At 58.9% G+C, this 56,850-nt stretch carries 51 protein-coding genes (1 of these 51 only partly in view); 24 read left to right on the top strand and 27 right to left on the bottom strand.

Going from position 1 to position 56,850, the window contains the following annotated elements; genetic code table 11:
- The 4 genes from IB250_RS15755 to rpsU form a co-directional block, all read right to left on the bottom strand.
- Nucleotides 1-1,113, bottom strand: the beginning of a protein-coding gene (locus tag IB250_RS15755; RefSeq protein WP_192344799.1) for a bifunctional diguanylate cyclase/phosphodiesterase. Its footprint begins 2,634 nt before the window's first position; only the first 1,113 of its 3,747 coding nucleotides appear in the window; it begins with the start codon at nt 1,111-1,113; the stop codon falls past the left edge of the window.
- Between the two features lie 122 nt (nt 1,114-1,235).
- Nucleotides 1,236-3,083, bottom strand: a complete 1,848-nt coding sequence (gene rpoD / locus IB250_RS15750) for an RNA polymerase sigma factor RpoD (protein ID WP_192344798.1) — start codon at nt 3,081-3,083, stop codon at nt 1,236-1,238.
- Nucleotides 3,084-3,150: 67 nt separating this feature from the next.
- Nucleotides 3,151-5,124, bottom strand: a complete 1,974-nt coding sequence (gene dnaG, locus IB250_RS15745) for a DNA primase (protein ID WP_192344797.1) — start codon at nt 5,122-5,124, stop codon at nt 3,151-3,153.
- Between the two features lie 481 nt (nt 5,125-5,605).
- Nucleotides 5,606-5,821, bottom strand: coding sequence for a 30S ribosomal protein S21 (rpsU, locus tag IB250_RS15740; protein ID WP_002551877.1), 216 nt, complete (start codon nt 5,819-5,821; stop codon nt 5,606-5,608).
- Nucleotides 5,822-6,020: 199 nt separating this feature from the next.
- On the opposite strand from rpsU, the gene tsaD reads away from it, so the two are divergent.
- A complete protein-coding gene (gene tsaD / locus IB250_RS15735) occupies nt 6,021-7,046 on the top strand; it encodes a tRNA (adenosine(37)-N6)-threonylcarbamoyltransferase complex transferase subunit TsaD (RefSeq protein ID WP_192344796.1) in 1,026 nt (341 codons plus the stop codon).
- Between the two features lie 23 nt (nt 7,047-7,069).
- Here tsaD and plsY read toward each other — a convergent pair whose 3' ends face one another.
- The gene (gene plsY / locus IB250_RS15730; protein ID WP_192344795.1) at nt 7,070-7,639 is read right to left on the bottom strand and encodes a glycerol-3-phosphate 1-O-acyltransferase PlsY; all 570 of its coding nucleotides are present in this window, start codon (nt 7,637-7,639) and stop codon (nt 7,070-7,072) included.
- A 74-nt stretch (nt 7,640-7,713) separates the two neighbouring features.
- Here plsY and folB point away from each other — a divergent pair, with 74 nt between their 5' ends.
- Both folB and folK read left to right on the top strand, forming a co-directional pair.
- Nucleotides 7,714-8,070 carry a dihydroneopterin aldolase gene (gene folB / locus IB250_RS15725; protein ID WP_123497385.1) on the top strand — a complete coding sequence of 119 codons (357 nt, stop codon included), beginning with the start codon at nt 7,714-7,716 and terminating at the stop codon, nt 8,068-8,070.
- Complete coding sequence (gene folK / locus IB250_RS15720; RefSeq protein WP_192344794.1) at nt 8,061-8,579, top strand: 2-amino-4-hydroxy-6-hydroxymethyldihydropteridine diphosphokinase; 519 nt, start codon at nt 8,061-8,063, stop codon at nt 8,577-8,579. The genes folB and folK overlap by 10 nt, the downstream gene beginning before the upstream one ends.
- Before the next feature lie 75 nt (nt 8,580-8,654).
- Here folK and IB250_RS15715 read toward each other — a convergent pair whose 3' ends face one another.
- The 11 genes from IB250_RS15715 to IB250_RS15665 all read right to left on the bottom strand — a co-directional run bounded on the left by IB250_RS15715 (nt 8,655) and on the right by IB250_RS15665 (nt 22,839).
- Nucleotides 8,655-9,884: a multifunctional CCA addition/repair protein gene (locus tag IB250_RS15715; RefSeq protein ID WP_192344793.1), complete on the bottom strand. Its 1,230-nt coding sequence runs from the start codon at nt 9,882-9,884 to the stop codon at nt 8,655-8,657.
- Nucleotides 9,885-9,947: 63 nt separating this feature from the next.
- On the bottom strand, nt 9,948-11,510 hold the full coding sequence (locus tag IB250_RS15710) for a SpoVR family protein (protein ID WP_007904256.1): 1,563 nt from the start codon (nt 11,508-11,510) through the stop codon (nt 9,948-9,950).
- Complete coding sequence (locus IB250_RS15705; protein WP_192344792.1) at nt 11,507-12,778, bottom strand: YeaH/YhbH family protein; 1,272 nt, start codon at nt 12,776-12,778, stop codon at nt 11,507-11,509. The genes IB250_RS15710 and IB250_RS15705 overlap by 4 nt, the downstream gene beginning before the upstream one ends.
- Before the next feature lie 201 nt (nt 12,779-12,979).
- A complete protein-coding gene (locus IB250_RS15700) occupies nt 12,980-14,902 on the bottom strand; it encodes a PrkA family serine protein kinase (protein WP_007904259.1) in 1,923 nt (640 codons plus the stop codon).
- Nucleotides 14,903-15,199: 297 nt separating this feature from the next.
- Nucleotides 15,200-15,529, bottom strand: coding sequence for a thiosulfate sulfurtransferase GlpE (glpE, locus tag IB250_RS15695; RefSeq protein ID WP_007904261.1), 330 nt, complete (start codon nt 15,527-15,529; stop codon nt 15,200-15,202).
- Nucleotides 15,530-15,562: 33 nt separating this feature from the next.
- Nucleotides 15,563-16,444: a symmetrical bis(5'-nucleosyl)-tetraphosphatase gene (locus IB250_RS15690; protein ID WP_192344791.1), complete on the bottom strand. Its 882-nt coding sequence runs from the start codon at nt 16,442-16,444 to the stop codon at nt 15,563-15,565.
- Complete coding sequence (gene apaG, locus IB250_RS15685) at nt 16,444-16,824, bottom strand: Co2+/Mg2+ efflux protein ApaG (protein WP_123497395.1); 381 nt, start codon at nt 16,822-16,824, stop codon at nt 16,444-16,446. Before apaG ends, IB250_RS15690 begins: the two co-directional genes overlap by 1 nt.
- A 115-nt stretch (nt 16,825-16,939) precedes the next feature.
- Nucleotides 16,940-17,758 (bottom strand): 16S rRNA (adenine(1518)-N(6)/adenine(1519)-N(6))-dimethyltransferase RsmA, encoded by an 819-nt coding sequence (gene rsmA, locus IB250_RS15680; RefSeq protein WP_192344790.1) that lies wholly within the window; start codon nt 17,756-17,758, stop codon nt 16,940-16,942.
- The gene (pdxA, locus tag IB250_RS15675) at nt 17,755-18,744 is read right to left on the bottom strand and encodes a 4-hydroxythreonine-4-phosphate dehydrogenase PdxA (RefSeq protein ID WP_192344789.1); all 990 of its coding nucleotides are present in this window, start codon (nt 18,742-18,744) and stop codon (nt 17,755-17,757) included. Before pdxA ends, rsmA begins: the two co-directional genes overlap by 4 nt.
- Nucleotides 18,741-20,057: a peptidylprolyl isomerase SurA gene (gene surA, locus IB250_RS15670; protein ID WP_192344788.1), complete on the bottom strand. Its 1,317-nt coding sequence runs from the start codon at nt 20,055-20,057 to the stop codon at nt 18,741-18,743. The genes pdxA and surA overlap by 4 nt, the downstream gene beginning before the upstream one ends.
- On the bottom strand, nt 20,038-22,839 hold the full coding sequence (locus IB250_RS15665; protein ID WP_192344787.1) for an LPS-assembly protein LptD: 2,802 nt from the start codon (nt 22,837-22,839) through the stop codon (nt 20,038-20,040). Before IB250_RS15665 ends, surA begins: the two co-directional genes overlap by 20 nt.
- Before the next feature lie 130 nt (nt 22,840-22,969).
- Here IB250_RS15665 and IB250_RS15660 point away from each other — a divergent pair, with 130 nt between their 5' ends.
- Genes IB250_RS15660 through IB250_RS15650 form a run of 3 tightly spaced genes read left to right on the top strand, consistent with a single transcriptional unit; the run spans nt 22,970 to nt 25,426 of the window.
- Nucleotides 22,970-23,989, top strand: coding sequence for an aminoglycoside phosphotransferase family protein (locus IB250_RS15660; RefSeq protein ID WP_192344786.1), 1,020 nt, complete (start codon nt 22,970-22,972; stop codon nt 23,987-23,989).
- Entirely contained in the window at nt 23,986-24,657 is a 672-nt protein-coding gene (murU, locus tag IB250_RS15655; RefSeq protein ID WP_192344785.1) for an N-acetylmuramate alpha-1-phosphate uridylyltransferase MurU, read from the top strand. The genes IB250_RS15660 and murU overlap by 4 nt, the downstream gene beginning before the upstream one ends.
- A 1-nt stretch (nt 24,658) precedes the next feature.
- Nucleotides 24,659-25,426, top strand: coding sequence for a TerB family tellurite resistance protein (locus tag IB250_RS15650; protein WP_192344784.1), 768 nt, complete (start codon nt 24,659-24,661; stop codon nt 25,424-25,426).
- Nucleotides 25,427-25,565: 139 nt separating this feature from the next.
- Here IB250_RS15650 and IB250_RS15645 read toward each other — a convergent pair whose 3' ends face one another.
- Complete coding sequence (locus IB250_RS15645) at nt 25,566-26,558, bottom strand: alpha/beta hydrolase family protein (protein ID WP_192344783.1); 993 nt, start codon at nt 26,556-26,558, stop codon at nt 25,566-25,568.
- Nucleotides 26,559-26,631: 73 nt separating this feature from the next.
- Between IB250_RS15645 and IB250_RS15640 the strand changes: the two genes are divergently transcribed.
- The 10 genes from IB250_RS15640 to trpE all read left to right on the top strand — a co-directional run bounded on the left by IB250_RS15640 (nt 26,632) and on the right by trpE (nt 39,068).
- Nucleotides 26,632-29,025 carry a PAS domain S-box protein gene (locus IB250_RS15640; RefSeq protein WP_192344782.1) on the top strand — a complete coding sequence of 798 codons (2,394 nt, stop codon included), beginning with the start codon at nt 26,632-26,634 and terminating at the stop codon, nt 29,023-29,025.
- A 78-nt stretch (nt 29,026-29,103) separates the two neighbouring features.
- On the top strand, nt 29,104-29,733 hold the full coding sequence (locus IB250_RS15635) for a response regulator transcription factor (RefSeq protein WP_003210977.1): 630 nt from the start codon (nt 29,104-29,106) through the stop codon (nt 29,731-29,733).
- 336 nt (nt 29,734-30,069) lie between these two features.
- Entirely contained in the window at nt 30,070-31,194 is a 1,125-nt protein-coding gene (locus IB250_RS15630; RefSeq protein ID WP_123497410.1) for an ABC transporter ATP-binding protein, read from the top strand.
- A 48-nt stretch (nt 31,195-31,242) separates the two neighbouring features.
- Entirely contained in the window at nt 31,243-32,286 is a 1,044-nt protein-coding gene (locus IB250_RS15625) for an ABC transporter substrate-binding protein (protein ID WP_192344781.1), read from the top strand.
- A gap of 198 nt (nt 32,287-32,484) precedes the next feature.
- The gene (locus IB250_RS15620) at nt 32,485-33,732 is read left to right on the top strand and encodes an ABC transporter permease (RefSeq protein WP_192344780.1); all 1,248 of its coding nucleotides are present in this window, start codon (nt 32,485-32,487) and stop codon (nt 33,730-33,732) included.
- A gap of 12 nt (nt 33,733-33,744) precedes the next feature.
- A complete protein-coding gene (locus IB250_RS15615) occupies nt 33,745-34,569 on the top strand; it encodes an ABC transporter permease (RefSeq protein WP_192344779.1) in 825 nt (274 codons plus the stop codon).
- A 221-nt stretch (nt 34,570-34,790) separates the two neighbouring features.
- On the top strand, nt 34,791-35,939 hold the full coding sequence (locus tag IB250_RS15610; protein WP_192344778.1) for an iron-containing alcohol dehydrogenase: 1,149 nt from the start codon (nt 34,791-34,793) through the stop codon (nt 35,937-35,939).
- An 87-nt stretch (nt 35,940-36,026) separates the two neighbouring features.
- Nucleotides 36,027-36,701, top strand: coding sequence for a ribulose-phosphate 3-epimerase (gene rpe, locus IB250_RS15605; RefSeq protein WP_052967174.1), 675 nt, complete (start codon nt 36,027-36,029; stop codon nt 36,699-36,701).
- On the top strand, nt 36,698-37,516 hold the full coding sequence (locus tag IB250_RS15600; protein ID WP_192344777.1) for a phosphoglycolate phosphatase: 819 nt from the start codon (nt 36,698-36,700) through the stop codon (nt 37,514-37,516). The genes rpe and IB250_RS15600 overlap by 4 nt, the downstream gene beginning before the upstream one ends.
- 70 nt (nt 37,517-37,586) lie before the next feature.
- Complete coding sequence (gene trpE, locus IB250_RS15595) at nt 37,587-39,068, top strand: anthranilate synthase component I (RefSeq protein WP_192344776.1); 1,482 nt, start codon at nt 37,587-37,589, stop codon at nt 39,066-39,068.
- Nucleotides 39,069-39,237: 169 nt separating this feature from the next.
- Here the strand turns inward: trpE and estP are convergent, their stop codons facing one another.
- Nucleotides 39,238-41,145 carry an esterase EstP gene (gene estP / locus IB250_RS15590; protein ID WP_192344775.1) on the bottom strand — a complete coding sequence of 636 codons (1,908 nt, stop codon included), beginning with the start codon at nt 41,143-41,145 and terminating at the stop codon, nt 39,238-39,240.
- Nucleotides 41,146-41,554: 409 nt separating this feature from the next.
- Between estP and IB250_RS15585 the strand changes: the two genes are divergently transcribed.
- The 4 genes from IB250_RS15585 (at nt 41,555) to IB250_RS15570 (ending at nt 44,890) form a co-directional block, all read left to right on the top strand.
- On the top strand, nt 41,555-42,148 hold the full coding sequence (locus IB250_RS15585) for an aminodeoxychorismate/anthranilate synthase component II (protein ID WP_008067458.1): 594 nt from the start codon (nt 41,555-41,557) through the stop codon (nt 42,146-42,148).
- 9 nt (nt 42,149-42,157) lie between these two features.
- Nucleotides 42,158-43,207, top strand: coding sequence for an anthranilate phosphoribosyltransferase (gene trpD, locus IB250_RS15580; RefSeq protein ID WP_095630814.1), 1,050 nt, complete (start codon nt 42,158-42,160; stop codon nt 43,205-43,207).
- Nucleotides 43,204-44,040, top strand: a complete 837-nt coding sequence (trpC, locus tag IB250_RS15575; RefSeq protein ID WP_192344774.1) for an indole-3-glycerol phosphate synthase TrpC — start codon at nt 43,204-43,206, stop codon at nt 44,038-44,040. Before trpD ends, trpC begins: the two co-directional genes overlap by 4 nt.
- A 148-nt stretch (nt 44,041-44,188) precedes the next feature.
- The gene (locus IB250_RS15570; protein ID WP_192344773.1) at nt 44,189-44,890 is read left to right on the top strand and encodes a biotin/lipoate A/B protein ligase family protein; all 702 of its coding nucleotides are present in this window, start codon (nt 44,189-44,191) and stop codon (nt 44,888-44,890) included.
- A 53-nt stretch (nt 44,891-44,943) separates the two neighbouring features.
- Here IB250_RS15570 and crp read toward each other — a convergent pair whose 3' ends face one another.
- Nucleotides 44,944-45,588, bottom strand: coding sequence for a cAMP-activated global transcriptional regulator CRP (gene crp / locus IB250_RS15565; protein ID WP_123497427.1), 645 nt, complete (start codon nt 45,586-45,588; stop codon nt 44,944-44,946).
- A gap of 250 nt (nt 45,589-45,838) precedes the next feature.
- Between crp and IB250_RS15560 the strand changes: the two genes are divergently transcribed.
- Nucleotides 45,839-46,261, top strand: coding sequence for an OsmC family protein (locus tag IB250_RS15560; protein WP_003176451.1), 423 nt, complete (start codon nt 45,839-45,841; stop codon nt 46,259-46,261).
- A 174-nt stretch (nt 46,262-46,435) separates the two neighbouring features.
- On the opposite strand, the gene coq7 is transcribed toward IB250_RS15560, so the two are convergent.
- The 6 genes from coq7 to hemJ form a co-directional block, all read right to left on the bottom strand.
- On the bottom strand, nt 46,436-47,083 hold the full coding sequence (coq7, locus tag IB250_RS15555) for a 2-polyprenyl-3-methyl-6-methoxy-1,4-benzoquinone monooxygenase (protein ID WP_008008345.1): 648 nt from the start codon (nt 47,081-47,083) through the stop codon (nt 46,436-46,438).
- A 185-nt stretch (nt 47,084-47,268) separates the two neighbouring features.
- A complete protein-coding gene (locus IB250_RS15550; RefSeq protein WP_007906873.1) occupies nt 47,269-47,607 on the bottom strand; it encodes a histidine triad nucleotide-binding protein in 339 nt (112 codons plus the stop codon).
- An 81-nt stretch (nt 47,608-47,688) separates the two neighbouring features.
- Nucleotides 47,689-48,477 carry an SDR family NAD(P)-dependent oxidoreductase gene (locus tag IB250_RS15545; protein ID WP_192344772.1) on the bottom strand — a complete coding sequence of 263 codons (789 nt, stop codon included), beginning with the start codon at nt 48,475-48,477 and terminating at the stop codon, nt 47,689-47,691.
- A gap of 62 nt (nt 48,478-48,539) precedes the next feature.
- The gene (locus IB250_RS15540; protein WP_192344771.1) at nt 48,540-49,517 is read right to left on the bottom strand and encodes a DUF805 domain-containing protein; all 978 of its coding nucleotides are present in this window, start codon (nt 49,515-49,517) and stop codon (nt 48,540-48,542) included.
- A gap of 69 nt (nt 49,518-49,586) precedes the next feature.
- Nucleotides 49,587-50,555, bottom strand: a complete 969-nt coding sequence (locus IB250_RS15535) for an NAD(P)H-dependent flavin oxidoreductase (RefSeq protein WP_192344770.1) — start codon at nt 50,553-50,555, stop codon at nt 49,587-49,589.
- Nucleotides 50,556-50,588: 33 nt separating this feature from the next.
- Nucleotides 50,589-51,020: a protoporphyrinogen oxidase HemJ gene (gene hemJ, locus IB250_RS15530; protein WP_007906869.1), complete on the bottom strand. Its 432-nt coding sequence runs from the start codon at nt 51,018-51,020 to the stop codon at nt 50,589-50,591.
- Nucleotides 51,021-51,155: 135 nt separating this feature from the next.
- Here hemJ and argC point away from each other — a divergent pair, with 135 nt between their 5' ends.
- Nucleotides 51,156-52,190 (top strand): N-acetyl-gamma-glutamyl-phosphate reductase, encoded by a 1,035-nt coding sequence (argC, locus tag IB250_RS15525; protein WP_192344769.1) that lies wholly within the window; start codon nt 51,156-51,158, stop codon nt 52,188-52,190.
- A 168-nt stretch (nt 52,191-52,358) separates the two neighbouring features.
- On the top strand, nt 52,359-52,709 hold the full coding sequence (erpA, locus tag IB250_RS15520; protein WP_007906865.1) for an iron-sulfur cluster insertion protein ErpA: 351 nt from the start codon (nt 52,359-52,361) through the stop codon (nt 52,707-52,709).
- A gap of 73 nt (nt 52,710-52,782) precedes the next feature.
- Here the strand turns inward: erpA and IB250_RS15515 are convergent, their stop codons facing one another.
- A complete protein-coding gene (locus IB250_RS15515) occupies nt 52,783-53,874 on the bottom strand; it encodes an anhydro-N-acetylmuramic acid kinase (RefSeq protein WP_192344768.1) in 1,092 nt (363 codons plus the stop codon).
- 3 nt (nt 53,875-53,877) lie between these two features.
- Complete coding sequence (locus tag IB250_RS15510) at nt 53,878-55,308, bottom strand: peptidoglycan DD-metalloendopeptidase family protein (protein ID WP_192344767.1); 1,431 nt, start codon at nt 55,306-55,308, stop codon at nt 53,878-53,880.
- A gap of 210 nt (nt 55,309-55,518) precedes the next feature.
- Here IB250_RS15510 and tyrS point away from each other — a divergent pair, with 210 nt between their 5' ends.
- Entirely contained in the window at nt 55,519-56,718 is a 1,200-nt protein-coding gene (gene tyrS, locus IB250_RS15505; protein ID WP_192345007.1) for a tyrosine--tRNA ligase, read from the top strand.
- The last annotated feature ends 132 nt before the right edge of the window (nt 56,719-56,850 follow it).

Genomic DNA, 56,850 nt, shown 5'->3' with positions numbered 1-56,850 from the left:
GGCCCGGGTCAGATCCGCCGGGTGGATGATGTTGCGCCAGAAGCCCGGAATCAGCCAGTGGGGCAATGGGTAACCAAGGAGCTCCTCAGCATGAGGTGACACGTAGCTGTAGGTGTAATCGCTGATCCGGGCTTCCCAGGCGATGGCCGAAAGACTCTCTACCAGCCCGCGATAATGGTATTCGCTGCTGCGCAGCTCCTGTTCCAGAGCGACCCGCCGGGCAATTTCCGAACTGAGTCGGCGGTTGATCCGGATAACCACTGCCAGCACGATCATCAGAAACAGTAATCCAGGCAGGCCGTAAATCAGCACGTCGAGCCAGATGGTTCGATGGTCCAGGACGTTACCGACCCAATGTTCCTGGATAGCACTGATTTCACTGGGGGTCATGTCTGCCAGGACTTTGTCCAGGATGCTGACCAACAGCTTGTTGTTCGGTGGCACGGCCATCGCCAATTGGTAGCGATAGGGTGTTTCACCGCTGACGTAAAGCCCGTCGAGCTTGAGCTGGCGCAGGCTCCAGACACTGGAGGCGAGATCGCCTACTACGGCGTCCACGGCGTCGGTGGCGAGCGCTTGCAGCGCCGAGCTGACGTTGGGCATCGCCACCAGATTCAGATCGGGATGGCGGGTGCGCAATAGTTCATGTGGGGCGTAGTTTTCCACCACGGCGATCTTCAGCCCGTACAGGTCTTCGAGTTTGCGCGGTTGGGGGCCTCCGACGTGAGCCAGAATGACAATCGGAAAGTCGAGATAGGGGCGGGTGAACGACAGATACGTCTGACGCTCGGGAGTCGACATAATGCCCGGCAAGATGTCTAGCTTGCCTTGTTTGGCCTGCTGCAAGACTTCAGTCCAGCTGACCGGCTCGATGGGCGTGAGTTTGATGGCCAGCCGTTGACGGATGACGTTGATGTAGTCCGCTGCCAGGCCCTGATAACGCCCGTGCTCGTCGCGAAACTCAAACGGCGGCCAGGATGCGTCCACGCCCAGGCGCAATTCCGGGTGAGCCGTTAGCCAGCTACGTTCTTCGTCGGTCAGAGTCAACGCGCCAGCCGTTGCGGTCCAGGTCATCAGCGACAGCAAAAAAAACACGGTCGGCCATCTGGGCATAACGGTCTCGTTACGGCTTGGGGGAATGCTTCGAGTGTAGACGGGCTATGCGGCGGGGGGGGTGTACGGGGCATTTAATCTGCATAAAGCAAAACCCCCGGCCTGGGCCGGGGGTTCTGTGATCACTCGTCGAGGAAGGAGCGCAAATGCTCGCTTCTCGTCGGGTGGCGCAGCTTGCGCAGCGCCTTGGCTTCGATCTGACGAATCCGTTCACGGGTCACGTCGAACTGCTTACCAACCTCCTCAAGGGTGTGGTCGGTATTCATGTCGATACCGAAGCGCATGCGTAGAACCTTGGCTTCACGGGCAGTGAGGCCGGACAGGACTTCGCGAGTCGCTTCTTTAAGGCTCTCAACAGTGGCGACATCGATTGGCGACTGCATGGTCGAGTCTTCGATGAAGTCACCCAGATGAGAATCTTCGTCATCACCGATCGGGGTTTCCATGGAGATCGGCTCTTTAGCGATCTTCAATACCTTGCGGATCTTGTCCTCAGGCATTTCCATGCGTTCGCCCAGCTCTTCCGGGGTCGGTTCGCGACCCATTTCCTGCAGCATCTGCCGGGAAATACGGTTGAGCTTGTTGATCGTCTCGATCATGTGCACCGGAATACGGATGGTGCGGGCCTGGTCGGCGATCGAGCGAGTGATCGCCTGACGGATCCACCAGGTGGCATAAGTCGAGAATTTGTAGCCGCGACGGTATTCGAACTTGTCTACCGCTTTCATCAGACCGATGTTGCCTTCCTGGATCAGATCGAGGAATTGCAGGCCACGGTTGGTGTACTTCTTGGCGATGGAGATCACCAGACGCAAGTTCGCTTCGACCATCTCTTTCTTCGCGCGGCGGGCCTTGGCCTCACCGATCGACATGCGACGGTTGATGTCCTTGATCTCGGCAATCGTCAAACCGGTTTCGGTTTCCAGCGCGGTCAGCTTCTGCTGGCAACGAATGATGTCCGGTTGCAGGCGACCAATGGCTTCTGCGTATTTGCTTTTGCCTTTGGCCAGTGCATCGGTCCAGCTTTCGTCGACTTCATTGCCCGGGAACTGGCGCAGGAAGTCGGCACGCGGCATGCGGGCATCACGAACGCACAGTTGCATGATCGCGCGCTCTTGTTGACGCAGACGATCCAGGGCACTGCGAACACGCTCGACCAGGCCTTCGAATTGCTTCGGCACCAGTTTGATCGGCATGAACAGCTCAGCCAGGACTACCAGCTCGGCAATTGCCAGCTTGTTGCCACGACCGTGCTTTTTCAGGGCCTTGCGGGTGATTTCCATCTGATCGGCGACAGCGCCAAAGCGCTGTGCGGCGATGACCGGATCCGGACCGCTTTCGGCTTCTTCTTCGTCATCGCTCGCTTCGGCGTCATCGTCGTCGGTGTCGTCGTCCGCTTTCACGGCTTTCGGGTCGACAGGCGGTGGCACTTCGGCTGCAGGCGGCGCAATGCCGTCGTCCGGGTCGATATAACCGCTCAGGACGTCGGACAGGCGGCCACCTTCGGTGGTGACGCGAGTGTACTCGGAGAGAATATGGTCAACCGTGCCAGGGAAGTGCGCGATTGCGCCCATCACTTCGCGGATGCCCTCTTCAATACGCTTGGCGATTTCGATTTCGCCTTCACGTGTGAGGAGCTCTACCGTACCCATTTCACGCATGTACATGCGCACTGGGTCGGTGGTGCGACCAATGTCGGTCTCGACCGCTGCCAACGCTGCTGCTGCCTCTTCGGCCGCGGCTTCGTCGGTATCGGCGTCGGCCAGCATAAGGGAATCCTTATCTGGCGCAACCTCGAATACGTTGATCCCCATGTCATTAATCATGCGGATGATGTCTTCCACCTGTTCCGGATCTGAAATATCCTCCGGCAGGTGGTCGTTGACCTCCGCGTAAGTCAGGTAGCCCTGCTCACGACCAAGTGTGATCAACTCTTTGATACGAGACTGCTGTTGCGCTTTTCCGGACATAACACCCTATCCACTGAAGGTCTTGGCGGGCAAAAAACAAGCCGAGGATTATACCTGAGCTATGACCTCACGCGCCAGTTGAGGTCGGGCTTGATGCGGAAACATTGCGACTTAAAAGGTCGCGCAGTTGATTTTTCTCTTCGGTGCTCAATTCACTTTGACGTGCTTTTCGAAGAAGTTGTTCCAGGTTTCGCTCGCGTTGGCGGGCTGACAAGCTAGTAATGGTGTCGAAAAACTGTTGTTCAAGGTTATCTCCATCAATCAGCCATTCCTTTTCTGCCAGCGCTTTGAGCAGTCGGCCTTGTTCGGTGCCGTGCCAGCGCGCAATCAGTTGAAATGAGTTTAGCTTGGGATTCTTCTGTACGGCTTCGAGCAGGGCGACCAACAGTTGTGTGTTGGTATGGTCCTCGGCAGCAAAGTGCCCGGCATCCTCGACTTTCTCAGCCAGTTGCGGATGATGCAGCAGCGTGCGCAAGGCGGCCAGGGTAGGCGGCTCTACAGCGGCCGGAATCCGTGGCGCGCGCGGTTGATCGCGATCACCACCCCGTTTGCCATTCTTGTCCCACGGCTTCTTGTCCCATTTCTTGCCGCCTGCGCCAGGCTTCTTCGGTGTCCACTCCTGCTGCGGCGCGTACATCTCTTGTGCCTGCGGCTGATGGTAGTCGCTGTAATCCGGCATGGCGTCGTAATCGATGCCTGGATCGTAAGCGGGTGGCGCTTCCTGATGCTGAGGCGTGCTTTGCACCAGTTGGCTCACGGCTTCACCACTAAGCCCGGTAATTTCGCTCAGGCGCTGGCGCATCAAGATGCGCAGGTTGGCGCCCGGGACTTTGTCGATCAGCGGCGCGGCGAGGGTGGCCATGTGGGCCTTGCCTTCGAGGGAGCGCGGGTCCGATTCTTCGGTCAGCTGTTGAAAAAAGTAATCGGCCAGCGGCTGGGCGTGCTGATTGATCCGTGCGCGGAAGGCGTCAGTGCCCTCGGAGCGGACCAGGGTATCCGGATCTTCGCCTTCAGGGAGGAACAGAAAGCGCGCCCGGCGGCCGTCTTGCAGGCATGGCAGGGTTGCCTCCAGTGCCCGCCAGGCGGCATTTCGGCCCGCCTGGTCGCCATCAAAGCAGAACAGCACGCTGGGCACGACGCGAAACAGGCGCTTCATGTGTTCTTCGCTGGTGGCGGTGCCCAGTGTTGCGACGGCATTGCGCAGGCCTTGCTGGGCAAGGGCGATGACGTCCATGTAGCCTTCGACGACGATGATTTCGTCGAGGTTGCGATTGTTCTTGCGTGCTTCATAAAGGCCGTAGAGTTCCTGGCCCTTATGGAAAACCGGCGTTTCAGGTGAATTCAGGTATTTCGGCTTGTCGTCGCCCAGCACCCGGCCGCCAAAGGCAATGATGCGCCCACGACTGTCGCGGATCGGGAACATCACGCGATCGCGGAAGCGGTCATAGCGCTTGCCGGTTTCGGCGTTCTCGATCAACAGGCCGGCATCGATCATGGCTTTTTGCTGCAGGGTATCGCTGCTCAAGTGTTTGTACAGATTGTCCCAGCCAGGCGGGGCAAAACCGAGACCGAAATCCCGGGCGATTTCACCCGTTAGTCCACGACCCTTCAAATAATCCACAGCGGCTTTGCGCGACGGATGGCTTTTCAGGGCTTGACGATAAAAGTCGGCGGCGGCGGTGAGTAGCGGATACAGCGGCGAATCAGTAGGCTGGCGCGGTTTGTGCGCCCGACCGCTTTCTTCGCGGGGAATTTCCATGCCGGCGGCTTTGGCCAGTTCTTCGACAGCCTGGACGAAATCCAGATTGTCGTGGTCCATCATGAAGCCGAGGGCGTTACCGCCAGCGCCGCAGCCGAAACAGTAGTAGAACTGTTTGTCGGGGCTGACGCTGAAGGAGGGGGTTTTCTCTTTGTGGAACGGGCAGCAGGCAGTGTAGTTCTTGCCAGCTTTTTTCATTTGCAGGCGCGAGCTGACCACGTCGACGATGTCGGTGCGGTTCAGAAGGTCGTCAATGAAGCTCTGGGGAATTAGCCCGGCCATGGCGTTCTCGTCATCTGCGCTGAAATGGACCCAAAACGAAGGGCGGCCAAACGCGGGTCGTTGTTCGAGGCACGCAGAGTGTGCGGCTCGACCTGTGTCGTCTGCGTATCGCTGTCGGGAAGTGTATCTGCCGAAAATCCACTGACGTTAATACCAATCAGTATTCGACTATTTGAAAGTGTTTCGCTGAATCCGGCGACGGCCAGTCATTGGCCTCGGATAGCTCATAAGCGGGCACGCAAGAAGGTGCCTTGGGCTGATCGTCGTGAGAGGAATCAGTGGGTGTGCTCGTCAGTAGCCTTGGAAGGCTCGTCAGAAAAGACGTGCACCGCTGGCAAAAGAGCCAGGTCTGACGCTGTGAAGCAGATTTGTCTCGGTCGCGTCTGCGGCTTTGACGGTGAAGCATCAAGCGTTGTCCGCAAATGCCATTAGCCCGGCTTGGGGCCGGGCTTGGCAGAAGCTTGCTACGATCGTCTGTGTATTAGTACAGACGAACGGCGCGGCGCTGTTCGCGCTGAACTTTCTTGGCGTGACGCTTAACAGCGGCTGCTGCTTTACGCTTACGCTCAGAAGTTGGCTTCTCGTAAAATTCGCGGCTACGAACTTCAGCCAGTACACCGGCTTTTTCGCAGGAGCGCTTGAAACGACGCAGAGCTACGTCGAAGGGTTCGTTCTCTTTTACTTTGACGGCTGGCATCCAGAGCTACCTTCATTCATTACCGGGGTCAACATCCTCGCGGCAAAAGAGCACTTGAAGACGTCGGTTTTTAAGGGTTGCGGATGTTAACCCCTCATCGCTCGGAATGCAAAGCCTCTGATCGAAAACCGCTGGTCGGGGCATCACGCGACGACTATTATGCGCGCCTTCGAATTCAGCCTCTACAAGGCGCAAACCCATGCTAGTACTGGGATTAGAAACCTCTTGCGACGAAACCGGTGTCGCACTTTACGACAGTGAGCGCGGGTTGTTGGCCGACGCGCTGTTCAGTCAGATCGATCTGCATCGTGCCTATGGCGGCGTGGTGCCGGAGCTGGCGTCGCGTGATCACGTCAAACGCATGCTGCCCTTGATTCGTCAGGTCCTGGCCGAGGCCGACTGCGTGCCGACCGAGATCGACGCCATCGCTTATACCGCGGGTCCTGGCCTGGTCGGAGCCTTGCTGGTGGGGGCTTCCTGCGCCCAGGCGCTGGCGTTTGCCTGGGGCATTCCGGCCTTGGGCGTGCACCACATGGAAGGTCACTTGCTGGCGCCGATGCTGGAGCCGCAACCACCGGAGTTTCCGTTCGTCGCTTTGTTGGTGTCAGGTGGTCATACGCAACTGGTTCAGGTCGACGGGATCGGCCAATACACGCTCTTGGGCGAGACCCTCGACGATGCTGCCGGCGAAGCGTTCGACAAGACCGCGAAGATGATGGGCCTGAATTATCCGGGCGGCCCGGAGATCGCGCGTCTGGCCGAGCAGGGCGTTGCAGGACGTTTCACTTTTCCGCGTCCGATGTGTGATCGTCCAGGCTTGGCTTTCAGCTTCAGCGGCCTGAAAACCTTCGCCCTGAACACCTGGCAGCAGAGCGTCAGCGCCGGGGACGACAGCGAGCAAGCCCGTTGCGACATCTCGCTGGCGTTCCAGCAGGCCGTGGTGGAGACTTTGACCATCAAGTGCAAGCGTGCCCTGAAACAGGCGGGTCTCAAGCGTCTGGTGATCGCAGGGGGCGTCAGCGCCAACAAAGCACTGCGGGTTTCACTGGAAAAAATGCTCGGCGACATGAAGGGCGATGTGTTTTATGCCCGTCCGGAGTTCTGCACCGATAATGGCGCGATGATTGCGTTTGCCGGTTGCCAGCGCTTGCAGGCCGGCCAGCATGAAAGCCTGGCGATCAGCGTGCAGGCGCGCTGGCCGATGGAGCAGTTGTCGGCGCTGTGATGAGCGGCGCTCATGTGCGGTATTTAAAAATGCCGTTCGCGCCCGGCAAACAGGTCGCGTAGATTGCCGCGATGACGCCAGACGATCAGGCCTGTGAGCGCGCTCATGGGCAGCAATGCCGCTGGTTCTTGCCAGGCAAGCAGTGGCAAGGTCAATGGTGTGGCAATCAGGGCTGCGAGTGAGCTGGTGCGGGTCAGGTAGAACGTCAGCGACCAGACACAGACCGCCAGCAGCGCGGCGGGCGGGTAGAGCCCCAGCAACATGCCAGCCGCGGTGGCGACACCCTTGCCACCGCGAAAGCGGAAGTACAGCGGAAACAGGTGACCGATAACGGCGCAGACGCCAATCCAGGCCTGTTGTTGCAGTGAAAGGCCCACTGCACCTGCGATCAATACGGGTAGCAGACCTTTGTTCAGGTCGCCGAGCAAGGTCAGAATGGCGAGTTTTTTGCCGGCCAGACGCAACATATTGGTGGCGCCGGCATTGCCCGAGCCACTCATTCGCGGATCGGGGTTACCGGTCAGGCGGCTGAGCAAAATGGCGAAGGACAGAGAGCCGAGCAGGTAGGCGAGGATCGCCAGTAACCAAAACATGCTAACTATTCCGGGCGAGGACGCCCTGATTCTAACGGCGCATTGCGCCCTTGTCGTGCAGTGGAGAGAAGTGCTTGGACAGAGTGTTTATCGAGGGCCTGGAAGTCGACACCGTCATCGGTGCCTACGACTGGGAACGAGGCATCCGACAGTGTCTGCGACTTGATCTGAGCTTCGCCTGGGACAATCGTCCGGCCGCCGCCGGTGATGACCTGGCCCTGGCGCTCGACTACGCGAGCGTTTCGTCGCGCATTCAGGCGTTTGCCGAGCAGGCGCAGTTCCTGCTGGTGGAGACCTTTGCCGAGCGTCTGGCGCAAGTGCTGATGAGCGAATTCAAGATCACCTGGATGCGCCTCAAACTGACCAAGCCAGGTGCCATCCCGGCTGCCACGGGTGGTGTGGGCGTGGAGATCGAGCGCGGATGTCGCTGACTCAGGTATACCTCGGGCTCGGTAGCAATATCGAGCGCGAAGCCCATTTGCAGGCAGGCCTGGATGCTCTGGCGGGTTTCCTGGTGGATATTCGCTGTTCGGCGGTATTCGAAAGCCAGGCGGTGGGGATCAAGAGCGGGCCGTTTTTTAACTTTGTGGTCTCGGCCTTCACCGATCTGCCGCTGATGGAGCTGGATCGACGGTTGAAATTCATCGAGGCGGATAACGGCCGTTACGCGCCGGATCGCAAGGGCTTGCCGCTGGATATCGACGTGCTGCTCTTCGGCGATCTGGTGGGCAATTTCGATGGCTTGATCTTGCCGCGGGCAGAGATTCTGAAAAATGCCTTCGTGCTTTGGCCGTTGTCGCTGATTGCGCCGGATCGTGTGCATCCGGGCGTAGGCAAGAGCTTTGCAACCCTGTGGGAAGAAGCGCAGATCGATCAGGTGTTGGCGCCGGTGGCTTTTGAGTGGCGCGGCGAGCAGTTGACCCCTTCGAATTTGTTGTGAGGCGCAAGACGCCTTCGCGGGCAAGCCTCGCTCCTACAGGTTGACGCCGTTCATCACCTGTAGGAGCGAGGCTTTTCAGGCCGAGGCCGCTTCTTTGTAAGCCTTCAACGCCTTGAGGCGCTCGCCCTTGATCGCCTCACCCAATTCCGGCCCCTTGAATCCCTTTTCCAGCAATGGCTGAACGGCAACACTTCGCGCTGCAGTTGCCGCACCCCGTAAATAATCCGCCTGTGGATAACTTCTCTGCTCCAGGCCTTTACGCCCTCGAGCGTCCATCTCGCACGCCGAGATAAATTCTTCAAAGCGCTGAGGTCGACGATAGACGTCGAAACTCTGCAGCAACTCCAGCAAGGTCGACGGTTTCAGCTCCAGAGCACGATGGCCATGGGTGTGATACTTGCCCACTAGCAGTGCCAGTTCCTGACAGTCTTTCGGTGCCTTGAAGCGCTCATTGACCGCTTTGATCAGCTTCAGGCCTTTGTGCTCGTGGGCGATGTGGCGGGGCCATTCTTCCTCGGGGGTCAAACCTTTGCCCAGATCATGCAGCAGACAAGCCCAGCGTACGCTCAGCGGTTGTTTGTGCAGCGCCGCTTGCTCCAGCACGCTCAGGGTATGCACGCCCGTGTCGATTTCCGGGTGATGGGCTGCGGGTTGCGGTACACCGAACAGCGCGTCGACTTCCGGCATCAGTACCTTGAGCGCGCCGCACTCGCGCAGCACCTCGATGAATACTTGGGGTTGGTCTTCCATGAGTGCGCGGGCGATTTCTTTCCAGCTGCGTTCGGGCGTCAACGCCTCCAATTCACCTGATTCGCTGAGTTGACGCATCAGCTCCAATGTCTCGGGGGCGACGGTGAAACCCAGTTCCGCATAACGCGCGGCGAAGCGGGCAACGCGCAGAACTCGGAGAGGATCTTCGGCGAACGCGGGGGAAACGTGACGCAGCAAGCGAGCCTCGAGGTCCCGTTGACCGTGGTAAGGGTCGGTCAGGTTCTGTTGATCGTCCTCGGCCATGGCGTTGATCGTCAGGTCGCGACGAATCAGATCTTCTTCGAGGGTGACGTCGGGGCTTGCGTGGAAGATGAAGCCGCCGTAGCCGCGCCCGTTTTTGCGTTCGGTACGGGCAAGGGCGTATTCCTCACCGCTTTTGGGGTGAAGAAAAACCGGGAAGTCCGCGCCCACCGGACGAAAGCCCTTGGCGAGCATTTCTTCGGTGGTGGCGCCTACAACGACCCAGTCGATATCGGTGACAGGTTTGCCCAGCAGGCGATCGCGGACCGCACCGCCGACTTTATAAATCTGCATAAAAACCTCCGTTAGCCCGACAGAATAACCTTTGCGTCGAACTTCCGGAGGCAGAAAACAGGATCAAAGATGAATGACTGCCAGGTCCAGCCGGCCGTAATCCCCCTCGCCATGCTCGCTTCTGGGCGGAACATGGTGGGTTTTCATCACCTGATCCCCTTGCAGGGTTTCCAGGTGGATGTCGAAGCCCCAGAGGCGGTGCAGGTGCTTGAGCACTTCATCAGTGGAATCGCCCAGCGGTTTGCGGTCGTGTTGTTGGTGGCGCAAGGTCAGGGAGCGGTCGCCACGTCGGTCGATGCTGTAGATCTGTATGTTGGGTTCGCGATTGCCCAGGTTGTATTGCGCCGCCAGGGTTTCACGAATGGTTCGATAGCCGTCTTCGTCGTGTATCGCCGGAACCAGCAGATCGTCCTTCTGATCGTCATCGAGGATGCTGAACAGCTTGAGGTCGCGGATCACCTTGGGTGACAGGTACTGCAGGATGAAACTCTCGTCCTTGAAGCTGCTCATGGCGAATTTGATGCTGGACAGCCAGTCGGTTCCGGCGATTTCCGGAAACCAGCGATAGTCCTCTTCGGTGGGGTGTTCGCATATCCGGCGGATATCACGATACATGGCAAAACCCAGGGTGTAGGGGTTGATGCCGCTGTAATAGGGGCTGTCGAAACCGGGCTGGAAGACCACGCTGGTATGGGACGTCAGGAACTCCATCATGAAACCATCGGTGACCAGGCCTTCGTCGTACAGGTCGTTCATCAGCGTGTAATGCCAGAAGGTGGCCCAGCCTTCGTTCATGACCTGGGTCTGGCGCTGTGGATAAAAATACTGGGCGATCTTGCGTACGATCCGCACGATTTCGCGCTGCCAGGGCTCCAGCAACGGTGCATGTTTTTCGATGAAATACAGGATGTTTTCCTGAGGTTCGGCGGGGAAGCGTGCGTTGTCCTTGTCGCTGTACTTGTCCGCGCCTTTTGGAATGGTCCGCCACAAATCGTTGATCTGCTTCTGCAGATGCTCTTCCCGATCCTTCTGCCGACGGCGTTCTTCTTCGGCGGAAATCGGATACGGGCGTTTGTACCGGTCGACCCCGTAATTCATCAGCGCATGGCAGGAGTCGAGCAAGTCCTCTACCGCGTCGATGCCGTGGCGTTCTTCGCACTGCATGATGTACTGCTTGGCGAACACCAGGTAATCGATGATCGAGCTGGCGTCGGTCCAGGTGCGGAACAGGTAGTTGCCTTTGAAGAAACTGTTATGGCCATAGCAGGCGTGAGCCACCACCAGCGCCTGCATGCAGATGGTGTTTTCTTCCATCAGATAGGCGATGCAGGGGTCCGAGTTGATCACAATCTCGTAGGCCAGCCCCATCTGGCCGCGGCTGTAGGATTTTTCGGTGCTGAGGAAGTGTTTACCATAGGACCAATGGTGATAACCCAAGGGCATGCCTACAGAGGCATAGGCGTCCATCATCTGCTCGGCGGTGATCACTTCGATCTGGTTGGGATACGTATCCAGCGCGTAGCGGGCCGCGAGACGACTGATTTCGCGGTCGTAGGCCTGGATCAGCTCGAATGTCCATTCGGAGCCGGTGGAAATGGGTTGGCGCTTCTGCTCTTTGGCGGTCATGTCACTAACCTGCGCTGGAAGAGTTCACGAAAGACCGGATAGATATCCCCGGCCGAGACCAGTTGCTGCTGGGCAAAAGTGTCAGAGAAGGCTTCGGCGATGCGTTCGTACTCGAACCACAAGGCCTGGTGTTCGCGCGGGGTAATCTCAACATAAGTGTAGTACTGCACGAACGGCATGATCTGATTGATCAGGATGTCGCGGCAGATCGGCGAATCATCATTCCAGTTGTCACCGTCGGACGCCTGGGCGGCATAGATATTCCATTCGTTGCTCGGATAACGCTCGGCCATGATCTCTTGCATCAGTTTCAGGGCGCTGGAGACGATGGTGCCGCCGGTTTCCCGGGAGTAGAAAAATTCCTCCTCATCCACTTCTCGGGCGCTGGTGTGGTGGCGAATGAACACGACGTCGATTTTGTCGTAGTTCCGCTTGAGGAACAGGTACAGCAGGATGAAGAAGCGTTTGGCGATGTCCTTGGTCGCCTGGGTCATGGAGCCGGACACATCCATCAGGCAGAACATGACGGCTTTGGAGCTAGGGTTCGGCTGCTTGATCAGCAGGTTGTACTTGAGGTCGAAGGTGTCGAGAAACGGAACTCGGTGAATGCGCGCGCTGAGCTTCTCGATTTCTGCTTCGAGGTCTTGAATATCGCCGAAGTTGTCCGGTTCTTCCCGTTTAAGTCGCAGCAGTTCCTCTTTGACTTCGCGCAATTTCGCCCGGCTGCTGCCGGACAAGGCAATGCGTCGGGCATGGGCCGAACGCAGCGTGCGGATAATGTTGATCCGTGACGGGTTGCCCTCGTTGCTGATACCGGCGCGTACGGTCTTGAAGGTGTCGGTGCCGGTCAGGTGGCGTTTTACCAGGTTAGGCAGTTCAAGGTCCTCGAACATGAATTCGAGGAATTCCTCCTGGGTAATCTGGAAGACGAACTCGTCCATCCCTTCACCCGTGTTACCGGCCTTGCCAGGGCCTCTGCCGCCGCCACCTCCTGGCGGGCGGGCAATGTGCTCGCCGCTGGTGAATTCCTTGTTGCCGGGATGCACGATGGTTTGCTTGCCGCCACGACCGTGGTGAAGCACCGGCTCGTCGATGTCGCGGCCGGGAATGCTGATCTGCTCGCCGTGTTCCATATCGGTAATGGAGCGCCGGCTGACCGCCTCTTCGACGGCCTTTTTTATGTGATCACGGTAGCGCCGCAGAAACCGCTGGCGGTTTACCGTGCTCTTGTTCTTGCCATTGAGACGTCGGTCGATCACATAGCTCATGACTGCTCCTTAGAAGCTGTCCTGAAAGGGGCGAGCGTTAACGCAGCATAAGGCCAGTGCCGGAGGGTGTACACGCTCCCCCAAGCGCTTTGATGCTGCCTGAACCTCGCTACCGCATTTCGGACACCTCCAGAGGCCTGTGTAACAGAAAAAGCGTAAACAGGCCTCGGGCTAACGACAACCGGTCTGACCGGCAGCGGGTTACTGTGATTTTCTGACCCGCAAGTACCACTCGGACAGCAGTCGTACCTGTTTGTCGGTGTAGCCCCGCTCGACCATCCGTGTGACGAAGTCGTTGTGCTTCTGCTGGTCCTCTTTGCTGGCCTTGGCGTTGAAGCTGATGACCGGCAGCAAATCCTCGGTGTTGGAGAACATTTTCTTCTCGATGACCACCCGCAGTTTTTCGTAGCTGAGCCAGGTTGGGTTCTTGCCGTTGTTGTTGGCTCGGGCGCGCAGTACGAAGTTGACGATTTCGTTGCGGAAATCCTTCGGATTGCTGATGCCGGCCGGTTTTTCGATTTTCTCCAGTTCTTCGTTCAGGGCTACGCGGTTGAGGATCTCGCCGGTTTCCGGGTCGCGGTATTCCTGATCCTGAATCCAGAAGTCGGCGTACAGCACGTAGCGATCGAAGATGTTCTGACCGTACTCGCTGTAAGACTCGAGGTAGGCAGTCTGGATCTCCTTGCCGATGAATTCGATATAACGCGGCGCCAGGTACTCTTTCAGGAAGCGCAGATAGCGTTCCCGGGTCTCGGCCTGGAACTGTTCCTGTTCGATCTGCTGTTCCAGTACGTAGAGCAGATGTACCGGGTTGGCGGCGATTTCGTGCGGATCGAAGTTGAAGACCTTCGACAGAATCTTGAAGGCGAAGCGGGTCGACAGACCGTTCATGCCTTCGTCGACACCCGCAGCGTCGCGGTATTCCTGGATCGACTTGGCCTTCGGATCGGTGTCCTTGAGGTTTTCGCCGTCATACACGCGCATCTTGGAATAGATGTTGGAGTTTTCCGGCTCCTTGAGGCGCGAGAGCACGGTGAACTGCGCGAGCATTTTCAGGGTATCGGGCGCGCAATGGGCCTTGGCCAGCGAGCTGTTGAACAGAAGCTTGTCGTAGATCTTCACCTCGTCGCTGACGCGCAGGCAGTACGGTACTTTGACGATATAGATCCGGTCGATGAATGCTTCATTGTTCTTGTTGTTGCGGAAGGTGTGCCATTCCGATTCGTTGGAGTGAGCCAGCAGGATCCCTGTAAACGGAATCGCCCCCAAACCTTCGGTACTGTTGTAGTTGCCTTCCTGGGTGGCCGTCAGCAATGGGTGCAGCACCTTGATCGGTGCCTTGAACATTTCGACGAACTCCATCAATCCCTGGTTAGCCCGGCACAGTGCGCCCGAGTAGCTGTAGGCATCGGCGTCGTTCTGCGGGAACTCTTCCAGTTTGCGAATATCGACCTTGCCCACCAGTGCCGAGATGTCCTGGTTGTTTTCATCTCCCGGCTCGGTTTTCGCGACTGCGATCTGGTTGAGGATCGACGGATAGAGTTTCACCACGCGGAACTGGCTGATGTCGCCGCCGAATTCGGCCAGACGCTTGGTGGCCCATGGCGACATGATGGTATTGAGATAGCGCCGGGGAATGCCGAAGTCTTCCTCGAGAATCGCGCCATCTTCGGTGGCGTTGAACAGACCCAAAGGCGACTCGAAAACCGGCGAGCCCTTGATTGCGTAGAAGGGCACTTTCTCGATCAGTTGTTTGAGCTTTTCGGCCAGGGACGACTTACCGCCACCGACAGGGCCGAGCAGGTAGAGGATCTGTTTCTTCTCTTCCAGACCCTGGGCTGCATGGCGGAAATACGACACGATCTGGTCGATGCATTCTTCCATCCCGTGGAAGTCTTCAAAGGCCGGATAGCGGCGGATCACCTTGTTGGAAAAGATTCGCGACAGCCTCGAGTTGGTCGAGGTGTCGAGCAGCTCCGGTTCTCCGATGGCCAGCAAGAGACGCTCGGCGGCGGAAACGTAGGCGCTGCGGTCCTTTTTGCACAGCTCCAGGTACTCCTGCAGAGAGAGTTCTTCCTGGCGCGTGGACTCGAAGCGTTGTTGGAAGTGGCTAAAGATACTCATGACGTCACCTCGCTCGATACGTGGAGCCGACGCCGGATCACTCAGTCGATGCTGGCAGCAACCGAACAGGCAGTTGCTGTTTACCCCCCAGAACTCTCCCGGAGCTGACGACTCCGAAAGCTACTCCCGATGACCCGCGCGCCGGTGTACCGGCTCTCCCCTGTTTTGGATGGCCTGCGCTTAAGGATAGTTGGGAATTCGGAAGGTAAATGCAAGATGCGTAATAAGTTGTGGCAGACCGTTCGTCTGTCACCGCGCTAGCCCGCGGGGACCGGGGCTTGCGCGCATTGAAAAAAATTATTCGGAAGTGCCTTGCGCCGTTTCCGAAGGATAGGTCGTACGCCACAACTCGAAACCGCCATCCATGCTATAGACGTCGGAGAAGCCTTGGCTGACTAGATAGGCAGCCGCGCCCTGGCTGGAATTGCCGTGATAGCAGACCACTACCGTCGGCGCGTCCAGGTCAGCGCCCTGAATGAAAGCATGCAGAGAATGATTGTCCAGATGCTTCGAACCGGCGATGTGCAGTGCGGCAAACGTTGCCGGGTCACGGACATCGACCACCACCGCGCCTTGTTCGCGCAGGGCCTGGGCCTGTTCTGGGGGGATACGTTTGAATTCGCTCATGGCGGGCTCCTGTGGCTCGGCTGAAAGCGCAGTCTAGCGCGGGGCGCTGGCTGACGTTTGTTCGGGGATAGAGGCGGCGACTGGCGGCCGGGTATTACCTCGGGTGTCGCATTTACACTGCCGGCGCTCACCGGTGTCGACGTTCATCAGGGTCATGGCGCCACCCCAGACGCAACCGGTGTCGAGCGCAAACAGACCTGGCTCGTTGCACTGGCCTTCGAGCGCCGCCCAGTGGCCGAAGATGATCTTCAGGCCTTTGGTCTTGCGCTCCTTGTGGGCAAACCATGGCGCATAACCCGGCGGCGCGGTGTCGATGCCTTCCTTGCCCTTGAGGTCGAGTTTGCCGTCGCTGGTGCAAAAACGCATCCGGGTGAAATAGTTGGTGATGACTCTCAGGCGAGCCGCGCCTTTGAGATCGTTGTCCCATTTCACCGGCTCATTGCCGTACATGCCGTCAAGGTAAGGCGCGAAGCGATTGTCATCGTGCAGGGCGTCTTCGACTTCGGCGGCGCACTTCAAGGCTTTGCGCAGCGACCATTGAGGCGGGATGCCGGCATGGACCAGTGCGATATCGCGCTGCTCGTCGTAATGCATGAGCTTTTGTTGCCGAACCCACTCCAGCAGCTCCCCGCAATCGGGTGCTTCAAGAATCTCGCGAAGCGTGTCGGCCTTCTTCAGGCGTTCGATGTTTTGCCCGACCGCCAGCAAGTGCAGGTCATGGTTGCCGAGTACGCACACCAGCGATTCGCGGATGCCATAAAGGAAGCGCAAGGTGTCCAGCGACTGTGGGCCACGGTTGATGAGGTCACCCACCAGCCACAAGCGATCCTTTGCCGGGTCGAAAGCGACTTGCTTGAGTAGGCATTGCAGCGGCTCAAGGCAGCCTTGCAAATCGCCGACGGCATACGTCGCCATCAGTGCAGGGCTCCGGGTACTGCCAAGCGAAACGGAGCGATGACGGCATCGAAGTGTTTACCGTCGTCGGCGACCATCTCATAAGTGCCCTGCATCGTACCGACTTTGGACGTCATGACAGTGCCGCTGCTGTAGGTGTGGCTCTTGCCCACGTCGATCAACGGCTGCTGGCCGACGACGCCTGCACCACGAACCTCCTCGACATGCCCGTCACCGTCGGTGATCACCCAATGCCGCGACAGCAGCTTGGCCGGTAACTCGCCATTGTTCTGCACGGTGATGGTGTAGGCGAAGGCAAAGCGATTTTGCTCGGGTTGCGATTGTTCTGCCAGATAGCGGGTGACGACGCTGACGTCGACCTGATAACGAGGATCGGACATGCAAAAGGCCTTAGAAACGAAGCGGGACGCGGGGCATAGCTGATAGAACTCAGTCTAGGCCAAGTATCGGGTAGTAAACCAGAGTGGCGTCCTACCCGATAGCGCTCATCGCCTTTCAGTCGGTGGCAGGCTTGTGTAGGACTTGTTCGCTGAGCTTGTCGGCCAGACGAACGAAGGCCGCCAGATCGAGCTGCTCGGGGCGTAGGCTGCCATCGACGCCGGAGGCTTCGATTTCAGCGTTGCTCAGCAACAATTTCAGCGTGTTGCGCAGGGTTTTACGGCGCTGGTTGAAGGCTTCGCGCACGACGCGCTCCAGCAGTTTGTGATCTTTGGCTGGATGCGGCAGTACAGCGTGAGGCACCAGGCGCACGATGGCTGAGTCGACTTTCGGCGGCGGATTGAATGCGCCCGGGCCGACGTTGAACAGATGTTCTACCCGGCAATGGTACTGAACCATGATCGACAGGCGACCCCAGTCACCGCCACCAGGCCCCGCCGCCAGACGCTCGACCACTTCTTTTTGCAGCATGAAGTGCATGTCACGAATCAGGCTTGCGTTGTGCAGCAGATGAAAAATCAGCGGCGTAGAGATGTTGTACGGCAGGTTGCCGACCACCCGCAGGCTGTTCGGCGCGGCGTTCAGGCTGTTGAAGTCGAACTTCAGCGCGTCACCCTGATGCAGGTGGAAATTGCTCTTGCTGGCGAACTGCTGGTTGAGGATCGGGATCAGGTCCTTGTCCAGCTCCACCACGTCCAGTTGGGCGCCGCTGTTGAGCAGGCCTTCGGTCAATGCGCCCTGGCCCGGGCCGATTTCCAGCAGACGGTCTTCGGGTTTGGCGTGAATGGAACGCAGGATGCGATCGATAACGCCGGCATCGTGCAGGAAGTTCTGGCCGAAGCGCTTGCGCGCCCGGTGTTGGTAATGCTCGGTCATAAACGGGTCTCGGCCATCTGATAGGCGGTTTCCAGGGCGACTTGCAGGCTGCCGGTATCAATTTTGCCGCTGCCGGCCAGATCCAGGGCGGTGCCATGGTCGACCGAAGTGCGGATGATCGGCAAGCCAAGGGTCACGTTGACTGCCGCGCCGAAGCCTTTGTATTTCAGCACGGGCAGGCCCTGGTCGTGGTACATCGCCAGCACCGCGTCGCAGTGCTCCAGATATTTGGGGGTAAACAGAGTGTCGGCGGGCAGGGGACCGCGAAGGTCCATGCCCTCGCCGCGCAGGCGCTCTAATGTAGGTTCGATGATGTCGATCTCTTCATGGCCCAGGTGACCGCCTTCACCGGCGTGCGGGTTGAGCCCGCAAACCAGGATGCGTGGCTGGGCGATGCCGAATTTTTCTTGCAGGTCGGCGTACAGGATCCGCGTGACCCGCTCCAGACGCTCCGGCGTGATTGCATCAGCAATCTCGCGAAGGGGCAGGTGAGTAGTAACCAGCGCTACGCGCAAGCCGCGGGTGGCGAGCATCATCACCACTTGCGCGGTATGAGTCAGGTCAGCGAGAAATTCCGTGTGCCCGGAAAAGGCGATTCCGGATTCATTGATCACGCCTTTGTGCACTGGGGCGGTGATCATGCCGGCGAAATGCCCGTCCAGGCAGCCCTGGCCAGCACGCGTCAGGGTTTCCAGGACGAAAGCCGCATTGGCTTTGTCCAGTTGCCCGGCGATGACCTTGGCGTTAAGCGGCGTATCCCACACATACAGGCTGTTGGCAGGTGCGGGAGCATCCGGCCAGCTGTCCGGCGTTACCGACAGCAGATCAACAACCACGCCCAACTGCGCGGCCCGCTCGATGAGCAGGTCGCGGCTGGTAATGGCAATCAGAGGGTGTGGCTGGGCTTGCGAGGCGAGCAGCAGGCACAGGTCGGGACCTATGCCGGCCGGTTCGCCGGGGGTCAACGCGAAACGCTTGGGTTTCACTGCGTTGCCTGGTCTGCACCAGGGAGCTTGATTTCTACATACGCTTCGTCACGGATCTGACGCAGCCAGGTTTGCAGCTCTTCGTCGTATTTGCGGTTACGCAGTACGGTCATCGCTTGTTGTTCACGGGCCTGGGTGGTGCTGTCGGTAGCACGGCGACCAAGGACTTCCAGAACGTGCCAGCCATATTGAGTCTGGAACGGCTTGGACAGCTGACCTTGTGGGGTCTTGGCCATCACTTCGCGGAATTCCGGCACCAGTGCATTCGGGTCGATCCAGTTCAGATCGCCACCGTTGAGGGCGGAACCCGGGTCTTCCGAGAAGCTTTTCGCCAGCTCGCCGAAATCTTCGCCCGCTTCGATACGGGAATAGAGCGAATCAGCCAGAGCCTTGGTTTTTGCTTCGTCGCGGATCGGGCTTGGTTTGACCAGGATGTGACGCACATGCACTTCGTCACGCACCTGGGCTTCGCCGCCACGCTTGTCGAGGATCTTCAAAATGATGAAGCCGCCCGGGGTACGCATAGGCTGGGTAATGTCGCCAACAGCCATGGTGCTCAGCAGGCGATCGAACGGAGGTGGCAGTTGAGCAGCTTTACGCCAGCCCATGTCGCCGCCTTCCAGTGCGGTTTCGCTGGCGGATTTGGCGATTGCCAACTGACCGAAGTCAGCGCCTTGCTTGAGTTGCTGGTAAACCGCGTCGGCTTGTTTGGCTGCATTCTGAATCGCGTCGGAGTTGGCGCTTTCCGGCGTAGGAATCAGGATGTTGGCCAGACGGAACTCTTCGGACAGCTGCATCTTGCCCAGGTCGGACGCCAGGAAGTTCTTCACCTCCTGCTCGGACACCTGGATGCGTTCAGCTACACGGCGCTGACGCACACGGCTGATGATCATTTCGCGGCGGATCTGGTCACGAGCGTCGTCATAAGACAGGCCGTCGCGAGACAAAGCGGAGCGGAATTGTTCAATCGACATGTTGTTGCGCTGGGCAATGGTGCCGACAGCCTGGTTCAGTTCTTCATCGGTAATGCGAATGCCGGAACGCTCGCCGATCTGCAGTTGCAGGTTTTCGACGATCAGACGCTCGAGCACCTGCTGATCCAGCACGCCGGCAGGCGGTACGGCAGCACCGCGTTTGGCGATGGTTTGCTGAACTTCGTGAACACGCTGATCCAGTTGGCTCTGCATGACCACGTCATTGTCGACGATAGCCACCACTTTATCGATGGACTGTACCGCGGCGTTGGCCGCGGTACCCAGGAACAGCGCGCCCAGCATCAGCGGGCGCAGACAATCAGAAAGCTTGGTCTTCACGTTCACGATAACCTTGGATGCCTTTGTCGAGGAAGCTCTCTACCTTGGCGCCAGTGAGGCCGCCGAGTCCCTTCAGAACAATTTGGAGGAAGACGCCGTGGTCGCCTTTTTCGTTTTCCGGGGCGTTCTGACTGAACTCGTCATAGCTGACCCAGTAACGGTTGATCAGGCGCAATTTCCAGCAGCAGTTGTCGTATTCGAAACCACCGAAGGCTTCCAGAGTACGGTTGCGGTTGTAGTCATACTGCCAGCGGCTGATGGCGTTCCACTGCGGCACGATCGGCCAGATCACCGAGAAGTCGTGCTGCTTGATCTTGTAGTAGTCCTTCACATAGCCAGGAGTGCCCGGAGTACCGTAGTCACCGCCGCCTACCGACCATTTACCGGTGTTCTGGTCATAACGGACCTGGTCATTGCGATAGCGATAACCGGCGTTGATGACCTTGTTCGGGTTGTCTTCAGGCTGGTAGTGGAACATCGCGCTACCCGAGCGAGGGCTGCGGCTGTCCGGGTCCCAGTTGTAATCGGCGGTGGTGCGCCAATCGCGGTTCCAGCGGTATTCGTATTCCAGCGCATAAGGCGAAACACTGGATTTTGCATCGTCGCGGGTTTTCGCATCGATACCTGGCAACTGTACTTCGCGGTCCTTGAAGTACAAGGCCTGGCCGACGCTGATGCGTTGACGTTCGAAGCCGTTATCTTCAATCCAGCGGTTGGTCACGCCCAGCGACAGCTTGTTCTCGTCGCCGACACGGTCGGAGCCGGAGAAGCGGTTGTCGCGGAACAGCGAGGCGTAGTTGAAGGTGTATTCGCTAGTGTCGAATACCGGAATGTCTTCCTGGTCTGTCTCAGGTACATAGAGATAGAACAGGCGCGGTTCCAGGGTCTGACGGTAGTTTTTTCCGAACCAGGAAGTGTTGCGGTCAAAGTACAGGCCGCTGTCGATGCTGGCGATCGGTACTCCACGGTTCTGGTTGCTACTGAACGTGCCGTTGACCCTGTCCTGCTCCGCGCTTTGCGAAGCAATGTCGCTTTTGCCCCTGCCGTCCAGATCCAGTTGATACTGCGTGTACTGGTACTTGAGCGATGGCTTGAGGAAGCCATACGTCCAGTTCAGCGGCAGACTGACACCTGGTTTGAGATTCAAACGGTCGCCGTTGGCGCGTGCCAGACCAAAGATGTTGTTATCCAGACGTGGCTCGGTGGTAATCCCGTCCTCCTGGACGAATGTTCCACTCTTCAGGTCGCGATCAAAGCGAACGATCTCGGTCTCGTAATCGAAGTTCAAACCTTCCGGATGATACGGCAGCTGCCCATTGAAGGTGATCTGCGGCAAACGATCATAAGGCGTGATGTTCGAAACGGTCGCCAGCTGATAAGCCTGGGCATTCAAACGAGCGGTGTAGCTGTCGCCACGATAGGTGACAGAACCTTGCTGATTCACGAAATCGGCACTTTTCACACCAATCTGATCAGTCTGCAAATCCTGGAAGTAATACGGATCGCTGATCTTGGTGTAATCGACCTGAGTCAATACGCGCGAGTCCAGGCCACCCTTGTGCTGCCAGTTGTACATGTAGCGGGTTTTTTCGTAGTCAGTCTGCAGCTTGCGATCGTCGTTCTCGTCGTTGAGGTACGCGGCGCCGAACTGACCTTCGCTGGACTTGGTCAGGTAGCGGAACTCGCCTTCCATCAACAGACCGCGCTTGCTCATATAGCGCGGGTACAACGTGGCATCGTAGTTCGGTGCCAGGTTGAAGTAGTACGGGGTGACCAGCAGGAAGCCGGTATCGCTGCCGGTGCCAATGGTCGGTGGCAGGAAGCCGGACTGACGACGGTCGTCGATCGGGAAGTAGATGTACGGCGTGTACAGAACCGGAATGTCCTTGACCCGCAGCGTCACGTTGGTCGCAGTACCGAAACCGGTCGCCGGGTTCAACGTGATGTTGTTGCCCTTGAGCTGCCAGGCGTTGCTGTCCGGTTCACACGTGGTGTACGTACCATCCTTGAGGCGGATGATCGCGTTCTCGGCCCGTTTGGCATATAGCGCGTTACCGCGGATACGCGATTTGTGCATCACGTATTCAGCGTTGTCGACTTTGGCTTCACCCGTGTCGAGCTGCACGTCGGCGTGGTCGCCCACGATCAGTGCGCCGTTGTCGCGAACACGCACGTTGCCGCTCAGTTCGCCACGGCTCTCGGCCTGGTACAGGTTCGCTTCGTCGGCTTCTACCTGCATGCTGCCCTGACGCATAACGACGTCACCGGCCAGAGTAGCGACCTGCTCATCCTGCTTATAGCGAGAGGCTTTGGCACCGAGAAAGGTCGGAGCGTCACTTTTACTCGTCTTGTCATTCATGCCAGGACGAATCGGTTCGATATAGGAACCAGAGCAGTAAGGACCGGTTTCGGCCAATTGCGCTGCGGTGAGCTTCTCGCGCGGAACCCAGTCGAGGTGGCTGTAGTCTTCACTACGCGACTTCAAGCCGCGACCCTTGGACTCCGTAACCAGCACGGGTTTGGCGCCAGTATCTGCGCTGGAGCCGGTGTCTGCCGCGGCTTCGCCAGTGGCGGAAACTGCGCTGCCATCATGGACGGGGCGTGGCGGCAATGCAGCGGCCGGTGCCTTTGGCGCACAGTCCCAGGCACCCGAAGCAGAGACTGAGCAGTCATACTGTTCCGCAGCGACCACGAACGAAGTGGCTAGAGGTTGCAGGGCCAGCAGACTGCCGGTAACCAACAACGGAAATTTTTTACGAAACGCGGGGGATTTCAATGCCATCTTATTAGTCCGGGCTTCCTGCGTGCCATCTGCCCGCGGTGTGGGCCGCACGCCTCTCGATGGTCTGAAAAAGATGCTGGATAATAAAGCATGACCCGCTTGACGGCTAGCGCCGTCGGAGACCCTTGCAATGCCTGACCAAGATGTACGTTTGCAACACCTGAAAGTTTGGCTCGATGAACAGTTGGCTATCCTCTTTGCAGAACAAGGTTGGGGCACCGTGCCCCCGGCCACGTTGACTGCGGCCAGTAGCGACGCGAGTTTTCGGCGCTATTTCCGCTGGGGAGGCGCAGGCAGAAGTTTCGTCGTGATGGACGCGCCGCCGCCCCAGGAAAACTGCAAACCCTTCGTGGATATCGCTTTTCTGCTGGCGAAATCCGGAATAAACGTGCCGAAAATTTATGCCGAAGACCTCGAGCGCGGTTTTCTTTTGCTCAATGACCTGGGCAACAAGACTTATCTGGACGTGATCGACAGCGAAAACGCCGATGATTTGTTCAAGGATGCCCTGCAAGCGCTGTTGGCTTTCCAACAGTTGCCAATGGTGGCGCCGCTGCCGAGTTATGACGTGGCGCTGCTGCGTCGCGAGCTGGAACTGTTCCCCGAGTGGTACGTGAAGCGCGAACTGGGCATCGAGTTCGACTCGGCGCAACAAACACTTTGGCAGCAGGTCAGCGACCTGCTGATCGACAGCGCTCTGGCTCAGCCCAAAGTCCTGGTGCATCGCGACTACATGCCGCGCAATCTGATGCTCAGCGAACCGAATCCCGGCGTGCTGGATTTCCAGGACGCGGTCTACGGGCCGGTGACCTATGACGTGACCTGCCTGTTCAAGGACGCTTTTCTCAGTTGGCCTGAAGAGCGCGTGCGTGGCTGGCTGGAAGACTACTGGCAGCAGGCCGGCGCGCTCGACATCCCGGTTCAGCCAGACTTTGAAGACTTTTTGCGCGCCAGCGACCTGATGGGCGTGCAACGGCACCTGAAAGTCATCGGCATCTTCGCCCGTATCTGCCATCGCGACGGCAAGCCGCGCTACCTCGGCGACGTTCCGCGCTTCTTTGCTTATATAGACGCCGTCATCGCCCGTCGCCCTGAACTGGCGGCGCTGGGTGAATTGCTGGCCAGTCTGCGTGCTGGAGCGACTGCATGAAGGCAATGATTCTGGCCGCGGGTAAAGGCGAGCGCATGCGTCCGCTGACCCTGACCACGCCAAAACCGCTGGTTCGCGCCGGCGGAGTGCCCCTGATCGAATATCACCTGCGCGCCTTGGCGACTGCAGGGTTTAGCGAGATCGTGATCAACCATGCCTGGCTCGGTCAGCAGATCGAAGATTATCTGGGCGATGGTTCGCGGTACGGCGTGAGCATCCAGTATTCGGCGGAAGGTGAGCCGCTGGAAACCGGTGGCGGTATTTTCCGTGCGTTGCCGTTGTTGGGAGACGAGGCCTTTGTGGTGGTCAACGGTGACATCTGGACCGACTACGACTTCAGCGTGTTGCATCAGCCCATCGCCGGGCTCGCTCATTTGGTATTGGTGGACAACCCGGCGCATCACCCGAGTGGGGATTTCGCTTTGGTCGATGGCCATGTGCAGGACGGTCGGTCGGATACATCAACCTTGACCTACAGCGGCATCGCTGTGCTGCACCCGCATCTGTTTGACGGGTGCTCGGCCGGCGCCTTCAAACTTGCGCCGCTGCTGCGCAAAGCCATGGCTGACGGGCAAGTGACCGGTGAACGCCTGAATGGGCATTGGGTGGATGTCGGCACCCACGAGCGCCTGGCTGAAGTAGACACTCTGATAGAAGCGAGACGCTGACATGTTGTGGCCAGGGACTCTGATTGGAGCCGGAGCGGGCTTTGCTATAGCCAGCATTCCGGGGGCCATGCTCGGCGCTTTATTGGGACAGGCGCTGGACCGGCGCTTGCACCTGCAAAGCTGGGCGCATTTATGGGAGAAGTTCGGTGGTCGCTCGGTGCTGCGCAACGATGAGCTGCTGTTCGTGTTGCTAGGCCGATTGGCCAAGAGCGATGGGCGGGTAGTGGATGGCCACATTCAGCAGGCGCGGCAGGAAATGCGTTCGCTGGAAATGACCGAGTCGGCGCAACGTCGGGCGATTGCAGCATTCAATCGCGGTAAGTCGGGACACGACCGGTTGCGCGGTTATCTGCGACGCCTGAGTGCTCAACCCCACGCGGCGGAAGGGGTGTTGCGTGCCTGTTGGCGGATGGTCTGGGCGGATGGTCGCGCCGGTAGCAATGAGCGTGAACTGATAGCCCAGTGGGGCAAATGGCTGGGGTGGACGCGGCAGCAGGTACTGGCCTTGGCGATTGACTATGAGCCGCAGAAACGCCCATCGATCAACAGCGCTGTAACTTATCAGGACGCCTTGCGGCTATTGGGAGTGTCGGCGACCAGTGAGCCGGCGCAAATCAAGCGCGCCTATCGACGCCTGCTCAGTCGTCACCACCCGGACAAGATTGCCGGCAGCGGTGCAACGGCGTTGCAGGTTCGTGAGGCAACGGACAAGACCCGTGAGCTGCATACCGCTTATACGTTGATTCGTGAGCGGCGGGATTTTCGGTAGCAAGTAAGGTTTGCGTCACCAGTGATGCCGCCATCGCGGGCAAGCCCGCTCCCACAGGTTTTATGTCGATAGCAAAAATTGCGTACGACTCAAATCCTCTGGGAGCGAGGCTTGCCCGCGAATGGGGCGACTCGGTCTATCAGTCCGCCACAGGCTGCGGATTCAACCACCCACGCACCCGCCGCACCAACTGCTCTTGCTCGGCCTTGGCATTCCCCGGCAATGCCTTGAGCGACACCTGACTGAACCCCGAAGTTTTCAAGCGCTTGCTGGCCTGCAAACGTTCCAGCGCCGCGTTACGATCCACCGGCTTATCCATATAGAAGATGTCTGCGGCAGGCAGCTTCAAGGTGGGTGTGAGCTCAGCCAGTCCCGGTTTTGCTGTAACAGGCGTCTGGGCGGCAATCATCACGAACTTCTCGACTTGCGATGGCTGCTTCTCGCTCAGATAACGCGCGGCCCAGTAAGCGCCGGTACCATGCCCCAGCACGACAATACTGCGAGCGCTTTGCTGTTCGGCGTAGGCGATGGCGGCATCGATGCGCGCGAAGATTCGCTCGGCGTCAGCTTTGGCGTGTTCTTCGGTGGTTTCGACGATGGCCTTGTCGGTCACCTCCGCTTCGCCGCCGGCCGCCTGTTCGATGGGCGCCGCAGTCGTCGCGTCTTTGCTGCCGGCATCAGGCGTTTTGGGCGCTGGCGCCACTTCGACGATACGTGGCGCAATGGCTTCGCTTTGCAGGTCCGGCAAGGTGATACTCAGGCTGCTCCACTCGGCGTCCGGCAATTTACGGCGCAATGGGCTGATCGCTTGCGGCCAGTCAACGGTTTCGCCGGCGCCCGGGATGATAATCACCGCGCCTTTGGGTTCGGCGGTATTGGCCGGTTTCCACAAGGCGAGAAAACTGTCGGTGCCGGCTTGCAGTTGTTGCTGTTCCTGTGCAGGGATTTTTCGCTCAAGTGCTGCCGCTTCTTCCTGACTACGCTCAAGCAGCGGCTGGCGTTCAACCGGTTTTTCTTCTGCGGGTTGTTCCGCGGCGGCAGGTGCCGGGTCAGCCGCTTCGACGGAAAACGCGCAAGGCAGGATCAACGACAGGCACAATGCTGGCAGTGCCAGGCGGTAGACAGGGGGCATCGGATATTCCAGGCCAGAAGTTATTCCGGCAGCCTAATGGGTTGGTCAGTATTTGTCAGTGTGTGAGACTTCGATGAAGCATTTTCGCTGCCTGTGGGTTATCGGCTGTTTATGGTTTCCCTTGATGGGCTGGGCGGCGCCCGCGCCACCGGCGCACATCGTGCAGCTGTTGCCAGCGCAACAGCAATGGCTGGCGCAGCATGGCGAGTTGCGGGTCGGAGTGGTGTTGCAAACGCCTTATGCCCAATACGATCGCCGCTTGCAGCGCCTGTCCGGGGTTAATATCGAGTTGATGAAGTGGCTGGCCAAGGCGCTCAAGATCGAACTGAGCTGGCGTAATTATCCCGATCTTGCGCAACTGGAAGCCGCCGCCCGTGAAGGCGACATCGATATCGCGCCAGGCCTGACGCAAACCCCCGTGGGTTTGCGGCTCTGGCAATTTTCCGACCCTTACATGCGGGTGTCGCAACTGGTGGTCAGCGACCAGAAAAGCACCGGGGCGGTAGAACTGGAAAAACTCGACAGCCAGACCCGCGTTGCCGTGCGCATGCCCAGCGTCACCGCCGATTATCTGCGCAGCAATTATCCCCATCTGAACTTGCAGGGCGTGCCTCTGGAGCGCCAGGCGCTGCAGCTGTTGTTGAGTCAGCAGGCCGGCTACGCCGTGGTCGATGAAGCGCAGTTCGGGCGTCTGTCTGCCGAGCCCGAGTTCTCCGGGTTGGTCGTGGTGGGCGATATCGGTTTCCCGCAACTGCTGCGAGTGGCCACGCGCCGGGACTGGCCGGAGTTGGCCGGCATCGTCGAAAGCGCGCTGCGGGCGATCCCGGCCAAGGATCTGGAGCAATTGCACAATCAATGGGTGCAACCCAAGTATCCGCGGCTGACCGAGTCGCCGGGTTTCTGGCAAAACCTCTGCCTGCTCTTGGTGGTGTTGCTGCTGAGCAGCATGGCCATTGTGTTCTGGCAACGTCGCCAGCAACACAGTCTGGAGCAGCGATTGCTGGCGGCACGCGAAGACATTGCCCTGCGCGAGGCCAGCGAAGAGGCCTTGCGCCTCACGCAGTTTTCCATCGAACAGAGCACCGTCGGCATCCTCTGGGTCAACTGGGACAGCCATGTGCGCTATGCCAACCGGGCGGCTGAAACCATGCTCGGCTACCCGGTGGGCGGGATCATTGATCGGCCATTGATCGACTTCGAGCCCGGCTTGCACATGGACCGCTGGCTGAGCCTGTGGAAACGCGCCCGGACCAGTGACGAAGCGCCGCAAAGTTTCGAGACCCATTGCGTGCGAGCGGACGGCAGTATCCTGCCGGCGGATGTTTCGTTGAGCTTCTTGCGTTTTCGCGATGGCGAATACCTGGTGGTTTACCTCAATGACGTCACCGAGCGTCGTCGCGCCCTGGCCGCGTTGCAGGAAAGCGAAGCGCGCCTGCAAGGGATCGCCGCCAACGTCCCCGGCCTGGTCTTTCGTCTGGAGCGCGCGCCGGTGACCGGGCAGATCGACTTTGCCTACATCAGTGAAGGCAGCGAGAGCCTGGTGGGCTACTCGCCCGCGACGCTGGCCCATCGCGACAAAGGCTTGCGCAGTCTGGTGCATCCGGACGACAGGGCCAGTTATCACCAGACTCAGGATCACGCGCTGGACACCGACAGTGACTGGTCGTGGCAGGGCCGGATTCTGACCCGTCAGGGCGAGCAGCGCTGGGCCGAGATCAAGGCCATCACTCGCCGCCTCGATGACGGCGCCTATGTCTGGGACGGGATCGTCTGGGACATCACTGAGAGCAAGCGCATCGAACTGGAACTGGCCAGCTCCCGCGAGCAATTACGTGAGTTGTCCGCCCACCTGGAGAGCGTTCGGGAAGAGGAAAAGGCCCGCATCGCCCGGGAAGTTCACGACGAATTGGGTCAGATGCTGACCGTGTTGAAGCTGGAAACGTCCATGTGCGAATTGGCCTACGCCCAGCTCGATCCGGGTCTGCACGAGCGCTTGAACAGCATGAAGCGGCTGATTGCTCAGCTGTTTCAACTGGTGCGCGATGTGGCCACGGCGCTACGGCCGCCGATTCTCGATGCCGGGATTGCCTCGGCGATTGAATGGCAGGCCCGGCGGTTCGAGGCACGCACGCAGATCCCGTGCCTGGTACAAGTGCCGGATAACCTGCCGGTGCTCAGCGATGCCAAGGCCATCGGGCTGTTCCGGATCCTTCAGGAAGCGCTGACCAATGTCATGCGCCACGCCCAGGCGCATACTGTTGAACTGACGCTGGCCCTTGAGGGCGATGAACTCTGCCTGACTGTCAGCGATGATGGCGTAGGATTTGTCGCCGCCACTGGCAGGCCGACATCCTTTGGAGTGGTCGGCATGCGTGAGCGAGTGTTGATCATGGGCGGGCAGTTGTCGCTTGAGAGTGAGCCGGGGGAGGGTACGACCCTGAGCGTGCGAGTGCCGTTGGACCGCTAAAAGATCGCAGCCTTCGGCAGCTCCTACGCCGAACGCGGCGATCTTTTCGGCGACAAGGCAATTTTTGAGGAGAGGCAAGTGATCCGTGTACTGGTAGCCGAAGACCACACCATCGTTCGCGAAGGCATCAAGCAATTGATCGGCCTGGCCAAGGACTTGCTGGTGGTAGGGGAGGCGAGCAATGGCGAGCAGTTGCTCGAGACCTTGCGCCATGTTCCCTGCGAAGTGGTATTGCTGGATATCTCCATGCCCGGGGTCAACGGCCTGGAAGCGATCCCGCGGATTCGCGCCTTGAACAATCCCCCGGCGATCCTGGTGTTGTCGATGCACGACGAAGCACAAATGGCCGCCCGGGCGTTGAAGGTCGGCGCTGCAGGTTATGCGACCAAGGACAGCGATCCGGCATTGCTGCTGACGGCAATCCGTAAAGTCGCGGCGGGTGGGCGATACATCGACCCGGACCTGGCCGACCGGATGGTCTTCGAAGTCGGTCTGACGGATTCGCGGCCATTGCACTCATTGCTGTCGGAGCGTGAATTCTCGGTATTCGAACGTTTGGCCCAAGGCGCCAACGTCAACGACATCGCCCAACAACTGGCCCTCAGTAGCAAAACCATCAGCACCCACAAAGCGCGACTGATGCAGAAACTCAACATCACCTCCCTGGCCGAACTGGTGAAGTACGCGATGGAACACAAGCTCCTCTGATTTTGAACGCGATCCCCCGTAGGAGCGAGGCTTGCCCGCGAAGCTTTTAGCGCACTTGAGGACGCCTTCGCGGGCAAGCCTCGCTCCTACGGGATCGTTGAGGCATGTCCATTTGCGACATGCACACAAAGCCGCTTTTGCCTGATCTTGCGGCTTGCAGATCACCGCCTGTCGCGATCCCGAATCGACATATCCATCCCCGCCATCCTTGTAGGGCAATCCCTACCCCCAATCTTCCATCCGGCTGAGGCGATTCTCTCCTGCGCCCCGATTTGCGCCCCTCCCAGCGTCCACTAGGCTTAGTCCACAGCAGTCATCAATAACAAAGGTGTGGGTATGAGCCAGGTTGATTCAAGCGCAGGGGCCAGCGATATTCTGGTCAGCTTTCGTGGAGTGCAAAAGAGCTACGACGGCGAGAACCTGATCGTCAAAGACCTCAACCTGGATATTCGCAAAGGCGAATTCCTCACCTTGCTCGGGCCGTCCGGCTCCGGCAAGACCACCAGTCTGATGATGCTCGCCGGTTTCGAAACGCCGACCGCCGGGGAAATTCAGCTGGCCGGGCGTTCCATCAACAACGTGCCGCCGCATAAACGCGACATCGGCATGGTGTTCCAGAACTACGCGTTGTTCCCGCACATGACGGTCGCCGAGAACCTGGCGTTCCCGCTGACCGTGCGCGGTTTGAACAAGAATGATGTCAGTGACCGGGTCAAACGTGTTTTGAGCATGGTTCAGCTCGACACCTTCGCCCAGCGTTATCCGGCGCAACTGTCCGGCGGCCAGCAACAGCGTGTGGCCTTGGCCCGTGCGTTGGTGTTCGAACCGCAACTGGTGCTGATGGACGAACCTCTCGGCGCACTGGACAAACAACTGCGCGAACACATGCAGATGGAAATCAAACACCTGCACCAGCGTCTCGGTGTGACCGTGGTCTACGTGACCCACGATCAGGGCGAAGCCCTCACCATGTCTGACCGTGTGGCGGTGTTCCACCAGGGCGAGATCCAGCAGATCGCACCACCGCGCTCCCTCTATGAAGAACCGAAAAACACCTTCGTCGCCAACTTCATCGGCGAGAACAACCGTCTCAATGGTCGCTTGCACAGCCACACCGGTGACCGTTGCGTCGTCGAACTCGGTCGCGGTGAAAAGGTTGAAGCCCTGGCGGTCAATGTCGGCAAGACCGGCGACCCCGTCACCCTGTCGATTCGCCCGGAACGCGTGAGTCTCAATGGTTCGAGCGAATCTTGCGTCAACCGCTTCTCGGGGCGGGTGGCGGAATTCATCTATCTGGGCGACCACGTCCGGGTTCGTCTGGAAGTCTGCGGCAAGACCGACTTCTTCGTGAAACAACCGATTGCCGAGCTCGATCCCGCGCTCGCTGTCGGCGACGTGGTACCGCTTGGCTGGCAGGTCGAACACGTTCGCGCGCTCGACCCACTTTTAGAGGCGCATTGATCGCCCCGGCTACACCAACACCAACCCTGCACGTGGAGAGAACAATAAATGTTGAGATCCCTGAAATTCACCGCCCTGGTCGTGGGCATGATGGGTGCGGCACACGCGATGGCGGCGGGCCCGGACCTGACCGTGGTGTCCTTTGGCGGGGCGAACAAGGCGGCGCAGGTCAAAGCCTTCTACGCACCGTGGGAAGCGGCGGGCAACGGCAAGATCGTGGCGGGCGAGTACAACGGCGAGATGGCCAAGGTCAAAGCCATGGTCGACACCAAGAGCGTGTCCTGGGACCTGGTGGAAGTTGAATCGCCGGAACTGTCCCGTGGTTGCGATGAAGACATGTTCGAGCAACTCGACCCTGCGCTGTTTGGCAAGTCCGAAGACTACGTCAAGGGCGCTATCCAGCCGTGCGGCGTGGGCTTCTTCGTGTGGTCGACCGTGTTGGCCTACAACGCTGACAAGCTGGCATCCGCACCGACCAGTTGGGTCGATTTCTGGGACACCAAGAAATTCCCGGGCAAGCGCGGCTTGCGTAAAGGCGCCAAGTACACCCTGGAATTCGCACTGATGGCTGACGGCGTTGCGCCGAAAGACGTCTACAAAGTACTGGCCGGCAAGGATGGTCAGGACCGTGCGTTCAAGAAACTCGATGAGCTCAAACCAAGCATCCAGTGGTGGGAAGCCGGCGCACAACCGCCGCAATACCTCGCCTCCGGTGACGTGGTCATGAGCTCGGCCTACAACGGCCGGATCGCGGCGGTACAGAAAGAAAGCAACCTGAAAGTGGTGTGGAACGGCGGTATCTACGACTTCGACGCGTGGGCGATTCCAAAAGGTCTGGACAAGACCCGTGCTGAAGCGGCGAAGAAATTCATCGCCTTCACCGTGCAACCGCAGCAACAGAAGACTTACTCGGAAAACATCGCTTACGGCCCGGCCAACACCAAAGCCGTGCCGTTGTTGGCCAAGGATGTCCTGAAAGACATGCCGACCACCCCGGAAAACATCGCCAACCAGGTGCAGATCGACGTCAGCTTCTGGGCTGACAACGGCGAGCAACTGGAACAGCGCTTCAATTCCTGGGCTGCGAAGTAACCACGCTATACGGGACGACGGTTCACCGGATGATCGTTCCCACGCTCTGCGTGGGAATGCCGCCCGGGACGCTCCGCGTCCCTGTGACACAGAGCGTCACTGGATGCGTTCCCACGCAGAGCGTGGGAACGATCAGTACCAAAAGTTCGAGGCGGCGTTTTTCGCCTCTGTAACGATCAAAGATTTCCGGAGTACGCCATGGCTATCGCCGTTCCCGTGAACGCGGGCACTGACCCCACCTTGAAGCAGCGGCTCAAGCACGCCGAGCGGATCAACCGCTGGAAAGCTCAAGCCTTGATCGCGCCGTTGGTGCTGTTTCTGTTGCTGGTGTTCCTGGTGCCGATCGTGGCGCTGCTCTACAAAAGCGTCGGTAACCCCGAAGTGGTTGGCGCCATGCCGCGCACCGTGGCAGCCATCGCCAGCTGGGATGGCCGAGGCCTGCCGGCAGAGCCTGTGTATAGGGCCGCCAGCGAAGACCTCGCCGAAGCCCGCAAGAATCAGACCTTGGGTGACTTGTCCAAGCGCTTGAACATGGAGTTGGCCGGCTACCGCAGCCTGCTGACCAAAACCGCACGCGCCTTGCCGTTCGCCACCGAGCCGACTTCCTATAAGGAAGCGCTCGAAGCGCTGGACGAGCGTTGGGGCGATCCGGCCTATTGGCAGGTCGTGCGCCGTAATACCAGTAATGTGACGCCTTATTACCTGTTGGCCGCTGTCGATCATCGTATCGACGACCTCGGTGAGCTGGCCCCGGCCACCCCCGATCAGGCGATCTACCTCGATATCTTTGCCCGGACCTTCTGGATGGGCCTGATCATCACCGTGATCTGCCTGGTGCTGGCCTATCCACTGGCCTACCTGCTGGCGAACCTGCCATCGCGGCAAAGCAACCTGTTGATGATTCTGGTGCTGTTGCCGTTCTGGACCTCGATTCTGGTGCGGGTCGCTGCGTGGATCGTGTTGCTACAGTCGGGCGGTTTGATCAACAGCGGGCTGATGGCCATGGGCATTATCGATAAGCCGCTGGAGCTGGTGTTCAACCGCACCGGGGTTTATATCTCGATGGTGCACATCCTGCTGCCATTCATGATTCTGCCGATCTACAGCGTAATGAAAGGCATCTCGCCGACTTACATGCGCGCGGCGATTTCCCTCGGTTGCCACCCGTTCGCCAGTTTCTGGCGGGTGTATTTCCCGCAAACCTATGCCGGTGTCGGCGCCGGTTGCCTGTTGGTGTTCATCCTCGCCATCGGCTACTACATCACCCCGGCGTTGCTGGGCAGCCCGAACGATCAGATGGTGAGTTATTTCGTCGCCTTCTACACCAACACCAGCATCAACTGGGGCATGGCGACCGCGCTCGGTGGGCTGTTGCTGCTGGCGACCGTGGTGCTTTATCTGATTTACAGCCGGCTGGTGGGCGCCAGTCGCCTGCGCCTGAGCTAAGGGGAGAATGAAATGCTGAGTCCTTACATGTCGCCCATCGAACGGGTGTGGTTCTACAGCTTGCGGATTCTCTGCGGCTTGATTCTGTTGTTCCTGATCCTGCCGGTGCTGGTGATCATTCCGCTGTCGTTCAACTCCGGGAGCTTTCTGGTCTATCCGCTGCAAGGCTTCTCACTGCACTGGTACCAGGACTTCTTTGCTTCGGCGGAATGGATGCGTTCGTTGAAGAACAGCATGATCGTGGCTCCGGCGGCGACCGTGCTGGCGATGATCTTCGGTACGCTGGCAGCGATCGGCCTGACCCGGGGCGATTTCCCGGGCAAACCGCTGGTGATGGCGCTGGTGATTTCGCCGATGGTGGTGCCGGTTGTGATCATTGGTGTGGCCAGTTACCTGACCTTTGCCCCACTGGGATTTGGTAACAGCTATATCTCGCTGATCGTCGTGCACGCCGTCTTGGGTGTGCCGTTTGTGATCATCACGGTATCGGCGACGTTGCAGGGGTTTAACCAGAACCTGGTGCGGGCCGCTGCAAGCCTGGGGGCTTCGCCGTTGACCGCATTCCGGCGGGTGACCTTGCCGTTGATTGCGCCGGGCGTGATTTCCGGTGCGCTGTTTGCCTTCGCCACCTCATTCGATGAAGTGGTGGTGACGCTGTTCCTTGCTGGTCCCGAACAAGCGACCTTGCCTCGGCAGATGTTCAGCGGCATCCGTGAAAACCTCAGCCCGACGATTGCCGCTGCCGCGACGCTGCTGATTGCGTTCTCGGTGGTCCTGTTGCTGACACTGGAATGGCTGCGTGGGCGCAGCGAAAAACTTCGCACCGCGCAGGTCTGACGGCCAGATGATCGTTCCCACGCTCCGCGTGGGAATGCAGCCCGGGACGCTCCGCGTCCCATCGAGAGCCGAACGCGGAGCGTCCGTTGAGGCATTCCCACGCGAAGCGTGGGAATGATCGGTAGGTTGCGGGCATGGTTATTCATGACCTGAATAGCAGACAACCCCCAATCCCCAGCTACTATTGTGCCCAGCTCCCCTATCTATAAGAGGCTGCGCACATGAGTCTTTCCTCTTTCAAAATCGCTCACAAACTGATCACTGGCGCAGGTGCCATCGAGCAACTGGCGGCTGAGCTCACACGTCTGGACATCGATAACCCGCTGATCGTCACCGACGCCGCACTGGTCAAGTCCGGCACGGTAGAGCTGGCGCTGGCGCAGCTGGGCGAGCGCAGTTACGAGATTTTCGACCGGGTGCTGCCGGATCCGGAAATCGCCATCGTCGAAGATTGCATGCGGGTTTACCGTGAAGGCGGGCATGACGGATTGATTGGTCTCGGTGGCGGCAGTGCCATCGACATCGCCAAGAGTGTTGCAGCCTATGCCGGTTACCACGGCGCCCTGGAGGACTTGTTCGGCGTTGATCAGGTGCCGCGCAAAGGCCCGCCGCTGATTGCCATCCCGACCACTGCCGGCACCGGTTCGGAAGTGACCAACGTGGCCATCCTCTCCGATAAGATCGCGCAACTGAAGAAAGGTATTGTCAGCGATTACCTGTTGCCGGACGTGGCACTGATCAGCCCGCAAATGACCCTGACCTGCCCGCGCAGTGTCACCGCTGCCAGTGGCGTCGATGCGCTGGTGCACGCCATCGAGTCCTACCTGTCACTCAATGCCTCGCCAATCACCGATGCCCTGGCCATTGGCGCGATCAAACTGATTACCAAAGCACTGCCCAAGGCCTACGCCAATCCATCCCATCTGCAAGCCCGCGAAGACATGGCCACCGCCAGCCTGATGGCCGGCATGGCGTTCGGCAATGCCGGGGTCGGCGCGGTGCATGCGTTGGCGTATCCACTGGGCGGGCGTTTCAACATTGCCCATGGCGTCAGCAATGCCTTGCTGCTGCCGTATGTCATGACCTGGAACAAGATGGCTTGCGTGGAGCGCATGCAGGATATTGCCGAGGCCATGGGGGTGAAGACCGCTCATCTGAGCGCCAACGAAGCGGCGGACAAAGCCGTGGAGGCGATGACCGAGCTGTGTGCAGCGGTAGAAATCCCGCTGGGCCTGCGCAGTTTCGGGGTGCCCGAGGATGCGATCCCGGCCATGGCCGTGGAAGCCGCCGGGATTGAGCGCCTGATGCGTAACAATCCGCGCAAGTTGAGTACCGTCGATATTGAGAAGATCTACCGAGCGGCCTATTAGTACCCAATCATCGCAGCACGGTGCGCGCGTCAAAGCATGAGGTATACAATGCGCGCCAATCGTGATTCTGCTCAAAAAAGGTGCGTCATGCAGCCCTTCGTCATTGCTCCGTCGATTCTCTCCGCCGACTTCGCCCGCCTGGGCGAGGAAGTGGATAACGTCCTGGCCGCCGGCGCCGACTTCGTGCACTTCGATGTCATGGACAACCACTACGTGCCCAACCTGACCATCGGCCCGATGGTGTGTGCCGCGCTGCGCAAGTACGGCGTGACCGCGCCAATCGATGCGCACTTGATGGTCAGCCCGGTGGACCGCATCGTCGGTGACTTCATCGAAGCCGGTGCGACCTACATTACTTTCCACCCGGAAGCCACGCAGCACGTCGACCGTTCCCTGCAACTGATCCGCGAGGGCGGCTGCAAGGCCGGCCTGGTGTTCAACCCGGCGACCCCGCTGGACGTGCTCAAGTACGTGATGGACAAGGTCGACATGGTGTTGCTGATGAGCGTCAACCCGGGCTTCGGCGGGCAGAAGTTCATTCCCGGCACCCTCGACAAGCTGCGTGAAGCGCGGGCGCTGATCGATGCCTCCGGTCGTGACATCCGCCTGGAAATCGACGGTGGGGTGAACGTGAACAACATTCGCGAAATCGCTGCGGCGGGCGCCGACACCTTCGTGGCCGGCTCGGCGATCTTCAATGCGCCGAACTATCAGGAAGTGATTGAAAAAATGCGCTCCGAACTGGCGCTGGCTCGCCCATGAGTGGTTTTGAGCAGCTGTTCCCCGGGCGTCTGCCGCGGCTGGTGATGTTCGATCTGGATGGCACGCTGGTCGATTCGGTCCCCGACCTCGCGGCGGCCGTGGATAACATGCTGCTCAAACTCGGGCGTCAACCTGCCGGTATCGAACCGGTACGGGAGTGGGTCGGCAACGGCGTGCACATGCTGGTGCGCCGGGCCTTGGCCAACCACATCGACGCCGAGGGTGTCGATGAGGTCGAGGCCGAGCATGCCCTGGAATTGTTCAACGGCTTTTATGAGGATGGTCACGAACTGACGGTGGTTTACCCCGGCGTGCGTGACACCCTCAAGTGGCTGAACAAACAAGGCGTCGAAATGGCGCTGATCACCAACAAGCCGGAACGCTTCGTCGCGCCGCTGCTGGATCAGATGAAGATCGGCCGTTACTTCAAATGGATCATCGGTGGCGACACTCTACCGAATAAGAAACCCGACCCGGCCGCGCTGTTTTTCGTGATGAAAATGGCCAACATTCCAGCGTCCCAATCGTTGTTCGTCGGCGACTCGCGCAGCGACGTGCTGGCGGCGAAAGCGGCGGGGGTCAAATGCGTGGCCCTCAGTTACGGCTATAACCACGGTCGGCCAATCGCCGAAGAATCGCCGGCGCTGGTGATCGATGATCTGCGCAAACTAATTCCCGGTTGCCTGGATCCGGCCGCTGAGATAACGTTGCCCAACGCTGTTCAATCCCCTCCTGGAAACGCCATCGTGGTGGTCACTCGCAAACTCTGGATGAAAGTCATCAAGGCCCTGGCCCGCTGGCGTTGGCGCGCCTGACTTGTTCCTGGCCGGCGTACCGGCGCGTTTGCAAACCTGACCGTTAGACCCTCAAGCCACGAGGCACCTCATGATCCGCGAAGAATTCCTGCGTTTGGCCGCTGCCGGCTACAACCGCATCCCGCTTGCCTGCGAAACCCTGGCCGACTTCGACACGCCATTGTCGATCTACCTGAAACTGGCCGACGAGCCCAATTCCTACCTGCTGGAGTCGGTGCAGGGCGGCGAGAAATGGGGCCGTTATTCGATCATTGGCCTGCCGTGCCGCACCGTGCTGCGGGTTCACGATCACCACGTCAGCGTGACCCACGACGGCGTCGAGATCGAAAGCCACGACGTTGAAGACCCGCTGGCCTTTGTCGAAGCCTTCCAGGCGCGTTACAACGTGCCGACCATCGCCGGTCTGCCGCGCTTCAATGGCGGTCTGGTGGGCTACTTCGGTTATGACTGCGTGCGTTATGTGGAGAAGCGTCTGGGCAAATGCCCGAACCCGGATCCACTGGGCGTACCGGACATTTTGCTGATGGTGTCCGACGCGGTAGTGGTGTTCGACAACCTCGCCGGCAAAATGCACGCGATTGTCCTGGCCGATCCATCGCAGGAAGACGCCTTCGAACAAGGTCAGGCGCGTCTGCAAGCACTGCTGGAACAACTCCGTCAGCCGATTACCCCGCGCCGTGGCCTGGATTTCAGCAAGCAACAGTCTGCTGATCCGGTGTTCCGCTCGAGTTTCACCCAGGACGATTACGAAAAAGCCGTCGACACCATCAAGGAATACATCCTGGCCGGTGACTGCATGCAGGTCGTGCCGTCCCAGCGTATGTCGATCGACTTCAAGGCTGCGCCTATCGATCTGTATCGGGCGCTGCGCTGCTTCAACCCGACGCCTTACATGTACTTCTTCAACTTCGGCGACTTCCACGTCGTCGGCAGTTCGCCGGAAGTATTGGTGCGGGTCGAAGACAACCTGATCACCGTGCGCCCGATTGCCGGCACTCGTCCGCGAGGTGCCAACGAAGAGGCTGACGTGGCGCTGGAAAAAGACCTGCTGTCGGACGACAAGGAAATCGCCGAGCACCTGATGCTGATCGATCTGGGCCGCAACGACACTGGTCGGGTTTCGGAAATCGGTTCGGTGAAACTCACCGAGAAGATGGTGATCGAGCGTTATTCCAACGTGATGCACATCGTGTCCAACGTCACCGGTCAATTGAAGGCCGGGCTGACGGCGATGGACGCACTGCGGGCGATCCTGCCGGCCGGCACCTTGTCTGGCGCGCCGAAGATTCGCGCGATGGAAATCATTGACGAGCTGGAACCGGTCAAGCGTGGCGTCTACGGCGGCGCGGTCGGTTACTTCGCCTGGAACGGCAACATGGACACCGCGATTGCGATCCGCACCGCAGTGATCAAGAACGGCGAACTGCACGTGCAGGCCGGTGGCGGCATCGTCGCCGACTCTGTGCCGGCACTGGAATGGGAAGAAACCCTGAACAAGCGCCGCGCCATGTTCCGTGCAGTAGCCCTGGCCGAGCAGACGCCAGACACCTGAGTTCATGCAATACCTGTGGGAGCGAGCCTGCTCGCGATGGGGCCAGCACTGCTGACATTGATGTTGCCTGACTCATCGCTATCGCGAGCAGGCTCGCTCCCACATGGATCTCACCACCATAAAAAACGCGGCGCCTGTGAGGGCGCCGCGTTTTTTTATTGCCTGCGGTTTAGAAATCCAACGCCACCCCAACGTTGATGCCCTGTTGGGTAAAGTCATCATCCTTGCGGAACGTGTAACCACCACGCAGCGCCAGGTCGGCGGTCAACTTGTGGCTGACCCCCAGGCTCACGCGGTTCAAGTGACTCTGCGGCGTATAACCTTCCAGCGTAAAGTCGTTCGCCGGCAGGCTGTTGAGGGCGATGTTTACCTTCTGAACGTCATCTTCGTACTCACGTTCGTAGGCATATTCGCCAAATACCTGGGTCTGACGGGTGAAGTTGTACTTTCCTTGCAAACCGACACCCAGGCGTTTCGAATCTCGGGTCTGATCATCAAAGGTCAGCGCCGTGGAGCGGGTGCTGTTTTCCGAGTAGCCGTCGACTTCCACTTTGGCGTAATCGGCGCTGATGAACGGTGACAGATGCCATTCGCTGCCCGGTTGCGCAATGTCATAGCCAAGGCGAGTGCTGAAGGCCCAGAGGTGGCCGTCGGTATCACCCTTTTCCCCACCTTCGCTGACACCCAGGTCGAATTTGCGTTCGAGGTTGTCGTAATCCAGTTTGCCACCGGTCAATGCGGCATCGGCCCACCAGCGATTCTGCTGAAACTGAGCGAAGGCGGTCGCCAGATAGCTATTGAGTTTGTAGTCCGAATCGTTACTGCCGGCGTCCAGGTTCTGACGATAGAAGCCTGCTGCCACGCCCACGCGCCAGGCTTCATTGAGGCGATAGCTGCCGCCGATATTCAGGTTGTAGCCGCTGCCATCGGCACTGGCGCCGCTGCTTTGGCTATCGAAATCCAGATGCTGGCCACCGCCGGCGACAATCGCGCGCCATTGGCCGACGGCCTGCCAGTTCTCCCAGTCGGATTGCCACTGGCTACGCAGTTCATCCTGATGGGCGCGTAAGGTGGCGTGGGCCATTTCCGGCAGCAGTGTCAGTTCCCAAGGCGCCGACAGCAAGGAATAGGCGTAATCGGCGATCAGCTTTTGCCCGGTTTCCGTGGGGTGAACCGAGTCGTTATAAATCAGCTTGCTCGGGTCCGGGGTGGCACTGTTGATGCCATACACGGCGTTCTCCGTACAACCGCTGCCGCTAAAACAGGTGGCCGTCAGGTTCTGGCCGGTGGCGAGGCCGAAACGCGCCGGGTCGGCGAAGGTTTCCTGCAACAGCAGTGGAATGTTCAGCGGGATAATTTCGGCATTGATCCCCGCCAGGCGTGTGACCAACTGTTGATTAAAGTCGGTACTCAGCTGTGAGATCGAGGCTTGTAATGGAGTGCCATTGACGGCGGGCGTCAATCCAAGGTCGGGCAGCAGCCAGACCACGATGTATTTGGCGCCGGCGGTTTGCAGGGTCTGCACGCTGTCGGCCAGTTGATTCGCCGCGGTGTTGGCCTGGGCGGTGTTGAGTACGCGGCCTTGAAGGAAGTCGTTGCCGCCCCCGGAGATGTAATACAGCGCATTCGGATCGGCGCGGAAATTGTTCGTCGGCAGATAGCCTGGTCGGGTGCGTTCGCCCGTGGCGGATTCGGTAGTGATCGAATCCAGAATCTGGTCGGTGCGGTAACCGCCCACGGCCCAGTTGTTGCCATCCACCAGTCCTTCATTGGCGCGTACAGCCGAAGTCGAGGCGGCGGTCTGGTCTGCTGAGAACCCGAGACGTCCACCCAACAATTGCGTGGAGTTCAGCGAGCGAAATTCACCACTGCCATCCAGGTAAACCGGCCCGGTCCGGTTGGTAAAACGCTGGGTCGCACCGGCTGGGCCACCCGTGTCGGTAAACTGCCCGGCATCGTTGAGGCTGTCGCCAAAGACGACGAAATTCGAATACGGGTTGGGCGCGGCGATCGCCTGGGAACAGGCAGCAGCGAGCAGGCATCCGGCGAGCGGTACAAACAACGTCTGTTTGATCATGAGCAAGTCCGTTTATTTATTGTTGTTGTAAACGAAACGACAGTACCAAAAACTTCCGGCCCTTTGCCATCTGTCGCGAACCCTTTGATTGTTTCGCCAGCTGTCGCCCCGGCCATATTGCACGCTCTGCCCAGCTAAGTTACTGTGCCGAGACGTATGAATGAGACCTTCCCCGTGTTGATCGTCAGCAAACTCCTGGATCAAGTCATCAAGGCACACGCCCGTTGGCGTTGGCGCGCCTGAATCTTTTCTGCCGGCCTGGCCGGACCTGTACCGCTTTGCCTTCTTTACCTGTATGAAATGCCGCTTTGCTGGCGCCACTCCAGCACCTGACAAAGCGCAGCGCACTGCGGGTAAATCATTCGAAGGCCGTCTTAAAAGTCAGTGAATTCAAGAGGTTCTTAACGCCATGTTGCTGATGATCGATAACTACGACTCTTTTACTTACAACGTTGTGCAATACCTTGGCGAGCTGGGCTCCGAGGTCAAAGTCGTGCGCAACGATGAACTCACCATTGCCGAAATCGAAGCGCTCAACCCTGAGCGTATCGTCGTGTCGCCCGGTCCTTGCACCCCGACCGAAGCCGGTATTTCCATCGAAGCGATCAAGCACTTCGCCGGCAAGTTACCGATTCTCGGTGTTTGCCTGGGTCACCAGTCCATCGGCCAGGCCTTTGGTGGCGATGTGGTCCGTGCCCGTCAAGTCATGCATGGTAAGACTAGCCCGGTATTCCACGAGGACAAGGGCGTGTTCGAAGGTCTGAATCGTCCGCTGACGGTCACCCGTTATCACTCGCTGATCGTCAAGCGTGAAACCCTGCCCGATTGCCTGGAACTGACCGCCTGGACCCAGCTCGAAGATGGCTCGGTCGACGAGATCATGGGCCTGCGCCACAAAACGCTGAACATCGAGGGTGTGCAATTCCACCCTGAGTCTATCCTCACCGAACAGGGCCACGAGCTGTTCGCCAACTTCCTCAAACAAACCGGCGGCACGCGCTAAGGACTTTCCATGGATATCAAGACAGCCCTGAGCCGTATCGTCGGCCACCTCGACCTCAGTACCGATGAGATGCGCGATGTCATGCGCGAAATCATGACCGGGCAATGCACGGATGCGCAGATCGGTGCGTTCATGATGGCCATGCGCATGAAGAGCGAAAGCATCGATGAGATCGTCGGCGCCGTGACGGCCATGCGCGAGTTGGCGGACAAGGTTGAACTCAACACCCTCGACGGCGTGGTCGATGTGGTCGGCACCGGCGGCGACGGTGCGAACATTTTCAACGTTTCCACCGCTTCTTCGTTTGTCGTTGCCGCGGCCGGTTGCACCGTGGCCAAGCACGGTAACCGTGCGGTGTCGGGCAAAAGCGGCAGCGCCGACCTGCTGGAAGCCGCAGGTATTTACCTGAACCTGACCCCGGTACAGGTGGCGCGTTGCATCGATAACGTGGGCATCGGTTTCATGTTTGCCCAGACTCACCATAGCGCCATGAAGCACGCCGCCGGCCCGCGCCGCGAGCTGGGCTTGCGCACCTTGTTCAACATGCTCGGCCCGCTTACGAATCCGGCCGGTGTGAAACATCAGGTGGTGGGTGTGTTCAGTCAGGCGTTGTGCCGGCCATTGGCCGAAGTTTTGCAGCGTCTGGGTAGCAAGCACGTACTGGTGGTGCATTCGAAGGATGGCCTGGACGAGTTCAGTCTGGCGGCTCCGACCTTTGTGGCTGAATTGAAGAATGACCAGATCACCGAGTATTGGGTTGAGCCCGAAGACCTGGGGATGAAGAGCCAGAGCCTGCACGGTCTGGCGGTGGAAAGCCCGGCGGCCTCCCTTGAGCTGATTCGCGATGCCTTGGGCAAGCGCAAGACCGAGAACGGTCAGAAAGCCGCCGAGATGATCGTACTCAACGCCGGTGCCGCGCTGTACGCCGCTGATGTTGCCAGCAGTTTGAAAGAAGGCGTTGCCCTGGCGCACGATGCGCTGCACACAGGCCTCGCTCGGGAAAAACTTGAGGAATTGGGTGCATTTACCGCGGTATTCAAAGTGGAGAATGAGGGATGAGTGTGCCGACGGTTCTGGAAAATATTCTGGCCCGCAAAGTTCAGGAAGTCGCCGAGCGTAGCGCCCGTGTGAGCCTGGCGGAGCTGGAAAATCTGGCCAAGGCGGCCGATGCACCACGTGGTTTCGCCAAGGCATTGATCGATCAGGCCAAGACGAAACAGCCGGCGGTCATTGCTGAAATCAAGAAGGCTTCGCCAAGCAAAGGCGTGATTCGCGAGAACTTCGTTCCCGCCGACATCGCCAAAAGTTACGAAAAGGGCGGGGCGACTTGCCTGTCGGTGCTCACCGACATCGATTACTTCCAGGGCGCCGATGCGTATCTGCAACAGGCTCGGGCGGCATGCAAGCTGCCGGTGATCCGCAAGGATTTCATGATCGATCCGTATCAGATCGTCGAGTCCCGTGCTCTGGGTGCTGACTGCGTGCTGTTGATCGTTTCCGCACTGGATGACGTGAAAATGGCCGAGCTGGCGGCCGTAGCCAAAAGCGTCGGTCTCGATGTGCTGGTGGAAGTCCACGACGGTGATGAGCTGGAGCGGGCCTTGAGGACACTCGACACGCCACTGGTGGGCGTGAACAACCGCAACCTGCACACTTTCGAAGTCAATCTGGAAACCACCCTCGACCTGTTGCCGCGTATTCCGCGCGATCGTCTGGTAATTACCGAGAGTGGCATTCTTAACCGGGCCGATGTCGAGCTGATGGAAATCAGCGACGTGTATGCGTTCCTGGTCGGCGAAGCGTTCATGCGCGCCGAAAACCCGGGTACCGAATTGCAGCGCCTATTCTTTCCCGAGCGTGGCATTCCAGTGAGCGGTTCTACGCTCGACTGACTGAAAATCGGGGCGCTCCCTTCGCGAGCAAGCCCGCTCCCACATCAGCCCGCGTTCATCCAGACAACGCGAATTCACTGTGGGAGCGGGCTTGCTCGCGAAGGCGGCATAAGATGCACCACAGACTGACCGTCCTATGGAAGACCTTATGACCTCACCAACCCCCCTGACCATCGAAGCCGGCCTGCTCGCCGAGCAGGATCTGCTGGCGCATGTGTGCACCGGTGAGTCGGAATTCGGTCTGCTGTTCTGGCAACCCACTGACCGCGCATTGGTCATGCCTCGTCGCTTGAATCGTCTGCCACAGTTCGAGGCCGCCTGCGAAGTCTGCGCTGCCGCCGGCTGGCCGGTATTGCTGCGCGAAACCGGCGGTGAGCCAGTGCCGCAATCGGCCTCGACGATCAACATCGCACTGGTTTATGCCCCGCCGCGCAGCGAAGGCGATTTGAACCGCATCGAAACCGGCTACCGGCGTCTGTGTGATCCGATCTGTCAGTTACTCGATGAGCTGGGCGGCGCTTCGTCGTTGGGCGAAATTGAGGGCGCGTTCTGCGACGGCCGTTTCAACGTCAACCTCGATGGTCGAAAGATGGTCGGCACCGCCCAGCGGTGGCGCCAGAGCAAGGGCGGTCAGCGTCCGGTCGGCCTGGTGCACGGGGCGATGTTGATCGATGACGAGCGAGAGTCGATGGTCGCGGCGGTCAATCGCTTCAATGAAGCCTGTGGCCTGGAGCAGCGGGTTCGCGCTGAAAGCCACATCGCCCTGCATGAGAAGTTTGCCGCTCCTGATGCGCTGGAACGGCTCGATACGCTATACCGACAGTTGCTGGCGGAAATGCTCGAAGCTTAAGTTCTCGGAGCTTGGGTTTTCGGGCTTGGGTTTTCTGAGCCTGGTTTTCGAGCTTAGCGCGTACCGAAGACCACCATGGTCTTGCCTTTGACGTCGACCAGGTTGCGCTCCTCCAGATCCTTGAGCACGCGGCCGACCATCTCACGGGAACAACCGACAATCCTGCCGATTTCCTGACGGGTCACTTTGATCTGCATGCCATCCGGGTGAGTCATGGCGTCAGGCTGCTTGCACAGTTCCAGCAGACAGCGTGCAACGCGACCGGTCACGTCGAAGAACGCCAAGTCACCGACCTTGCGCGTGGTATTGCGCAGGCGCTGTGCGATTTGTCCGCTGAGCACGTAAAGAATGTCTGGATCTTGTTGGGACAGCTCGCGGAATTTCGCGTAGCTGATTTCCGCGACGTCGCATTCGACCTTGGCTCGCACCCAAGCGCTGCGTTCCTGTTCCAGGCCCGCTTGCTCAAACAGACCCAGCTCGCCGAAAAAGTCTCCGGAGTTGAGGTAGGCAATGATCATTTCACGGCCGTCGTCATCCTCAATCAGAATGGTGACCGAACCTTTGATGATGAAAAACAGCGTGTCCGAGCGGTCACCGGCACAAATGATGTTGCTCTTGGCGGCATAGCGACGGCGCTGGCAGTGCATCAACAGTTTGTCGAGGTTCTTGATTTTGGGTGTGGGGGTAATAGCAACCATGGTTGTATCCCGAAAAGACTGCACGGTATGTTTGTTTTTTTGTAGGCGCTGGCGGAGCCTGCGATCCTTTTTATTCGCTGCGAAGCTGGCTATACGCCACTGATTTGGCGCCAGCTTAACAGACACATTCCTTCAAGATTCGAGAATTTGCCTACGACGCAGATGGTTATGTCCTAGGAAGGCGAAGCGCTGCCAATCAGGGGCCCTGTGCTAAGCTGGCGACCCTTTTTTAGACAGTGGAGTCTTGGCGATGAAGGCACGCATCCAATGGGCTGGCGAAGCCATGTTCCTCGGCGAATCCGGCAGTGGTCATGTCGTGGTCATGGACGGACCGCCCGAAGCCGGCGGTCGTAACCTGGGTGTCCGGCCGATGGAAATGCTCCTGCTGGGTGTTGGCGGCTGCAGCAATTTTGATGTGGTCAGCATCCTCAAGAAGTCCCGTCAGGCCGTCGAAAGCTGCGAAGCGTTCCTCGAAGCCGAGCGTGCGACCGAAGATCCGAAGGTTTTCACCAAAATCCACATGCACTTCGTGGTCAAGGGCCGCGGGCTGAAAGAAGCCCAGGTCAAGCGCGCCATCGAGCTGTCGGCCGAGAAGTATTGCTCGGCCTCTATCATGCTCGGCGCGGCTGGCGTGGCGATTACCCACGACTACGAAATCATCGAGCTTGGTTGAATCGACGTGCAGACTCAGGTGATGCAAATTTTCTACGCGCGCAGCATGCAGAACTAAGAGTTCCGAGTACAAAAAAAGGCGACTACCTCGAGGTAGTCGCCTTTTTTATTGCGAAACGCGGTTCCTGTGGGAGCGGGCTTGCCCGCGATGGGGACGTCGCGGGTGCTGCAATACTTAGATCCGATACGTACTCTTGGTCATTACCTTGGCCAACAGACTCATGCCGAACTTCACCGGTGCAGGAAAACGGAAACCCCCGGCATCCAGCGCACTTTCGGCGTGGTGTTCCTCGTCAATGCGCATCTGCTCGAGGATCGCCCGGGATTTTTCATCCTCGGCCGGCAGTTGCTCAAGGTGTTCATTCAGGTGTTTGCAGACCTGATGCTCGGTGGCAGCAACGAAACCCAGGCTGACTTTGTCGCTGATCAACCCGGCGACCGCGCCAATCCCGAACGACATGCCGTAGAACAGCGGATTGAGGATGCTGGTATGGCTGCCCAACTGATGAATGCGTTGTTCGCACCACACCAGATGGTCGATTTCTTCTTCGGCGGCGTGCTCCATGGCGGCGCGCACTTTCGGCAGCTTGGCGGTCAAGGCCTGACCTTGATACAGCGCCTGGGCGCAGACTTCGCCGGTATGGTTGATGCGCATCAAACCGGCGACGTGTCGGGTGTCCTCGTCGCTCATTTGCGCATCCGGCTGCACGATGGCAGGCGACGGACGGTAGGGCTGACCACTGAAGGGCAGCAAAGTACGCATCGCGGCGTCGGCTTGCAGCAGAAGACGGTCAATTGGCGAGTAGTGACGTTGGGTAGTCATGCTGACCTCCGGGAAGAATCTCGGCGGCCAGTTTAACTCAATCGGCCGGGGGAGGGTTTGCGCTGGGTCATTTCCGGTGGGAGCGACACCAATCCTGTAGGAGCGAGGCTTGCCCGCGAAGCTTTTGGCGCACTTGAGGACGCCTTCGCGGGCAAGCCTCGCTCCTGCAGGGGAAGATTGATGAATCAGCCCGGCGGCCAGTGCATCTGGCGCTGACCCAGCACGTGCATATGAATGTGATAGACGGTCTGCCCGCCCAATTCATTGCAGTTCATGACTACCCGGAAACCTTCCTCACAGCCCAATTCCAGAGCCAGGCGCTGGGCCGTGAACAGAATATGCCCGGCCAAAGCCTTATCGTCCTCGGTGAGGTCGTTAAGGGTACGCACCGGTTTCTTCGGGACTACCAGGAAATGCACGGGGGCCTGTGGCGCGATGTCGTGGAAGGCCAGTACCTGGTCGTCCTCGTAAATGATCTTCGCCGGGATTTCCCGGTTGATGATCTTGGTGAACAGAGTATCCACAGCTGTTTTCTCCGTTGTTTGGGCTGGCCTGAGTGTAACCATGGGTCAGGTCAGAGCCCAGTCTTTTGCCTTGAGGATTGATCAGCGCGGGCAATAGGCTTTGTTGACCATGCCCGCGATTGTCCGGGTCAGCCAGCGTGAGCCGAGCCGCGGCAGGAACGCGAACCAGCGATTCAGGCGACCGGGAATAATAATGGCGCGATTTTTCGCCAGCGCGCGCACGGTATAGAGCGCGACTTCTTCTGGACTCATCAGCAGTTTGCTCTCGACCAGTTTGTCGGTGTCCAGTTGCGCGGTGCGGAAAAACGCCGTGCGGGTCGGGCCGGGGCAGAGTACCGACACCTTGACCGCGCATTTCTTCAGTTCGACGCGTAAACCTTCGGAAAAATGCAGCACGTAAGCCTTGCTGGCGTAGTAAGTGCTCATCCACGGGCCGGGATGGAACGCCGCGACCGAGGCGACGTTCAGAATCTGCCCGCCGCCCTGCAAGGCCATGCTGTTGCCAATGGCATGGCACAAGCGAGTGAGGGCCAGGATATTCACTTCGATCAAGTCTTGTTCGGTCATCCAGTCCTGGGCCAGGAATGGGCCGCAGGTACCGATGCCGGCACAGTTGATCAGTAAATCGATTTGCCGGTCGCCTTCCTCCAGCTCCAGCAAAAAACCGGACAGCCTCAGCGGCTCGCCCAGGTCACAGGCACGAAACAGCACCTCCACACCAAAACGTTGAGTCAGTTCAATCGCAATGCTTTCCAGCTGATCACGCTGTCGGGCCACCAGAATCAGGTTGCGGCCGCGCCGGGCCAGCGCTTCGGCCATCGCCAGGCCGATGCCGCTGGAAGCGCCAGTGATCAGAGCGTAACGGGTCATGCAGTTCTCCATCGCAACAGCTCCGCGCCGGCGACGCAGGTGTCACGGGCGGGGAGCGCTGTTCATTCTTTCGCAGAGTCTACAGTGGGCTCGGCTGCTTCGGCTGCATCATCGGATGAATTTGGCGCTTGTTCGGCCTCATAGGCCGGCTCGACTTCAACTTCGTCGGGGATCACCGCGCTGCTTTGATAGGTGCTGTCGGTGGCGCTTTCGTACTCATCCTGGATCGCGGTGAGGCCTCCAGTCAGCCCGGCCACAAACATGATTGCGATAAACACCAGCCACAGCGAAGCCAGCACCCTGACCGCGTTGCTGTTGGGCGGTGGTGGTGCGCCATATCGGTTGGCCGTGTTGTTACCTGGCACGATCATTATGACAAACGGAAAAACGCTGCCCACGACCGGTACAAGGTTCAGCAGCCAAAGCCAGCCGGACCAGCCGATATCGTGCAGGCGCTGCACGCTGAACTGGATGCTGATGAAGGCGAGCACCACGACCAGGATAACGGCCAACAGACCCGCGAGGATCAAGCCAGCAGTCGAGTCTGTGCTAATGAGTGCAAAGCCGAACACCGCCAATACGGCGCCAACGCCAAGCGTCACCAGCGTAAGAGCCATCGTCCAGGCCAGAAAGCGCAAGCGACCGATGCGGCCAACGAAACTGAAGGCCTTGAGCGTAGAAAACTCCGGCAGTGCTTCGCCGACAGAGGCGCGGGGCGGTGCATAGGGAGAATCGGGATCTGCCGTGACAGGTTGGCTGTTGGCAGGAGCGTGTTCGTGAACGTCGGACAGGTTCAACTCGATCGAGGGTTCTGTCTCGATTCGGGCATCGATCCCGGTTTTCGTCAGCGCCTGAAGGTAAGTCTGCGCATCGGCGTGGGACAGGTCGCGTTTGAGCGCAACCTGCCGGCCACTGAACAGGCGTTCAATGGCCGCGACGTCGCTTTTGAACAGCTCGGCGAGGTTGAGCTTCGCGGTGGTGACGTCCACACCTGGCAGCAGAGCGCCATCGAAGACGATCTTGAAACGGTTTTCGCTCATGGCCGGGCATCCTTGTCGCAAGAGTTTGTAATAGACGGTGTTGCAGCTATGAAGTGTAAGGCCCGCCTGTCAGCGCGGCCAGCGCTTGGGCAACGCCGCCGCCAGTTCCAGCGCCTTGCGGTATTCGGTGTCGAGACGTGCGATCAGTTGATCGACACTCGGCAGGTCCTCGATTTCTCCGACGCCCTGGCCTGCGGACCACACGGTTTTCCAGGCTTTGGCTTCATCGTTCAATGGCTTGAGCTTGGAGCCGAAGTCCACCTCGCCCTTGCCTTGCAGGGCAGCCATGTCGAAACCGGCGGCCTCAAGGCTCCGGCGCATGAAACTTGCGGGTACTCCCGACACTGCTGGAGTATGGATGATGTCTGCGGCTCTGGATGTCAGGAGCATCTCCTTATACGCGTCAGGCGCATGACTTTCCGTGGTGCCGATAAATCGCGTACCGAAGTAGGCCAAATCCGCGCCGAGCAATTGCGCGGCAAGAATTTCATGGCCATGGTTCAGGCAGCCGGCCAGCAACAGGGTCTTGTCGAAAAACTGTCGAATCTCGGCGATCAGCGAAAACGGGCTCCAGGTTCCGGCGTGACCACCGGCGCCCGCAGCCACGGCGATCAAGCCGTCCACACCGGCTTCGGCAGCTTTTTCCGCGTGGCGCCGGGTCGTCACGTCGTGAAACACCAGGCCGCCATAGCTGTGCACGGCGTCGACCAATTCCTTCACGGCGCCGAGGCTGGTGATCACGATCGGTACTTTGTGCTCGATGCAGATCGCCAGATCCGCCTGCAATCGCGGATTGCTGTTGTGGACGATCAGATTCACTGCATAAGGCGCGGGGTTTTCCAGTATCGCCAGTCCTGCTTCGATTTCTTCCAGCCAGGCCTTGAAACCGCTGCTCTCACGTTGGTTCAGCGCAGGAAAGCTGCCCACCACGCCATTGCGGCAGCAGGCGAGCACCAGCTCAGGATTTGAAATCAGAAACATCGGCGCTGCTACAACGGGCAGACGCAAACGTTGTTCGAGCAAAGCGGGCAGCGACATTGGAAGTACCCCGGGTGAATGATGCTTGTTGGATTAAAACGGCCGAACGACGACCAGAATTACGATAGCCAGCAATATCAGAACCGGCACTTCATTGAACCAGCGATAAAAGACATGGCTGCGGGTGTTTTCGCCACGGGCAAAACGTTTTACCTGTGCGCCGCACATGTGGTGGTAGCCGATCAGAATCACCACCAGGGTCAATTTGGCATGCATCCATGCACCTTGGGTGAAGTAGGCGCTTGGGTTGAGACTGATCAGCCAGATGCCGAACACCAGGGTGGCGATCATCGCCGGGCCCATGATGCCCCGGTACAGCTTGCGCTCCATGATACTGAAGCGTTCCTTGCTGACGGTGTCTTCGCTTTGGGCGTGATAGACGAACAGGCGCGGCAGGTAAAACAGGCCGGCAAACCAGCAGACCATGCTGACGATATGAAGCGCTTTGAGCCACAGATAAAGCATTTTTAGTTGTTCCCAGGTTCACGGTAACGAAGATAGTAGGGGGTAGAGCGTCCGCACGTCACCTTGACGGTTGTCGCAGGGCCGCGCGGCCCCTATTATCGACGGCTTTCCAGTGGGTTCGTTGAGGGCAGGTTTATGGTCAAGGTCGGTATCGTCGGCGGCACGGGTTACACCGGTGTCGAACTGCTGCGTCTGTTGGCACAGCATCCGCAAGCTGAAGTGGTAGTGATCACTTCCCGATCCGAGGCCGGCCTGGCCGTGGCCGACATGTACCCGAACCTGCGAGGCCATTACGACGGCCTGGCTTTCAGCGTTCCGGACATCAAGACCCTCGGGGCCTGCGACGTGGTGTTCTTCGCCACGCCGCACGGTGTCGCCCATGCCTTGGCGGGTGAGTTGCTGGCTGCCGGGACCAAGGTCATCGACCTGTCGGCAGACTTCCGTCTGCAAGACGCCGATGAGTGGGCCAAATGGTACGGTCAGCCGCACGGCGCGCCAGAACTGTTGGAGGAGGCGGTTTACGGCTTGCCGGAAGTCAATCGTGAACAAATCAAGCAAGCGCGCCTGATCGCTGTGCCGGGTTGCTACCCGACTGCCACGCAATTGGGTTTCCTGCCTTTGCTCGAAGCGGGTCTGGCGGATACTTCGCGGTTGATCGCAGACTGCAAATCCGGCGTCAGCGGTGCCGGTCGTGGCGCTTCTGTAGGTTCGCTGTACTCCGAGACGTCGGAAAGCATGAAGGCTTACGCCGTCAAAGGGCACCGTCACTTGCCGGAAATCCGCCAGGGCCTGCGTCGTGCAGCGGGCAAGGACGTGGGGCTGACCTTCGTTCCGCACCTGACGCCGATGATTCGCGGTATTCACTCGACGCTCTACGCGACGGTTGTGGATCGCTCGGTGGATCTGCAAGCGTTGTTCGAAAATCGCTATGCCAACGAACCGTTCGTCGACGTGATGCCTGCCGGCAGCCATCCGGAAACCCGCAGCGTGCGCGGTGCCAACGTTTGCCGTATTGCCGTGCACCGTCCGCAGGATGGTGATCTGGTGGTGGTGTTGTCGGTGATCGACAACCTGGTCAAAGGCGCGTCGGGTCAGGCGGTGCAGAACCTGAATATCCTGTTCGGTCTGGATGAGCGTTTGGGTCTGTCCCATGCGGGCATGCTGCCGTAAGACTCTATCCCGCTCAGCAAAAAGGCCCGTCGAACGGGCCTTTTTGCATTTTGGTCTGACAATTGGATTGATTGATATACCGTAACAATAGTTGACCGATTTTCTGGGAGAAGCGGATAATGCGCGTCATCACGCATTATGGCGGCGTAGCGCCGGGAGATAGTCAGCATGAGCGTCGAATCCTTCACCCCCACGGCTTTGCAATTCACCCACGGTGCCGCGCACAAGGTGAAGAGCCTGGTCGATGAAGAGGGGAATGATCGCTTGAAGCTGCGCGTATTCGTTACGGGCGGCGGTTGTTCAGGGTTTCAATACGGCTTCACCTTCGATGAAGAAGTGGCCGATGACGACACCATCGTCGAGCGCGAAGGCGTCAGTCTGGTAGTCGATCCGATGAGCTTCCAGTACCTGGCTGGTGCCGAAGTGGATTACCAGGAAGGTCTGGAAGGTTCGCGTTTCGTGATCAAGAATCCGAACGCTACCACCACCTGTGGCTGTGGCTCTTCGTTCTCGATCTGATCGCACCCCACCGCATTACCAGGCGCCGCAGAGTCTCAGGACTTTGCGGCGTTTTGCTGTCTGGGGTTCAGGTTCAGGCGGGGTAGATGGCGCCGAGTACACGCAGGCCGCGGGCACCGGTGACGCTCGGGCGGTTGGCCGCGATACCTTCCAGGCAGCAATGAGCCAACCAGGCGAAGGCCATGGCTTCGACCCAGTCCGGATCTACACCATACGCAGCAGTGCTGCTGACTTTCGCATTCGGCAACAGGCTGGCCAAGCGGCGCATCAATGTGCCGTTGTGCGCGCCGCCACCACAGACAAGCAGCTCATCAGTATCCGATTGGGCGCTTTGCAATGACTCGATAATGGTCAGCGCAGTCAGCTCAAGCAGCGTAGCCTGTACGTCTTCGGCAGCGAAGGTCGGAAGCTGCGACAGATGTTGCATCAGCCATGGGAGATTGAATACTTCGCGGCCGGTGCTCTTCGGGCCCCGGGTCACAAAGAATGGATCACTGAGCAGCTCGTTCAACAGGACAGGTTCAACCTTGCCGCTGGCGGCCCATTGACCGTCACGATCAAAATTGTCGCCGCGTTGCTGGTGAATCCAGGCATCCAGCAGGACGTTCCCGGGGCCGCAGTCAAACCCGGCGACAGGCTTGCCGGGTTCGATCAGGCTGAGGTTGCTGAACCCGCCGACGTTCAATACCGCGCGGTTGCCAGGCCGTTCTTCAAACAGGGCTTCGTGAAAGGCTGGAACCAGTGGCGCGCCTTGTCCGCCAGCGGCTACATCGCGGCTGCGGAAATCGCTGACGACGGTGATGCCGGTCAGCTCGGTGAGTAAGGCGGGGTTACCGATTTGCACCGTAAACCCGCGCGCCGGCTCGTGGCGAATGGTCTGGCCGTGGCTGCCAATCGCGCGAATGTCGTCGGGTTTCAGATTTTGTTGGTCGAGGAGGGTGTGAATGCCCTGTGCGGCCAGTTTCACCCAGTTCTGCTGGGCAATGGCGGAGCGGGCAATCTCGTCCGGGCCGCTGGCGCACAAGCCAAGTAGCTCGGCGCGCAGGGAATCAGGCATAGGGATGTAATGGGTGGCGATCAGCTTGATCGTCGGGTTTCGCTCGATCAACGCAATGTCCAGGCCGTCAAGGCTGGTCCCGGACATCACACCTATATAGAGCGCCATGGCTTAGCGTTTACTCGAAGCCAGCTGGGTGGTTTTCTCTTGATCCATGCGCGCCATCAGCGGTTGGCTTTGCGCGAGGAAGCGTGAGCGTTCAGCTTTGGAGATCGGATCGGCCATCGCCACCTTCTGACCCAGCGGGTCGACGTGCACGCCATTGACCTGGAACTCGTAGTGCAAGTGCGGGCCGGTGGAGAGGCCGGTGGTGCCGATGTAACCGATCACCTGACCTTGCTTGACGCTGCCGCCAGTCTTGATGCCTTTGGCGAAGCCCTGCATATGACCGTACAGCGTGCGATAGGTATTACCGTGCTGGATGATCACGGTGTTGCCGTAACCGCCGCGACGACCCGCCAACAATACTTTGCCGTCACCAGCAGCCTTGATCGGCGTACCGCGTGGTGCCGCGTAATCGACACCCTTGTGGGCGCGGATCTTGTTCAGGATCGGGTGCTTGCGGCCCATGGAGAATTTCGAGCTGATGCGGGCGAAGTCTACCGGGGTACGGATAAACGCCTTGCGCATGCTGTTGCCGTCAGCCGTGTAGTAGCTGCTGTTGCCTTGTTTGTTGGTGTAGCGCACCGCGGTGTAAGTCTTGCCGCGGTTGGTGAAGCGTGCGGAGAGGATCGGGCCGTTGCCGACAGCTTTGCCGTTGACGACCTTCTGTTCATAGATCACATCAAACTCGTCACCTTGGCGAATATCCTGGGCAAAGTCGACGTCATAGCCAAACACGCTGGCCATATCCATGGTGAGGCTGTGGGACAAACCGGCTCGGGCGGCAGATTGCGACAGCGAACTGTTGATCACGCCATGAACGTAGGCGGAGCGAACGGTGGGCTTGGCGGTAATGCGATTGAACGTATAACCCTTGTCATTCTTGGTCAGGCTGATGCTTTCCGTGTCGCTGACTTTGCTGTGCAAATTGGTCAGCTGGCCATCAGGGCTCAGTTCGAACTCAAGCTTCTGGCCATGTTTGAGTTGGCTGAACTGCTTGGCCTGCTTGTCGCCGGCCAGTACTTCATGCACCGAAGTGGCCGGAAGGCCGACTTTCTCGAACAAAGTCGAGAGAGTGTCACCTTTACTGACAATCACTTCTTTATGGCCTGGTGCCTTCTTCTCTTCGACGACTGGCGCGGGAGCAGGGGCGGGGGCGGCCTGGGCGGTTTCCTGAGTCTCTTCGGCGCTGTTTTCGATCTGCGCGAAGGGGGAGGCTGCCGGCTCATTTGTGGCTTGGACGGTGTCGGCGGCGTCTTGATCTTGTGTCAGTTGTTCTGCAGGGCTTTCCAGTTCAAGACTCAGGGTCGTCTTTTTGGCTTCAACATCACTGGAAGGGAATACCAGAAGCGCCAGGCTGAGAAGGGCGGCGATGCCACTTGCTGCGAGCAGGTGGGTCTTCGGGTAAAGCGGCGGCGCTTTAGACGGTTCTGTGGTCATAGGTAATTTTGACTTTGAAAAGATGAATTGGAAAAGATGAATGACATGATGAAGACGAAATAACTGTATAAAATATAACCAAATCATCTCTGAAGCAAGTCTGCGAGCGCTCTGTCCGTGGATTGGCGTCCGCGCGCCGGGCAAAACTTGTATTTGGTGCGCGATCTTGTATGGTTGTTCCCCTTTGAATCTGAGCCTTGCGGGTCTGTTATGAAGTCGGTTGAAGAGCAGCTAGCGCTGATCAAACGTGGTGCAGAAGAACTGTTGGTCGAGTCCGAGCTGATCGAGAAACTCAAGCGTGGCCAGCCGCTGCGTATTAAGGCAGGCTTCGATCCGACCGCGCCGGATTTGCACCTGGGTCACACCGTGCTTATTAATAAGCTGCGCCAGTTCCAGGATCTGGGGCACCAGGTGATCTTCCTTATAGGTGATTTCACCGGGATGATCGGTGATCCAAGCGGCAAGAGCGCGACACGTCCTCCGCTCACTCGTGAGCAGGTTCTCGAGAATGCTGAGACCTACAAGACTCAGGTCTTCAAGATTCTTGATCCGGCCAAGACCGAAGTGGCGTTCAACTCCACCTGGATGGATCAGATGGGGCCGGCCGACTTCATTCGCCTGACTTCGCAATACACCGTGGCTCGCATGCTCGAGCGCGACGATTTCGACAAGCGCTACACGACCAATCAGCCAATCGCCATTCACGAGTTCCTCTATCCGCTGGTTCAGGGTTATGACTCGGTCGCTTTGCGTGCGGATGTCGAGCTGGGTGGTACCGATCAGAAGTTCAACCTGCTGATGGGGCGTGAGCTGCAACGTAGTTATGGTCAGGAGGCTCAGTGCATTCTGACGATGCCATTGCTCGAAGGTCTGGATGGTGTGAAGAAGATGTCCAAGTCGCTGGGCAACTACGTCGGTATCCAGGAGGCGCCAGGTGTCATGTACGGCAAGCTGGTCTCTATTCCGGATGTGCTGATGTGGCGTTACTTCGAGTTGCTCAGCTTTCGCTCCATGGAAGAGATCAATGCTTTTCGGGTTGACGTCGAAGCGGGCGCGAATCCGCGTGATATCAAGATCAAGCTGGCCGAAGAGATCGTTGCGCGTTTCCATGGTGAAGAGGCTGCGGCCAATGCTCACCGTGCGGCGGGGAACCGTATGAAAGACGGTGAGCTGCCGGATGATCTGCCAGAGATCGAGCTGACCGCTGCCGAGGATATGCCGATTGCTGCTGTTCTTAATAAAGCGGGCCTGGTGAAGAACTCCGCTGTGGCGCGCGACCTTCTCGGTTCTGGTGGTGTGCGTATAGATGGTGAGGTTGTTGATCGCACCTTTATATACGTACTGGGCGCGACCCATGTTTGCCAGGCCGGGAAGAAGGCATTTGCGCGTATTACGCTCAAATCCGAATAAAGCTGAAATCAGGGGTTGACGGCAGATTCTGGACGTCTATAATTCGCCCCACTTCCGGCGCAGTCGAAACGGAAAACTCCTTGATAAACAATGAGTTATGCAGTTTTCGGCAGCGGTTACGCTTCAGTTCAT

The organism is Pseudomonas sp. PDM09, assembly GCF_014852305.1.
In the GTDB taxonomy this organism is placed as follows: domain Bacteria; phylum Pseudomonadota; class Gammaproteobacteria; order Pseudomonadales; family Pseudomonadaceae; genus Aquipseudomonas.
The sequence above is the reverse complement of the archived record's forward strand: the minus strand, read 5'-3'. Positions and strand labels throughout refer to the sequence as shown.

What these genes read in the sequence shown, in the direction of transcription:
- plsY (WP_192344795.1), bottom strand. Translation starts at nt 7,639, where the DNA reads ATGTTTTGGTTACTGGCGATCCTCGCCTACCTGCTCGGCTCTCTGTCC.
- IB250_RS15705 (WP_192344792.1), bottom strand. Translation starts at nt 12,778, where the DNA reads ATGAGCTATGTGATCGACCGACGTCTCAATGGCAAGAACAAGAGCACG.
- IB250_RS15600 (WP_192344777.1), top strand. Translation starts at nt 36,698, where the DNA reads ATGAGTGGTTTTGAGCAGCTGTTCCCCGGGCGTCTGCCGCGGCTGGTG.
- trpC (WP_192344774.1), top strand. Translation starts at nt 43,204, where the DNA reads ATGAGTGTGCCGACGGTTCTGGAAAATATTCTGGCCCGCAAAGTTCAG.
- IB250_RS15660 (WP_192344786.1), top strand. Translation starts at nt 22,970, where the DNA reads ATGCCTGACCAAGATGTACGTTTGCAACACCTGAAAGTTTGGCTCGAT.
- crp (WP_123497427.1), bottom strand. Translation starts at nt 45,588, where the DNA reads ATGGTTGCTATTACCCCCACACCCAAAATCAAGAACCTCGACAAACTG.
- IB250_RS15510 (WP_192344767.1), bottom strand. Translation starts at nt 55,308, where the DNA reads ATGACCACAGAACCGTCTAAAGCGCCGCCGCTTTACCCGAAGACCCAC.
- IB250_RS15535 (WP_192344770.1), bottom strand. Translation starts at nt 50,555, where the DNA reads ATGTCGCTGCCCGCTTTGCTCGAACAACGTTTGCGTCTGCCCGTTGTA.
- rpoD (WP_192344798.1), bottom strand. Translation starts at nt 3,083, where the DNA reads ATGTCCGGAAAAGCGCAACAGCAGTCTCGTATCAAAGAGTTGATCACA.
- IB250_RS15610 (WP_192344778.1), top strand. Translation starts at nt 34,791, where the DNA reads ATGAGTCTTTCCTCTTTCAAAATCGCTCACAAACTGATCACTGGCGCA.
- IB250_RS15700 (WP_007904259.1), bottom strand. Translation starts at nt 14,902, where the DNA reads ATGAGTATCTTTAGCCACTTCCAACAACGCTTCGAGTCCACGCGCCAG.
- coq7 (WP_008008345.1), bottom strand. Translation starts at nt 47,083, where the DNA reads ATGACTACCCAACGTCACTACTCGCCAATTGACCGTCTTCTGCTGCAA.
- erpA (WP_007906865.1), top strand. Translation starts at nt 52,359, where the DNA reads ATGAGCGTCGAATCCTTCACCCCCACGGCTTTGCAATTCACCCACGGT.
- estP (WP_192344775.1), bottom strand. Translation starts at nt 41,145, where the DNA reads ATGATCAAACAGACGTTGTTTGTACCGCTCGCCGGATGCCTGCTCGCT.
- IB250_RS15540 (WP_192344771.1), bottom strand. Translation starts at nt 49,517, where the DNA reads ATGAGCGAAAACCGTTTCAAGATCGTCTTCGATGGCGCTCTGCTGCCA.
- folK (WP_192344794.1), top strand. Translation starts at nt 8,061, where the DNA reads ATGTCGCTGACTCAGGTATACCTCGGGCTCGGTAGCAATATCGAGCGC.
- rpe (WP_052967174.1), top strand. Translation starts at nt 36,027, where the DNA reads ATGCAGCCCTTCGTCATTGCTCCGTCGATTCTCTCCGCCGACTTCGCC.
- apaG (WP_123497395.1), bottom strand. Translation starts at nt 16,824, where the DNA reads ATGTCCGATCCTCGTTATCAGGTCGACGTCAGCGTCGTCACCCGCTAT.
- trpE (WP_192344776.1), top strand. Translation starts at nt 37,587, where the DNA reads ATGATCCGCGAAGAATTCCTGCGTTTGGCCGCTGCCGGCTACAACCGC.
- rpsU (WP_002551877.1), bottom strand. Translation starts at nt 5,821, where the DNA reads ATGCCAGCCGTCAAAGTAAAAGAGAACGAACCCTTCGACGTAGCTCTG.
- IB250_RS15630 (WP_123497410.1), top strand. Translation starts at nt 30,070, where the DNA reads ATGAGCCAGGTTGATTCAAGCGCAGGGGCCAGCGATATTCTGGTCAGC.
- IB250_RS15545 (WP_192344772.1), bottom strand. Translation starts at nt 48,477, where the DNA reads ATGACCCGTTACGCTCTGATCACTGGCGCTTCCAGCGGCATCGGCCTG.
- IB250_RS15640 (WP_192344782.1), top strand. Translation starts at nt 26,632, where the DNA reads ATGAAGCATTTTCGCTGCCTGTGGGTTATCGGCTGTTTATGGTTTCCC.
- IB250_RS15570 (WP_192344773.1), top strand. Translation starts at nt 44,189, where the DNA reads ATGACCTCACCAACCCCCCTGACCATCGAAGCCGGCCTGCTCGCCGAG.
- glpE (WP_007904261.1), bottom strand. Translation starts at nt 15,529, where the DNA reads ATGAGCGAATTCAAACGTATCCCCCCAGAACAGGCCCAGGCCCTGCGC.
- IB250_RS15585 (WP_008067458.1), top strand. Translation starts at nt 41,555, where the DNA reads ATGTTGCTGATGATCGATAACTACGACTCTTTTACTTACAACGTTGTG.
- trpD (WP_095630814.1), top strand. Translation starts at nt 42,158, where the DNA reads ATGGATATCAAGACAGCCCTGAGCCGTATCGTCGGCCACCTCGACCTC.
- IB250_RS15710 (WP_007904256.1), bottom strand. Translation starts at nt 11,510, where the DNA reads ATGACCGCCAAAGAGCAGAAGCGCCAACCCATTTCCACCGGCTCCGAA.
- IB250_RS15560 (WP_003176451.1), top strand. Translation starts at nt 45,839, where the DNA reads ATGAAGGCACGCATCCAATGGGCTGGCGAAGCCATGTTCCTCGGCGAA.
- IB250_RS15690 (WP_192344791.1), bottom strand. Translation starts at nt 16,444, where the DNA reads ATGGCGACGTATGCCGTCGGCGATTTGCAAGGCTGCCTTGAGCCGCTG.
- IB250_RS15615 (WP_192344779.1), top strand. Translation starts at nt 33,745, where the DNA reads ATGCTGAGTCCTTACATGTCGCCCATCGAACGGGTGTGGTTCTACAGC.
- IB250_RS15645 (WP_192344783.1), bottom strand. Translation starts at nt 26,558, where the DNA reads ATGCCCCCTGTCTACCGCCTGGCACTGCCAGCATTGTGCCTGTCGTTG.
- dnaG (WP_192344797.1), bottom strand. Translation starts at nt 5,124, where the DNA reads ATGGCCGGGCTAATTCCCCAGAGCTTCATTGACGACCTTCTGAACCGC.
- IB250_RS15665 (WP_192344787.1), bottom strand. Translation starts at nt 22,839, where the DNA reads ATGGCATTGAAATCCCCCGCGTTTCGTAAAAAATTTCCGTTGTTGGTT.
- rsmA (WP_192344790.1), bottom strand. Translation starts at nt 17,758, where the DNA reads ATGACCGAGCATTACCAACACCGGGCGCGCAAGCGCTTCGGCCAGAAC.
- hemJ (WP_007906869.1), bottom strand. Translation starts at nt 51,020, where the DNA reads ATGCTTTATCTGTGGCTCAAAGCGCTTCATATCGTCAGCATGGTCTGC.
- IB250_RS15620 (WP_192344780.1), top strand. Translation starts at nt 32,485, where the DNA reads ATGGCTATCGCCGTTCCCGTGAACGCGGGCACTGACCCCACCTTGAAG.
- argC (WP_192344769.1), top strand. Translation starts at nt 51,156, where the DNA reads ATGGTCAAGGTCGGTATCGTCGGCGGCACGGGTTACACCGGTGTCGAA.
- murU (WP_192344785.1), top strand. Translation starts at nt 23,986, where the DNA reads ATGAAGGCAATGATTCTGGCCGCGGGTAAAGGCGAGCGCATGCGTCCG.
- tsaD (WP_192344796.1), top strand. Translation starts at nt 6,021, where the DNA reads ATGCTAGTACTGGGATTAGAAACCTCTTGCGACGAAACCGGTGTCGCA.
- IB250_RS15650 (WP_192344784.1), top strand. Translation starts at nt 24,659, where the DNA reads ATGTTGTGGCCAGGGACTCTGATTGGAGCCGGAGCGGGCTTTGCTATA.
- IB250_RS15715 (WP_192344793.1), bottom strand. Translation starts at nt 9,884, where the DNA reads ATGCAGATTTATAAAGTCGGCGGTGCGGTCCGCGATCGCCTGCTGGGC.
- IB250_RS15625 (WP_192344781.1), top strand. Translation starts at nt 31,243, where the DNA reads ATGTTGAGATCCCTGAAATTCACCGCCCTGGTCGTGGGCATGATGGGT.
- IB250_RS15515 (WP_192344768.1), bottom strand. Translation starts at nt 53,874, where the DNA reads ATGGCGCTCTATATAGGTGTGATGTCCGGGACCAGCCTTGACGGCCTG.
- tyrS (WP_192345007.1), top strand. Translation starts at nt 55,519, where the DNA reads ATGAAGTCGGTTGAAGAGCAGCTAGCGCTGATCAAACGTGGTGCAGAA.